This is a genomic window from Ralstonia flaminis, assembly GCF_958415495.1.
GTDB classification, from domain to species: domain Bacteria; phylum Pseudomonadota; class Gammaproteobacteria; order Burkholderiales; family Burkholderiaceae; genus Ralstonia; species Ralstonia flaminis.
Window position 1 is genome coordinate 112,357 of the sequence record NZ_CATZLL010000008.1, and the last position, 57,671, is coordinate 170,027.

46 protein-coding genes, 3 tRNA genes and 1 pseudogene (2 of these 50 only partly in view) are annotated in these 57,671 nt (G+C 62.2%); 34 read left to right on the forward strand and 16 right to left on the reverse strand.

The features are described 5' to 3' along the window. A protein-coding gene (locus tag R2N11_RS14125; protein WP_316681462.1) for a DUF1501 domain-containing protein crosses the window boundary here: on the forward strand, positions 1-301 show its 3' end. Its footprint begins 893 nt before the window's first position; the window shows 301 of its 1,194 coding nt (coding positions 894-1,194); its start codon lies off the left edge, out of view; it ends in the stop codon at positions 299-301. Here the strand turns inward: R2N11_RS14125 and hpnD are convergent, their stop codons facing one another. Further along, entirely contained in the window at positions 302-1,144 is an 843-nt protein-coding gene (hpnD, locus tag R2N11_RS14130) for a presqualene diphosphate synthase HpnD (protein ID WP_316681463.1), read from the reverse strand. Positions 1,145-1,339: 195 nt separating this feature from the next. Between hpnD and R2N11_RS14135 the strand changes: the two genes are divergently transcribed. From R2N11_RS14135 to R2N11_RS14145, 3 genes are all read left to right on the forward strand, one after another. After that, positions 1,340-2,566 (forward strand): efflux RND transporter periplasmic adaptor subunit, encoded by a 1,227-nt coding sequence (locus R2N11_RS14135; RefSeq protein ID WP_430715445.1) that lies wholly within the window; start codon positions 1,340-1,342, stop codon positions 2,564-2,566. A 38-nt stretch (positions 2,567-2,604) separates the two neighbouring features. Next, positions 2,605-5,724, forward strand: coding sequence for an efflux RND transporter permease subunit (locus tag R2N11_RS14140; RefSeq protein WP_316681464.1), 3,120 nt, complete (start codon positions 2,605-2,607; stop codon positions 5,722-5,724). Positions 5,725-5,854: 130 nt separating this feature from the next. Next, positions 5,855-5,941, forward strand: a tRNA-Leu gene (locus R2N11_RS14145). Between the two features lie 47 nt (positions 5,942-5,988). On the opposite strand, the pseudogene R2N11_RS14150 reads toward R2N11_RS14145, so the two are convergent. Beyond that, positions 5,989-6,294: pseudogene (locus R2N11_RS14150) on the reverse strand (tyrosine-type recombinase/integrase); the annotation flags it as partial. 414 nt (positions 6,295-6,708) lie between these two features. On the opposite strand from R2N11_RS14150, the gene R2N11_RS14155 reads away from it, so the two are divergent. Then, positions 6,709-7,110: a hypothetical protein gene (locus R2N11_RS14155; protein WP_316681465.1), complete on the forward strand. Its 402-nt coding sequence runs from the start codon at positions 6,709-6,711 to the stop codon at positions 7,108-7,110. A gap of 259 nt (positions 7,111-7,369) precedes the next feature. Here the strand turns inward: R2N11_RS14155 and R2N11_RS14160 are convergent, their stop codons facing one another. Next, the gene (locus R2N11_RS14160; protein ID WP_316681466.1) at positions 7,370-7,615 is read right to left on the reverse strand and encodes a helix-turn-helix domain-containing protein; all 246 of its coding nucleotides are present in this window, start codon (positions 7,613-7,615) and stop codon (positions 7,370-7,372) included. A 123-nt stretch (positions 7,616-7,738) separates the two neighbouring features. On the opposite strand from R2N11_RS14160, the gene R2N11_RS14165 reads away from it, so the two are divergent. Then, positions 7,739-8,950, forward strand: a complete 1,212-nt coding sequence (locus tag R2N11_RS14165; RefSeq protein ID WP_316681467.1) for a hypothetical protein — start codon at positions 7,739-7,741, stop codon at positions 8,948-8,950. A 101-nt stretch (positions 8,951-9,051) separates the two neighbouring features. On the opposite strand, the gene R2N11_RS14170 is transcribed toward R2N11_RS14165, so the two are convergent. From R2N11_RS14170 to R2N11_RS14220, 11 genes are all read right to left on the reverse strand, one after another. Continuing rightward, on the reverse strand, positions 9,052-9,348 hold the full coding sequence (locus R2N11_RS14170) for a hypothetical protein (protein ID WP_316681468.1): 297 nt from the start codon (positions 9,346-9,348) through the stop codon (positions 9,052-9,054). 111 nt (positions 9,349-9,459) lie between these two features. Next, complete coding sequence (locus R2N11_RS14175; RefSeq protein ID WP_316681469.1) at positions 9,460-10,245, reverse strand: hypothetical protein; 786 nt, start codon at positions 10,243-10,245, stop codon at positions 9,460-9,462. A 50-nt stretch (positions 10,246-10,295) separates the two neighbouring features. Further along, positions 10,296-11,072: a hypothetical protein gene (locus tag R2N11_RS14180; RefSeq protein WP_316681470.1), complete on the reverse strand. Its 777-nt coding sequence runs from the start codon at positions 11,070-11,072 to the stop codon at positions 10,296-10,298. A 216-nt stretch (positions 11,073-11,288) separates the two neighbouring features. Next, positions 11,289-12,737: a caspase family protein gene (locus R2N11_RS14185; RefSeq protein WP_316681471.1), complete on the reverse strand. Its 1,449-nt coding sequence runs from the start codon at positions 12,735-12,737 to the stop codon at positions 11,289-11,291. Further along, entirely contained in the window at positions 12,734-13,390 is a 657-nt protein-coding gene (locus R2N11_RS14190; RefSeq protein WP_316681472.1) for a type 2 periplasmic-binding domain-containing protein, read from the reverse strand. The genes R2N11_RS14185 and R2N11_RS14190 overlap by 4 nt, the downstream gene beginning before the upstream one ends. After that, positions 13,387-14,166, reverse strand: coding sequence for an RNA polymerase sigma factor (locus R2N11_RS14195; RefSeq protein WP_316681473.1), 780 nt, complete (start codon positions 14,164-14,166; stop codon positions 13,387-13,389). Before R2N11_RS14195 ends, R2N11_RS14190 begins: the two co-directional genes overlap by 4 nt. A gap of 43 nt (positions 14,167-14,209) precedes the next feature. Continuing rightward, a complete protein-coding gene (locus R2N11_RS14200) occupies positions 14,210-14,632 on the reverse strand; it encodes a T3SS (YopN, CesT) and YbjN peptide-binding chaperone 1 (RefSeq protein WP_316681474.1) in 423 nt (140 codons plus the stop codon). Between the two features lie 127 nt (positions 14,633-14,759). Then, on the reverse strand, positions 14,760-15,194 hold the full coding sequence (locus tag R2N11_RS14205) for a PGDYG domain-containing protein (protein ID WP_430715446.1): 435 nt from the start codon (positions 15,192-15,194) through the stop codon (positions 14,760-14,762). A gap of 57 nt (positions 15,195-15,251) precedes the next feature. Continuing rightward, complete coding sequence (locus tag R2N11_RS14210) at positions 15,252-16,301, reverse strand: hypothetical protein (protein ID WP_316681476.1); 1,050 nt, start codon at positions 16,299-16,301, stop codon at positions 15,252-15,254. Positions 16,302-16,378: 77 nt separating this feature from the next. Next, a complete protein-coding gene (locus tag R2N11_RS14215; RefSeq protein WP_316681477.1) occupies positions 16,379-19,609 on the reverse strand; it encodes a DUF4062 domain-containing protein in 3,231 nt (1,076 codons plus the stop codon). A gap of 114 nt (positions 19,610-19,723) precedes the next feature. Then, positions 19,724-21,328, reverse strand: coding sequence for a hypothetical protein (locus R2N11_RS14220; protein WP_316681478.1), 1,605 nt, complete (start codon positions 21,326-21,328; stop codon positions 19,724-19,726). 1,292 nt (positions 21,329-22,620) lie between these two features. Between R2N11_RS14220 and acnB the strand changes: the two genes are divergently transcribed. Continuing rightward, positions 22,621-25,206 (forward strand): bifunctional aconitate hydratase 2/2-methylisocitrate dehydratase, encoded by a 2,586-nt coding sequence (gene acnB, locus R2N11_RS14225; RefSeq protein WP_316681479.1) that lies wholly within the window; start codon positions 22,621-22,623, stop codon positions 25,204-25,206. 151 nt (positions 25,207-25,357) lie between these two features. On the opposite strand, the gene R2N11_RS14230 is transcribed toward acnB, so the two are convergent. Then, positions 25,358-26,677 (reverse strand): MFS transporter, encoded by a 1,320-nt coding sequence (locus R2N11_RS14230; protein WP_199031262.1) that lies wholly within the window; start codon positions 26,675-26,677, stop codon positions 25,358-25,360. A gap of 147 nt (positions 26,678-26,824) precedes the next feature. Between R2N11_RS14230 and cyoA the strand changes: the two genes are divergently transcribed. The 6 genes from cyoA (at position 26,825) to R2N11_RS14260 (ending at position 31,984) form a co-directional block, all read left to right on the forward strand. Continuing rightward, positions 26,825-27,877 (forward strand): ubiquinol oxidase subunit II, encoded by a 1,053-nt coding sequence (gene cyoA, locus R2N11_RS14235; protein ID WP_316681480.1) that lies wholly within the window; start codon positions 26,825-26,827, stop codon positions 27,875-27,877. Positions 27,878-27,956: 79 nt separating this feature from the next. After that, positions 27,957-29,960 carry a cytochrome o ubiquinol oxidase subunit I gene (gene cyoB / locus R2N11_RS14240; RefSeq protein WP_199031264.1) on the forward strand — a complete coding sequence of 668 codons (2,004 nt, stop codon included), beginning with the start codon at positions 27,957-27,959 and terminating at the stop codon, positions 29,958-29,960. After that, on the forward strand, positions 29,953-30,609 hold the full coding sequence (gene cyoC, locus R2N11_RS14245; protein ID WP_316681481.1) for a cytochrome o ubiquinol oxidase subunit III: 657 nt from the start codon (positions 29,953-29,955) through the stop codon (positions 30,607-30,609). Before cyoB ends, cyoC begins: the two co-directional genes overlap by 8 nt. Beyond that, on the forward strand, positions 30,606-31,040 hold the full coding sequence (gene cyoD / locus R2N11_RS14250) for a cytochrome o ubiquinol oxidase subunit IV (protein WP_316681482.1): 435 nt from the start codon (positions 30,606-30,608) through the stop codon (positions 31,038-31,040). The genes cyoC and cyoD overlap by 4 nt, the downstream gene beginning before the upstream one ends. A 91-nt stretch (positions 31,041-31,131) precedes the next feature. Next, on the forward strand, positions 31,132-31,557 hold the full coding sequence (locus tag R2N11_RS14255) for a GNAT family N-acetyltransferase (protein ID WP_316681483.1): 426 nt from the start codon (positions 31,132-31,134) through the stop codon (positions 31,555-31,557). 91 nt (positions 31,558-31,648) lie between these two features. Continuing rightward, positions 31,649-31,984, forward strand: a complete 336-nt coding sequence (locus R2N11_RS14260) for a hypothetical protein (RefSeq protein WP_316681484.1) — start codon at positions 31,649-31,651, stop codon at positions 31,982-31,984. A gap of 4 nt (positions 31,985-31,988) precedes the next feature. Here R2N11_RS14260 and R2N11_RS14265 read toward each other — a convergent pair whose 3' ends face one another. Then, positions 31,989-32,885: a LysR family transcriptional regulator gene (locus R2N11_RS14265; RefSeq protein WP_316681485.1), complete on the reverse strand. Its 897-nt coding sequence runs from the start codon at positions 32,883-32,885 to the stop codon at positions 31,989-31,991. A gap of 117 nt (positions 32,886-33,002) precedes the next feature. Here R2N11_RS14265 and R2N11_RS14270 point away from each other — a divergent pair, with 117 nt between their 5' ends. The 21 genes from R2N11_RS14270 to R2N11_RS14370 form a co-directional block, all read left to right on the forward strand. Continuing rightward, positions 33,003-34,766 carry an acyl-CoA dehydrogenase family protein gene (locus R2N11_RS14270; protein WP_316681486.1) on the forward strand — a complete coding sequence of 588 codons (1,764 nt, stop codon included), beginning with the start codon at positions 33,003-33,005 and terminating at the stop codon, positions 34,764-34,766. After that, positions 34,763-35,950, forward strand: a complete 1,188-nt coding sequence (locus R2N11_RS14275; protein ID WP_316681487.1) for a CaiB/BaiF CoA transferase family protein — start codon at positions 34,763-34,765, stop codon at positions 35,948-35,950. The genes R2N11_RS14270 and R2N11_RS14275 overlap by 4 nt, the downstream gene beginning before the upstream one ends. An 85-nt stretch (positions 35,951-36,035) precedes the next feature. Continuing rightward, entirely contained in the window at positions 36,036-37,433 is a 1,398-nt protein-coding gene (locus R2N11_RS14280; RefSeq protein ID WP_316681488.1) for an MFS transporter, read from the forward strand. Between the two features lie 101 nt (positions 37,434-37,534). Next, positions 37,535-37,729, forward strand: a complete 195-nt coding sequence (locus R2N11_RS14285) for a hypothetical protein (protein ID WP_316681490.1) — start codon at positions 37,535-37,537, stop codon at positions 37,727-37,729. A gap of 159 nt (positions 37,730-37,888) precedes the next feature. Beyond that, on the forward strand, positions 37,889-38,407 hold the full coding sequence (locus R2N11_RS14290; RefSeq protein WP_316681491.1) for a sigma-70 family RNA polymerase sigma factor: 519 nt from the start codon (positions 37,889-37,891) through the stop codon (positions 38,405-38,407). Positions 38,408-38,492: 85 nt separating this feature from the next. Further along, on the forward strand, positions 38,493-40,697 hold the full coding sequence (locus tag R2N11_RS14295; protein WP_316681492.1) for a TonB-dependent siderophore receptor: 2,205 nt from the start codon (positions 38,493-38,495) through the stop codon (positions 40,695-40,697). Positions 40,698-40,989: 292 nt separating this feature from the next. Next, entirely contained in the window at positions 40,990-42,357 is a 1,368-nt protein-coding gene (locus R2N11_RS14300) for a lysine N(6)-hydroxylase/L-ornithine N(5)-oxygenase family protein (protein ID WP_199031276.1), read from the forward strand. After that, a complete protein-coding gene (locus R2N11_RS14305; RefSeq protein WP_199031277.1) occupies positions 42,354-43,613 on the forward strand; it encodes an MFS transporter in 1,260 nt (419 codons plus the stop codon). Before R2N11_RS14300 ends, R2N11_RS14305 begins: the two co-directional genes overlap by 4 nt. Then, entirely contained in the window at positions 43,603-44,205 is a 603-nt protein-coding gene (locus tag R2N11_RS14310) for a GNAT family N-acetyltransferase (protein WP_316681493.1), read from the forward strand. The genes R2N11_RS14305 and R2N11_RS14310 overlap by 11 nt, the downstream gene beginning before the upstream one ends. 15 nt (positions 44,206-44,220) lie before the next feature. Then, a complete protein-coding gene (locus R2N11_RS14315) occupies positions 44,221-46,116 on the forward strand; it encodes an IucA/IucC family protein (RefSeq protein WP_316681494.1) in 1,896 nt (631 codons plus the stop codon). Then, positions 46,113-46,931 carry a siderophore ferric iron reductase gene (locus R2N11_RS14320; RefSeq protein ID WP_199031280.1) on the forward strand — a complete coding sequence of 273 codons (819 nt, stop codon included), beginning with the start codon at positions 46,113-46,115 and terminating at the stop codon, positions 46,929-46,931. Before R2N11_RS14315 ends, R2N11_RS14320 begins: the two co-directional genes overlap by 4 nt. Before the next feature lie 85 nt (positions 46,932-47,016). Beyond that, the gene (locus tag R2N11_RS14325; protein WP_316681495.1) at positions 47,017-48,177 is read left to right on the forward strand and encodes an aromatic ring-hydroxylating oxygenase subunit alpha; all 1,161 of its coding nucleotides are present in this window, start codon (positions 47,017-47,019) and stop codon (positions 48,175-48,177) included. Between the two features lie 77 nt (positions 48,178-48,254). Further along, positions 48,255-50,273 carry a bifunctional tRNA (5-methylaminomethyl-2-thiouridine)(34)-methyltransferase MnmC2/FAD-dependent 5-carboxymethylaminomethyl-2-thiouridine(34) oxidoreductase MnmC1 gene (gene mnmC / locus R2N11_RS14330; RefSeq protein WP_316681496.1) on the forward strand — a complete coding sequence of 673 codons (2,019 nt, stop codon included), beginning with the start codon at positions 48,255-48,257 and terminating at the stop codon, positions 50,271-50,273. A 254-nt stretch (positions 50,274-50,527) separates the two neighbouring features. Next, positions 50,528-51,871: a trigger factor gene (tig, locus tag R2N11_RS14335; RefSeq protein WP_199032995.1), complete on the forward strand. Its 1,344-nt coding sequence runs from the start codon at positions 50,528-50,530 to the stop codon at positions 51,869-51,871. A gap of 29 nt (positions 51,872-51,900) precedes the next feature. Beyond that, positions 51,901-52,548 carry an ATP-dependent Clp endopeptidase proteolytic subunit ClpP gene (clpP, locus tag R2N11_RS14340; protein WP_048932465.1) on the forward strand — a complete coding sequence of 216 codons (648 nt, stop codon included), beginning with the start codon at positions 51,901-51,903 and terminating at the stop codon, positions 52,546-52,548. A 188-nt stretch (positions 52,549-52,736) separates the two neighbouring features. Then, a complete protein-coding gene (gene clpX, locus R2N11_RS14345) occupies positions 52,737-54,011 on the forward strand; it encodes an ATP-dependent Clp protease ATP-binding subunit ClpX (RefSeq protein WP_316681497.1) in 1,275 nt (424 codons plus the stop codon). Between the two features lie 170 nt (positions 54,012-54,181). Next, entirely contained in the window at positions 54,182-56,602 is a 2,421-nt protein-coding gene (gene lon, locus R2N11_RS14350) for an endopeptidase La (RefSeq protein ID WP_199031746.1), read from the forward strand. A 169-nt stretch (positions 56,603-56,771) separates the two neighbouring features. Next, on the forward strand, positions 56,772-57,044 hold the full coding sequence (locus tag R2N11_RS14355; RefSeq protein ID WP_021194571.1) for an HU family DNA-binding protein: 273 nt from the start codon (positions 56,772-56,774) through the stop codon (positions 57,042-57,044). A 78-nt stretch (positions 57,045-57,122) separates the two neighbouring features. After that, a tRNA-Val gene (locus R2N11_RS14360) sits at positions 57,123-57,198 on the forward strand. A 45-nt stretch (positions 57,199-57,243) separates the two neighbouring features. Continuing rightward, a tRNA-Asp gene (locus tag R2N11_RS14365) sits at positions 57,244-57,320 on the forward strand. A 156-nt stretch (positions 57,321-57,476) separates the two neighbouring features. Further along, positions 57,477-57,671, forward strand: the 5' portion of a protein-coding gene (locus R2N11_RS14370) for a SurA N-terminal domain-containing protein (RefSeq protein ID WP_316681498.1). The gene runs 1,746 nt beyond the window's last position; the window shows 195 of its 1,941 coding nt (coding positions 1-195); the start codon lies at positions 57,477-57,479; its stop codon lies beyond the right edge, outside the window.

Genomic DNA, 57,671 nt, shown 5'->3' on the forward strand with positions numbered 1-57,671 from the left:
GGGCCGCTGGAATGACACGCTGATCGTCACGTATTCCGAGTTCGGCCGCCGCCCGCGCGAGAACCTGAATAATGGTACGGACCATGGCACTGCCGCTGCGCATTTCGTGGCAGGCGGTCGCGTGAAGGGTGGACTGGCAGGGCAGGGGCCGATGCTGGAGCGCTTGGATGGCGGCGGCAATCTCGACCCGTCGGTCGATTTTCGCTCGCTCTACGCGACGGTGCTGGAACGCTGGTGGGGGATGGATTCGCAGTCGGTGCTGGCCGGCCGGTTTGCACCGCTGGATCTGATCAAGGTCTGATCAACTGCGGATCTGCGTGATTTGAGTTCGCCAGGCCAGCCACAGCTTGCGCAGCGGCGTCAGGTCGGTGCGCTGCGTGAGCACCTGGAAGCCGTCGGCCTCCACCTCATCGAGCAGGCGCATGGCCAGCACGCCGCGGATCAGCGCCGAGCGCTGGGCACGGCGGTCTTCGGCGGGCAATGCGGCCAGGGCTTCCTTGTACGTTGTACGGGCGCGCTCGGCCTGGAACGCCATCAATGGCTTGAAGCCATCTGCATAGCGGCGGTTGAACAGATCCGCCGCCGGCACGTTAAAGCGCTGCAGTTCGTCCACGGGAACGTAGACGCGGTTGTGGCGCACGTCTTCCCCCAGGTTGCGGATGAAGTGGACCAACTGCTCGGCCAGCGACAGCAGCCGGGCGAATTCCAGCGTGCGCGCATGCGTGTGGCCAGCGATGCGCGCTGCCAGACGGCCCGCGACACCGGCTACCTGATCGCCGTGGCGACGCAGGTTGGGCCAATCCAGATAGCGGTTCTGCATCGCGTCAGCTTCCACGCCGGCCAGCAGTTCGCCCAGGTGCACCGCGCCAATGTCATAGGCTGACAGATGCGGTTGCAGCGCCTTGGTGGCGGGGTGATCCGGGCGCCCTTCGAACAAACGGGCCAACTCCAGGCGCCACCATTGCAACTTCGACTGCACGACTGCCGGGTCCGTCGCATCACGCACGGCATCTTCGAGTTCACGTCGCACGGCTTCCAGCGCGATGGTTGCGCGACGGCGCTCGGGCGTCAGAAACAATACGCTGTAGTACACGTCGCTGCCGGGCGGGGCGGCCTTGTCGGCGCAGTAGTCGTCGGGGGTCACGGAAGGGGCCGTCGCAGTGGACGCGCTGTGGGAAATAGGCAGGGCGGCCATTTTACATGGCGCTGCGGTGCAGCATGTGAGGGGCCGCTGCTAGGCGACCAGCAATAAAAGTCAATCAGACAACGCCGTGTCGTTGACCCTGCGCATTGCCGTGGGTATATTACTGACCGGTCAGTTATTTACTGAGAGCGTGTCATGCCCGCCGTGCCTGCGATGTGTCCTTCGTACCCGCATTCCGACTCCACCGGTTTTACCGGGGCCACTGACCGGCATTTTCGGTCGCGCAGGCGCTTCTCGTCGCTGGCCGTATCTGCGGCATTGCTGACGGGCGCGGCGCTGTTGGCCGGTTGCGGCAAAGAGCAGCCTAAAACGCCCGAAGTACGCCCCGTGCGCACCATGACGGTCACCAGCGAGCAAGGCGCCGGCACCGCAGAATTCTCCGGTGATGTGCGCCCGCGCATTGAGTCGCGCTTGGGCTTTCGCGTGCCGGGCAAGATCGTTGCGCGGCTGGTCGACGTGGGGGCCACGGTCAAGAAAGGGCAGGTACTGGCCCGCCTGGACCCAGCCGATCTGGCGTTGGCGCAGCAATCCGCCCAGGCCCAGTTATCGGCGGCCAAGACCGACCGCGATCTGGCTGCGGCCGATCTCAAACGTTTCTCTGAGCTCTTTGCCAAGGGCTTCATCAGCGCTGCTGAGCAGCAACGCCATCAAGCCAATTTCGACGGCGCGCAGGCTCGCTACGACCAGGCCGCCGCAGGCTACCGCAACCAGTCCAATCAAGCCGCCTACGCCACGCTCGAAGCCGATGCGGATGGCGTAGTGACGGGCGTCGACGCCGAGGTCGGGCAGGTGGTGTCTGCTGGCCAGCCGGTCGTGCGTGTGGCGCAGACGGCCGAGAAGGAAGTTGTGGTCGGCATTCCCGAGGACCAGGTGGACACGCTGCGCAAATCGCCCGACGTGAGCGTCAAGCTGTGGGCTGATCAGTCGCGCAGCATTCCGGGCAAGGTGCGAGAGATTGCGCCAGCGGCCGACCCGCTCACGCGGACGTACACCGTGAAGATTTCGATCCCGAACCCGCCGCCCGACCTGAAGCTGGGCATGACGGCGGTGGCCAGGTTCGTGCGGCCAAGCGGTGGTGCAGACAGCGGTGGCATGGGCGTGCGCGTACCGATCAGCGCATTGCTGCAGGAGCAGGGCAAGAACGTGGTGTGGCTGTATGACGCCGCGTCGCAAACGGTCAAGCCAGTGCCGGTGACGGTGGGCGAGCCACGCGACAACGTGTTGCTGGTGACCAGCGGCCTTGCACCCGGCCAGACCATCGTGACCGCCGGCGTGCACCTGCTCAAGGCCGGCCAGAAAGTGATGCCGATGGCGCCCGCGGATCAGCCGTCGGCCCAGTCCGCTATCACGCCGCGCCGCTAAGTCGCGCTTCCTGCCCAAACACGCCTACCTTCGCGCGCATGGAACATTCCCGTTTCAACCTGTCACGCTGGGCGCTTGAGCATCAACCGCTCACGCGTTTTTTGCTGGTGGCGCTGCTGCTCGGCGGCATCTTTGCGTATTCCAAGCTGGGGCAGGACGAAGACCCGCCCTTCACCTTCCGCGCGATGGTGGTGCAGGCCTTCTGGCCCGGTGCCACGGCCGAGCAGATGTCGCGCCAAGTGACCGACAAGATCGAGAAGGCGCTGCAGGAAGTGCCGTACGCCTGGAAGATTCGCAGCTACTCCAAGCCTGGTGAAACGCTGGTCACGTTCCAGTTGGCCGACACTTCGCCCGCCAAGGAAACGCAGCAGCTCTGGTACACGGTGCGCAAGAAGGTGGGCGACATCGCACCCACCCTGCCGCAGGGTGTGCGCGGGCCGTACTTCAACGACGATTTCGGCGATGTGTACGGCTCGATCTACGCGCTGTCCGCCGACGGCTTTACCTACCGTCAACTCAACGACTACGCCGATTCGATCCGCCAGCAACTGCTGCGCGTGCCCAACGTCGCCAAGGTTGAGCTGCTGGGCGATCAGGACGAGAAGATCTACATCGAGTTCCAGCAGGCCAAGCTGGCGCAGATGGGGTTGGACATCAACAGCATCGCCACGCAGATTGGCCAGCAGAACAACATCGGCCCGAGCGGCGTGCTGGTCACGCCGACCGACAATGTACAAATCCGCCTGTCGGGCCAGTTCTCCGACATTCGTGATCTAGAGAACCTGACGCTGCGCGGCCCTGGCGGCACGACCAATATCCGCCTGGGCGACATCGCTACGGTAACGCATGGCTACGTTGACCCGCCGCACGCCAAGATGCGCTTCAACGGCAAGGAGGTTATCGGCCTGGGCATCTCGATGACCAAGGGCGGCGACATCATCCAGCTCGGCAAGGACCTGCGCGCCACGGTCGATAGGATCCGCGCGAAGCTGCCGGTCGGTATCGAGATGGAGCAGGTGCAGAACCAGCCGAAATCGGTGCAGAGCTCGGTGGGTGAGTTCGTACACGTGCTGATCGAGGCCGTGGTGATCGTGCTGGGCGTGAGCTTCCTTTCGCTGGGCCTGCACACCAAGCCCAAGCTGCGCATTGATGTGTGGCCGGGTCTGGTGGTGGGCCTGACGATCCCGCTCGTGCTGGCGGTGACGTTCCTGTTCATGAACATCTTCGACATCGGCCTGCACAAGATATCGCTCGGTGCGCTGATCATCGCGCTGGGCCTGCTGGTGGACGACGCGATCATCGCGGTCGAGATGATGGTGCGCAAGCTGGAAGAGGGCTTCTCCAAGATGGAGGCCGCCACCTTTGCGTACACCTCCACCGCCATGCCGATGCTGACCGGCACGCTCATCACCGCCACGGGCTTCTTGCCGGTGGGGCTGGCGCGTTCGACGGTGGGCGAGTACACGTTTGGCATTTTTGCTGTGACGGCGCTGGCGCTGGTGCTGTCGTGGTTTGCAGCCGTGGTGTTCGTGCCGTACCTCGGTTTTCTGCTCTTGCGCACCAAGTCGCATGTGGGTGACGGCGGCCACCACGAGCTGTTCGACACGCCGTTCTACAACCGCTTCCGCGGCTGGGTGAACTGGTGTGTGGAGTACCGCAAGACAGTGATTGTCATCACGCTCGTCGCGTTTGGGCTGGGTGTGTTCGGCTTCAAGTATGTGGAGAAGCAGTTCTTCCCGGATTCCAGCCGCCCTGAGTTGATGGTGGAGCTGTGGCTGCCGGAAGGCTCCAGCTTCAACCAGACCGAGGCCGAAGCCAAACGCTTTGAAACGCTGATGCGCAAGGAGCAGAACGTCGACAGCGTGACGCTGTTCATCGGCTCCGGCGCGCCGCGCTTCTATCTGCCGCTGGATCAGATCCTGCCGCAGACCAACGTGGCCCAGGCCATTGTGATGCCGACCTCGCTGGAAGCGCGTGAGGGCGTGCGGCAGCACATCATTGGGTTGCTGAAATCGCAGTTCCCGCACTTGCGCGGCCGCGTGAAGCTGCTGCCGAACGGGCCGCCGGTGCCGTATCCGGTGCAGTTCCGCGTGATGGGCCCGGACATTGGTGGCGTGCGCAAGATTGCCAACCAGGTCAAGGCGATCATGACCGCCAACCCGAATACTGTGGGCGTGAACGACAACTGGAACGAGAACGTCAAGGTGCTGCGCCTGGACATCGACCAGGACAAGGCGCGCGCGCTGGGTGTGTCGACGGGCTCGATCTCGCAGGTCACGCAGACGGTGATGTCTGGCGCGCCGATCGCCCAGTACCGCGACGGCGACAAGCTGCTCGACATCGTTATGCGTCCGCAGGAAGACGAGCGCAATACGCTCGATGCCTTGCAGCGCGTGCAGGTGCCGACCAGCAGCGGCCGCACAGTACCGCTCACGCAGGTGGCGCGTGTGGGCTTTGCGTGGGAGCCGGGTGTGATCTGGCGCGAGAACCGCGACTACGGCATCACCGTGCAGTCCGACGTGGTGGACGGCGTGCAGGGCCCGACGGTCACGGCGCAGATCAACCCGCTGCTCGACAAGATCCGCGCGGATCTGCCGCCTGATTACCAGATCAAGATTGCCGGCGCGGAAGAGGAGAGCGCCAACGCAGGTGCATCGATTGCCGCGCAGATGCCGCTGTGCATCTTCATCATCTTCCTGCTGCTGATGCTCCAGCTGCACAGCTTCTCGCGCTCGGTGATGGTGTTCCTGACTGGCCCGTTGGGCTTGATTGGCGCGGCGGCAACGTTGTTGCTGCTGCGCGCGCCGATGGGCTTCGTGGCGCAGCTCGGCATCACCGCACTGATCGGGATGATCATCCGCAACTCGGTCATTCTGGTGGACCAGATCGAGCAGGATGTGGCGGCCGGCGTGCCCACCTGGACGGCCATCGTCGAGGCGGCTGTGCGGCGTTTCCGCCCGATCATTCTGACGGCTGCCGCAGCAGTTCTGGCGATGATCCCGCTCTCGCGCAGCGTGTTCTGGGGGCCGATGGCCGCGGCCATCATGGGTGGCCTGATCATTGCCACGGTGCTGACACTGCTGTTCCTGCCGGCGCTGTATGCGGCGTGGTTCCGGGTCAAGCGGCCCGAAGCTGACGCTCCCGCGCCGGCAGCCTGACGTTCTCATGCATTCGAAAATGCCGCCTCGGCCAAGCATGTCGGGGCGGGGATGGAAACCTACGAACGACTGCGATATAATCGCGGGCTTCCTTTCCGGCGCTCCCTCAACGGGCGCCGCGATCCATCCGGCGAGGGTGGCGAAATTGGTAGACGCACCAGGTTTAGGTCCTGACGCCAGCAATGGTGTAGGGGTTCGAGTCCCCTCCCTCGCACCAGAATTCCCTTATAAATCAATAATTTAGATTTTCGTGTTGTCAAAAATCTAGCTGGTTTTTGCCAGCTTTTTTGCCAGCATTTTGATGCCCTCGCCAGCGAATTTTTCTACCGCGCGATTTCCGGCTTCTGTGTCGGCCGATGGCATCCAGCGGCCGTAGACTCGCGCAATCATGGTCCAGTCGGCGTGCCCCATCTGCTTGGCAACCCACATGGGGTGCTCGCCAGCAGAGAGCATCATCGACGCATAGGTGTGTCGGGTCTGATACGGGTTGCGGTAGCGCACACCGGCGCGCTTAAGCGCCGCCTTCCAGATGCGCCAGATTTGGTGGGAGCCAGAGAAGCGCTCGCCGGTAAGCCCCGTCCCCCCCCCCCCCGCATTTGAGGGATGTCGTGCCAGCTTGGATTGAGCTTACGATCACCTTTCGAAGGCAGACTGGCCCCTGACCCGTTGTCGCGATCTCAGATCCTGGACACGTCGAGGCAGTGCAGTTTGAGTGGGCGGGTTAAGCCAGCACATGGATAGCAACAAGCCGCACGGGAAACGTGGCAGAAGGCAATTAAGCTTTCCTCTGAAAGCAACATCTACCTACGGGGCGCGAAAATTGCATGAAATTCGGAAAATCATACCTGCAAGGCGTTCGACTTTCACTGCATCTTATTAGTGCAAGCACAATCAGTGCTCGTTCGATTTAATAGCATCGTTCATTTATATAAGGCAGCGCCTCACTAAATGGCGATCCAGGTTATCAAAAAAACGGGAAATGATATGAAATTCACCTACAGCAAGCTAACAATGGCCGCAGTCGATAGTGAGCTTGAGGTAACAATAAGAAGATCTACAAAATTTCACGACATCTCGGATGTACTGTTCTACGTCTACGAATCGCCAGAATTTGAGTTTGAGTTCGAAGCCAAGGAGGAAAAGGCGAATCGCGAAGTAATAGTTAAGGGTGAGAAAAAAAATCGCACCTTGCCCATCGGGATGATTATTAACGAATCCTCCGTGAAGGCGGCTTTCGCCGCACAAACGAAGCGATCGAGCGTGAGAAAAAATTACGATCAAGTCGCCCGAGAAATTGAATTTGGAATGTTTGAGCTCCTCACATGGGGAGGGGAATCTCTTGCTCTTGTTCCCGATTACAAAGTTGGCTTCTCAACTATTGCCTAGATCTCAGCAAGGCAATTTCCGCGATAAAACGAATCTCAGGGCGAGACCCAAGTGGACTAAGTAACGCGACGCTTGCTCAGCAGTTTATAGACCCAACTCCAGGCGCGTACAACATTGATGCCACTCGCGCCGGCGATTATCTTTTGAGTCCAAACACGTTTACCGCAGCAGTTGAGGATATTAGACAGCAAGCTGCCGCTGAAGGAATACAGGCCCAGTACTGTCTGCAGAGCGGTTCAACTTCATTTCGGCAGCCATTCTAGAGCCCTGCCTCCGCAAGCAACTCCGACGGCTTGCAATCGAGTGCCTGCGCAATGCGCAACACATTCAGCAGGGTCACATTGCGCTCGCCGCGCTCGATCTTGCCCATATGGGAGCGATCGATCTCTGCGCGATCGGCAAGGGCCTCCTGCGACAGCAGGGCCGCCTTGCGCCGCGCACGCACAGCCGCACCGAGCAGCACGAGCTGACCGTCCTTATCCGTTTTGAATGACACCCTTGGCATGCCGCAATCGTCACGTTATGATTGCTTTACAGCCACGGTATTTATGACCCATTTTTGTTGGGGAAGTGCCGTTTTCTGGCGTTGTTTCAACCACTACACACTCTTTGTCTGTTGCCGATCCCTATGAAAACAGCCCTGGCGCATAAGAAGACGCGTTTCCTGACCTTTTCCGGCGCACTGGCCGTCACCGCAGCGCTTGTCCTGACGGCATGCGGTGGCGGAGGAGAGGGCAGCAGCACCTCCACCTCCACCACGGGCAGCGGCACGCCCGCTACGCCGGCCCCCCCGGATGCGGTCAGCCAGTCATCCGCCGCGCTCGTGGCGCAGACGGGTGCCACAGCCGTGCCGGGCACCACGGCGAGCGCGCAGGCATTCGATCTGACTGCCGACATTGGTGACACATGGCGCTTGGTGCTAAACCAGAACGGCACGTTCACGATCAAGGTGCTGTCCACCCAGTACAACCTGGCGGACACCTCGGGCACGTTCACTCAGTCGACCAGCGGCAATATCGTCACGTTCATTGGGGCGAACGGCGCCTTCACGCTCAAGCTCGATACGCGCACGCGAACCATTTCAGGCTCCGTCACGCTGGGTTCGCGGACCTCCGGTGTGGCGGGCTCGGGCTATACCGTGCCGTCTGATACCACCAAACTTGCTGGCGACTATTTCTACATCGGGGCGACTCGCAATGCGAGCAACGGTGGCTCGCCGTCGTTTGTGGGCGGCACGTTCCGTATTGCAGCCAACGGCACCGACATGACGTTGTGCGACAGTGGCCTGATCAACGCATCGGGCACGTGCGATGCTGTGGCGGGCAGCAATTCGCCCGGCCAGTTCGCGCTCAAACTGGTGAAGAACAGCACGGACGGCCTGACACACGTGCAACTGGCAGGTTCGGATTTCGGCCTGCTGAGTTTCCAGGCTGGCGATCGCGGCCCGGTTCTGGTGATCGACCGCTTCGGTTATAACCAGGCAACGCCGCCGGTACTGCGTACCGGTGCGGTGTATGCGGCTAAGCAACAGGTGCTTGCCGGAACGGAAGCCAACGGTACCTGGGAATGCATGGACCATGGCACGCTGGTTGGCACCGCCACGTTCAACGGCACGACGGTGCAGACTGCAGACACCAGCGGGCAGCCGACGGCAGAAACCCTGTACTACAACAACATCAATACCAATACCGGGCTGGTGCCGGTCAACGGTGCAGCAGCTTCGGTGGTGAACGGCGAGGCCGCCAGCGCCGGGGTGATTGTCCTGCCGCTGTCGTCCAGCCTGCTTGTGGTGGAGCGCGACGCCGCGCAATCGGTGGCGGTCTGCCACCCGAAGGGCTAACCCACTGAGTCACCACCAGCGGCGGTAAGCCGGCGCGCCCATGGCATCGCAAGTGCCGTGGGCGTTTTTCTATGGGGTTCGGCGCTGTGCAGCAACCGATCTCAATCCTGCAGGTAGCGTGCATAGGCCGCCTGAACGCCTGGGCTCGCGGCAAGAATCGCATCACACAGGTCAGGGAACTGCTCAAGCAACGCCAACAGCGGATAGCGGTCGGGCGCTGCGAAGAAGCCTTCTTGCCGACAGTCGACGACAAGTTGGGCGGGGCCATCCCAGATCAGTATCTGCGGATACACCAGCGCAATGAAGACTGTGCCGATATCGGCGTTGCTGTCGTCTTTGAACGGCCTGGGAATGGCATCCTGAAAAAACCGCAGCGGCGTCTTCCGAGTGGCAGTCACGATAGCGGCGAACCTGCGGGTGTCATGGAGTGGGGAAAGGGCTGGCGCTTACTTGGCCGGGAGAAACCGATACCGCTGTGGCAGCAGGGCTGGTCTCTCCAGGGCAGCGTCTTACTGTGCGGCCAGCACGTTGCCTTGCTTGTCGGCGAGGGCAACCTTGACGATCTGCGCGGTGACGATTTTCTGCGCGGTGTCGGCGCTCTGGTAGTAGCCATACACCGTGAGCTTGACCGCATCGAAGCGAGCACGCTGGGCCTCAATGGCGCGTGCAGAGGCCTCGTCGTCGACCTTCAGATAGTGGAATGCATCGCCATTGCTGAAGCCGAGCTTATATTCGCCGTTGTCGAAGAAGTAGCGATAGGCGCCCGCCTCCCAGAGCGAGTTGTCCAGTGGGAAGCCCTTCTGTTCGAAGTTGTATTTGCTGATGGGGTTCGGGACCGTCATCTTGAAATAGCGGCGCGACTTGGCGGCGGCGATGTCCGCGTCGATCCGGGGTGTGAGCGCCGTCAGCAGGTCGTGCTTGCGGAACTCGTCCGTGGCGCGCGCATAGTCTTTAGAGATGTTGCTGGCGATTTGCGGATAGTCCGGTGGCATGCCCGTGAGCGCCAGGTAGGCATACATGAGCTGGTTGCCGCTATCGAGCGTGACGTAGCTGCTGTCTGGCGTGGACGCGTCGGCTTTCGGCAAGGCCTCGCGTGCGGCGGCGGCTTGCGTATCGCGCAGGGCTTGCGGCGACGTAGCCTGAGCAAGGTTGGGTGTTGTTGGGGCGGCTGCCGTTGCTTTGGCGGCATCGGCCGCCTTGTCGCCGCAGGCCGCCAGGTTCAAGGTGCCAGAGAGTGCGAACAGCAGTGCGCAGGCGTGAGCGATCTGGCGGGCGGAGTGGGTGGTCATCAGCATGATGAATTCCAGGTGTCGGTAGCAGGGATGGGCAAAATGTCTGGTCAGGTTCAGCCGCGTTTGGCGAGGAATTTCAGTACGCCTGTGGCTGCGAAATACAGGCTGACCGCGCAGCCGAGATAACCGCCCACACCAATTGAGAAGGCGCGCATTGCTTCGCGTGTCATGGCGCCAACCATGTCGGCGGCAGCGTTGCCGCCAAACGCCATCGCCGCGCTTTGCGTTTGCGACAGGCTGCTGCTGATACCAGCGTAGAAAGCCATGCCGATCCCGAGCAGGAACAGCAGGGGGAGGCAATTTGCGAGCTGCGCGCGGGCATCGCGCACGAAGTACGAGGCGGCAGGACCCGCCAGCGCTGCGATGGCCAGCACGCCGTACATGCCCGTACTGCCGCCGTTGCCGCTGAGTGCTGCCATGGCATCGCCAGAGGTGTTGAGCACACCCAGCAGTTTCCACAGGCTCATGCCGATCTTCATGCCCGGCGTCAGTTGTACCGACACCGTGTTCAACGCAAACCAGGCCGTCGCCAGCAGTCCGGTTCCGACCAGCGTACCCATACCCATTCGTGCCACGAGCTGACTGCCCCGGGCCTTGACTGCCACCATGGCTTCGTCGGCTTTTTCGCGGGCGAGCTGTGCCTCCGGCACGGCAAACAGCGCGATGAGCGTGCCGACCTCATTAAACTGCGCATCGACGGTCATGTTCACGGCGGGGGCCTCACCCGAGCGCCAGATTCCCTCAAGGGTGAACGGATGCTGGCGGCCGTCAACGATGACAAGACCGGGGCCGGTGCGCGTGTCGCGCAAGATCGTTCCGCGTTGCTTCATGGTGTGTGCTTCCTGTTCGAGGTTGTCGTGAAGGTGTGTTTCCGCAGGCAGTGCGCATGGCGCGGTTGCGCTGCGGATATCCCCTATTCGCGACGACGATGTAGAACCGGAAGAGAATTTTTGGCGCCGGTATGCGGGCGAGCGGGCGCCCGCCCGCGCAACTCTTGGGTGGGTGGCGGGCCGGGTGACAGCAGGTTGGGTGGGCGGGTGCTGCCGTCAGTTGCTGGGCCGGGCAGCAGCGCGGGTGGCGGCGTTGAACATTTCCATCAACGATTGGGGCGTGACTTGCCCCGATTCGGCCTGCAACTGGAAGAGGTTGAGCTTCGCGGTCATGTAGCCCTGCGCCGCTGCTGCCTCATAGTAGCGGCGCGCTTGCGCGACATCGCGCGTGGTGCCGTGCCCGAGGAAGTACATTTCGCCCAGTTCGTTGAGCGCATAGGGCATATCCTGCGCGGCTGCCAGCCGGAACCAGCGCATGGCGATGGTGTTGCTGCGCGTGACATGCGTGCCCGCGCCAAAGCCGTTGCGGTAGGCCGTGCCGAGTACCGATGCGGCCACCACATTGCCGCCGCGTGCCTGGCGCTCCAGGCGGGGCAGGTCATCGCGGTTGACCCCCTTGGCTTCGCGCTCGATCTGCTGGGCCATCGCCATCTGCTCTTCCTGGCCGGCGGTCTGGAACCACTGCAGCAGGGGCTTGCCATCGGCGGTGCTAACGGGTGCCGTTTCTCCTGACGACGGTGCCGCGCCGCGCGCAGGCGTGCCATCCACATTGCGCCCTGGGCGCGCGGGCATCAGGCGCGCTTGAGCGTTGGTGGCTGGCACGAGCGCAAAGTCACCGATCAGCGAGGTGGCGATCCATGGCCGTTGTTCGTCGTGCGTGCTGGCACGTACGTCGGTCATGACGTGCTTCATGACATCTTCGATGGGCATACCGGGGCGCGTGAGCCAGTTCGACAGTGCCAGCGCAAACGGGCCGTTGGCACCGCGCCCATCCAGCGCGCGCTCGCCGGGTTGCGTGGCGTAGGCCACCAGCATGCCGTTGGCGGGCTTCTGCGCGACGAAGCCCGCCGGTGCGCCTGTGCCACGATAGGCACCACCCGAGCCGCTTTCCTCGGGATCATTGCGGCAGGCATCGAGCATCACCAGCGACAGATGCGCGCCGCTGTCCTTGAGCCGGCTGATCAGGTAGTCGACCGGCAGGGCGGTTTGCGACAGGGCGTCGGGGCGGTCCAGCGGAGCATCGACGGGAATCAGGTAGTTGCGCCCACGGATCTGCATGCCGTGGCCGGCGTAGTAGAACGCCGCCGCGCCGCCGGCTTTCATGGTTTCTGCCAAGCGGCCAAGTGCCTGATACAGCGTGCCGCGATCGGTGTTGATGAGCAGATCGGTGGCGTAGCCCGCCTGCTTAAGCCGCGCGGCGACCAGGCGTGCATCGTTCTCCGCGTTGTGCAGCGCGTACCGGCCCGGGTAGCGCGTATTGCCAATCACCACCGCAAACTTGGGCGCGCTGTGGTAGTCGATCGATTCTGCTTGCGTGGATGCGGAGGTGACAGGAGCGGGCGTGCCGGCTGTCGCCAGCGCGGCACCGGAACACAGCAGCCACGCCGCGACCGCCATGCCGGCAACGTGCAGGCCGTTGGACGTGCGTGTACGTCGTCTTCTCATTGCCGGAGTTTGATGATGCGCGCGTCGAGCACGATGCCCGTTGCTTTGAGCCGATCCAGTGCCTGCTGTACCTCGCCTTCGCGCACGGTCATCCATATCAGGCCCTGCTCGTCAGGACCGCGGACGATCTCCAGCTTGAGCGCTGCCAGCGTCTTGCGCAGCTCACCCAGCGTCAGGTCATCGGCAAACACGGCTTGGATGACGGGGCCGGAGGTGGCCGAGCCACCGTCTGTGCCGCGGAAGACCGGTGCATTCGCGTCGGTGTTCAACTGCTCCAGGCGCATGGTCTGTACGCCGGCCACCAGTGCCAGCGCCACGATGGACGCAAACGCCCAGGCACCGGCGGTAGGCCGTTGCCACCAGTCCAGCGCGCGTTGCCACCAGGGCTGTGCGAGTGCGCGCTGCCGGTTCTTGGCAGACGGCAGCTTGGGTAGCGCATCAAACGGTACAAGCGGTTCGGTGTGTGCGGCGGCGCGGGCGTGCACGGCGGAACGGGTGTGCTCGACGAGCATGCGATCCGCATTGGCGGTTTCGACCAATTCTGGATGCGAGGCAATCATGTTGGTCATCCAGGCCTGCTCTGCGGCGTCCAACTTGCCGCAAGCGAACAGGAACGATTGCGCTTCAAAGCGCGCCAGGTCTTCGCTGTTCATTTGGTGGTCTCCTTGCCCATGCCAAGCTTGCGGCCCAGGCACGTGCGCATGCGTTTGGCTGCCTCGCGTACCCAACTGCGCACCCGTTCGGTGTTGAGTAACTTGTCCTCGGGCATGTGGGCCTGCAGCACCGCCATCATGCCGTCGTAGGTGAGGTCTGTGTCGACCGCCAATTCCATCGCCAGCCGGTAGTTCGGGTCGTTGCCGGCCGGCAGTGTTTCCAGGCATGCCTGGGCTGCTGCAACGACTTGCTGCTGATACACGGCGTCGGCCACTTCATCAAGCGGTAGCATCGGACACACCAGGCTGCTGAGCACGTCGCTAGGGCGGTCTTCATCGGCCGAGGCGTCGCTGATATCGACGGTGGTACCGCCGTCGCGCAGGGCATCGCGAACGCGCACTTCCTTGTAGTGCTTACGCAGTTCGGTGAGCGTGCAGTACCGTGTGATGCCTTGCACCCAGGTCTTGACCGAGGCGCGCTTCGGGTCGTACTTGTGCGCGGTATTCAGGATCTGCAGCCAAGTTTCCTGGACTGCGACCATGGCGATTTCCTGGTTGAACTTTGCCGTCTGGAGGGCGCACAGGTCGATGGTCTTGTAGATGCGGTTATAGAACTCCCGCTGCGCGCGTTCTACGGCACGGCCATTGGCACCGGAGTCGCCGAACTTGCGCAGCAAGTGTGCAAGCTCTTGGTTTTCAATGTCGTCGCGAATCATTCCCGAGGTTCCCGCGTAGTGTCCGTCCCGGCCCAGCCCGTTGATGACGGCGTGTGTCAAGTGCGCACACCTGGTTCTCCGTGAAGGTGCACCGTTCTTTTGTTCAGTTCAGGGTGATATCGGCCCGGCCAGCATCGTGCGGGCATTGCATGGTATCGGTAAACATCGCAACCGCGCGTGCGGTGGCCCGCACAGCGCGAGGCAAGCGGCGCTCCCATGCGATCTGCTCATCGAGCAACAGCTCGATGGTGAACCATACCGAGCCAGCCTGGGTATGCACCTTCACCAACTTCATGCGGCGGTTGACCTCGTCAAGTGCTACCAGCGCCTGCCGCATCTCGGGTTCGGAGTCGATACTCCAGACGTTAGGCAGGATCAACTTGGCGAAGTCGGGGTCATCGTTATCGAAGCACAGTGCATACGTCATGCCTTCGCGCTTGAAGCGGATGTCACCGTCTTCATCGAGTTCGGCCGGATAGCCTTCGGCGTGCAGATAGTCGAGCAGATGTTGGACGTGATTGTTCATGGCTTCCTCCTGTTCAGGTTGATACCGCCCGCGTCCTTGCGGTGCTGCACTCGTGCACGGCTTGGCGTGGTGGTGATCTCTTATTCGTTGCGGAAGGTGAAAACCGGAAGCATTTCTTTGGAGGAAGTCAGCAGTTGCGAGCGGGCTCGTACAGGGTGTCGAACACGTCTGCCGCCACGATGGCCTGATCACCCGGGCCGTATTGAACCTGCCAGTCGCCGGGCTGGCCCGAGAGTGTTTGCCCGCTGGCGATGCTGACCTGGAAAGCTGACGCATGGCGCCGTGCGAGAACTTCGCGCACGCGTTTGGCAAACGAACCGTCGGTGCCAGGGGCATGCCCTTCTGCGGCCGGTATGTAGGTGGCATCGAAGCGTGCGCGTGCAATCGGCCAGTGCTCTCCTTTGGGGCCAGTCATCAAGGCATCGCCCGCTTGGTAGTGAACAGGCCCCTCTAGCGTCTGGATGACGCCGTCGCTCTTGGCAAAGCGCACGGTCAACACAACCGGGCGCGTGCGGAACGGTGCTGCCGCGGGGTCATTGCGCAAATCGGTGTTGACGAGCAAGGGCATCTCTATGCGTATGGAGGCGTACGGTAGCGGGAACGAGCCTGCCGCTGCATCCTAGGCCACCTGTACGTCCTTGTCACGCAGGGTGACGTGCCAGCCGAGCGCCTCGCGGATGACGAGGTCGTAGAACGTGGTGACCTGCTGGCGCAGCCTGTCTCCGGCGTCTTGCGCGTGCGGGTCGATTTGCTGCTCCAGGGCCTTGAGCGATTCGCTCATCTCTTCCGATTGTTCCGAAAGCTTGGCGAATTCGCCCGATGCCAGGATACCGTGGCACGCCGCAGCGAGCGCGGGCAGGCCGGCGGCGAGCACCGACAGCACCGGGTGATGCCACCAGAAATGGCTTACGCAGGCGATCACCGTCAGATAGAAACACGCGTCCGCAATGCGGTGCAGGCGGTGGTGGATGCGGTGATAGCGATGTGCGTTGACTTTGTGATAGTGACGCTGGCTGGCAATCAGCTGGGTGAAATAACGGCGGTAGCGCGCATTGTAGGCGGCGTTTTCCGGTGCATCCGGACACTTGGTGGAAAGCTCGGCCAGATGCCGCGCGATCTCCAGGTTCTCCTGCCCTGTGTCACCTAGAAGGTTGTTGACCGGCAGCTTGCTTCCGGGAAAGCCGAGCATGAGATCCGCATAGCGAACCTGTTCGGCGGCCAGCCGCATGCTTGCCCAGCGGCCGCGCCACCCCTGGTTGATCTTGCGCAGGCCAATTCGCTTGAGTAGGCGGCTGGGCAGGGATGCATCGCGCTCGGAATCGCGGCCATACCAGTGGATCAGCAGAATGATCGAGATACACAGCACTTCTGACAGCGTCAGCGCCCATCCGTAGGCGTGCAATTCATGCTCAGGCACCAACCCGCTCAATGGCGTCAAGGCCAGTGCCACAGCAACGAAGCCCAGCGAGAAGTTGATCAGGAACGCTGCACGGTAGCGGTTGCTATAGCGCATCGACTCGGCTTCGTAATCGATCGTCGGCGCCAGCAGCGACGGCGTGTACAGGGGCGTGACGTCCGGCCCGGCATGCGCTCGGCCCCCCATCCTGTCGCGGAAGGTTCGGAAGATCCAGGCAAAGATGCGATCGGGCAGGGTCGGCAGTGCAGTCATGAGATGGGGAATAAAAGCAAAAGGGAACACATTACATGGCGCAGGAATCCGCTGTCTTCCTGCGCCAGTGCGCGCAATCAAATCGGGGCGCGGTTGGTGGATTCCAGCCAGCGCACTTCTTCGAGCTGGCCCGCGTTGCGCAGATGCTGTACGAGCCAGCCCTGCAGTTCATTGCGCATTTCAGGCAGGCTGCCCCCGTAGGTAACGAACGCTTCGAGCAAAGGCCGCACACGTGGCCACTGTTTCAGTTCGATCATGCAGATGGCCAGGAATGCTGTGTTGAGCAGCAGCGGGATGACATCCGCGTCGTCCTGCGGCTCGTGGGTCAGCGCGTATTCGAGCAACTCAGCAGCGTCGTCCCAGCGCGAGAGACCCAGCAGCGATTGTCCTGTTGCCCGGGCGCATCGCGCACGCAGTATGGCCTCTTGTGGAAAGGGCGATGTCTGCGTGGCGAGTACCGCAAAGCCAGCAGTCACCGCCTCATCGAACTTGGATTGCGAACGCAGGGCGTTGATGAGCGGGAAGCCCATCAACAGCCGCACACGGCTGCCTTCTGCACCCGGCAAGTCGTAGCTCATCAGCATCGCTCGGCGCGCCAGGGCTTCCATGAGTGTGAAGTGTGGTGTTCCCAATAGCAGCGGCATGGCACAGCTGATGAGCACCAATTGCAGCTCTGGGTCGTTTGCCGGGCCCATCTCGATCAAAGCCTGCAGTGCCGCGTCGAGCGTTGGTCCCCAGGGGGTGCTGTCGATTTCGCCATCGGTGATCAAGCCCATGAGGATGCCGAGGCTTGTCGGTGGCAAGGTGGCCTGCGGTGCCGCTGCCCATGCATGGATGCGTGGAGCGATCACTTCGAGCGCTTCGGCGGGGCGGCTCTGGTTGACCAGTGCGAGACCCAGTTGATAGTCAAAATGCGCGGCTTCCGGAACATGCTGTCCGGCAATCACACCCCGCGCGAAGCGCTCCAGGTCGGCCCAGCATTCAAACTGAATCAGCAAGCGTCCGAGCAGATAGGGCCATGTCGGGTCCGTGCTCTCGATGGTCATATCAATGAGCGGCGTCAACGAAATGCCCTTGCTGACCAGTTCGCGCCAACCCTCGAATAGCAACCCGCTGTCGCAGACGTACAGCGCACCGATGTTGTTGCGAACGCTCAACGTTTCATACAGGCCTTGCACGTCTTCGGGCGCACCGGTGTGCCGGGTGAGCCAGAGCATTTGCTGCGTGCGTTCGATCAATCCGGAAACGTCCCATTCGGCGGGCACTGCGCCGATGTAGTTGGCCAGGCGGCGGCGCGTCTCGACCTGCGCCAGTGCGTTAGGGTTGTCGCCAAAGCAATGCTTGAAGACGATGTCGCGCAGGTGTGCGTTGCGCAGCCGCCAACTGCCGCCGACGTCGACCAAAGCGGGCTCTGCCAAGCCCTGCCACGTCATCCATTGCAGCGTGCTCAGGCCCGGTCCTGCATTTGCCGTGAAGAAATCGTCAGGCACGCCCTGACGTGCCAAGCACAGGACTTCGAGCATGGCGCGCCAACGGTCGCTGTCTCGGTGTTGGGCTCCCACATGCCCCAGCCATGCTTGCAGCGAGTGCAGGAATGCCTGCTCGAACGTCGACATGCTGGCATAGACGTCCAGCGTGGCATCCAGCGTCTCAAACAAGGCGCTGCGCCGCAGTTCATCCAGCACGAGCGTCAGGAAGGACGGTGACCCTGCAAGCGGCATGCTGACGAGCTTGTGCATGGCTTGCGTGTCGAGCGATTTGCGATACCGGGCAAGGTATTCGCGTGCAAACGTCTCGCGTTCTTCCCGGCTCAGGTCACCCAAGGTTCGGACATTGAATGCCCCGGTCGCACGTTGACCAAGGGTGGCATCGGATGTTGTCAGGATGATCGCAAGCCTCGGGTTCTGCACCAGCCCGAGCATATCGACCAAGTCGCTAGCGCCACCCAGCAGGTCGATATCGGTAATCTGCAGGACGACGGGGCGGTTGATCGCCAGGAGTGTCTCGCGCAGGCCGGTGCGTCCGAGCGGTTGCGCGGGCGGAATCGCGCTGAAGGCTGCCAGGGCGCTGCGAACAAAGCCGAACGCGCCGTCCGCATTGGTGGCGGTGCCTGTGCGGCAGTGCAGGGCGACGACCGGCGCGCCAAGTTCCCAGAACCGGGTCAGCGTTGCGAGGCCCAGTGCTTCGTGGGCCTTGCCGATACCCGGTGGCCCGACCAGCATCAGCCGGATGGCTCCGGGCTGCTCCCTGTCGGCCCATGCTCGCGTCACCGCATCGGCCTGTGGGTCGCGGTTCTCAAAGATGACGCGCTCGGCACCCATGATGTCGTTCAGCGTCTGGTTCGTTTGCCAGCCGAGCGGCAACGGCGCTGCCGTTTGCTGCTGAACCGCAGCCACACTTCGCGCGACGCGCATGATCGCAGCGGTGATTGCGCGTTCGATGTCGTCCCCCAGTTCCTGCACGGAGCGGTAGCCGTCCATGCGTACCAGGCCGCGTTCGCGCAACGCGTGCTTGAGCGCCTCCTGGCGCGCCGCGCATGCAGCGTCGGCTTCATAGTAGATCTGCGCTGCGTTGGGCTCCGCGGCCTGCTGCGCGAACATGTGCGTCAGTTCGGGCGCGCGGTTGTAGAAGAAGGCATGGCCGGTCATTTCAGGCGTGTCGAGCACGCCATAGCGAATCTCCATTTCGGTGACGCTGTACGCGTCGCGTCGCGCGCGGCCCCGCATTTCCAGGCTCGCTTCGCCATTGGCGCGGCTTGCCATGGCCCGATCGAGCGCATCGAGTGCCGGTGCATCCGGGATCCAGCCGTAGCGTTCTCCGAGCAGGCCAATAAAGAATGGCGGACAGGCGCGGCATCGGTCGATCTCATCCAGGCAGATTGCGACGGTTTCGCCTCGATGCGCTTCCTCTGCCGTAATGCCCCAGCGCAGATCGATTTCCTGCAGCAGTACCCCGTGGGACTGCGCTAGACGCTTCAGGCGCGGGAACACCGCCGTCACCAGGTAGTTGCGCTCGACCTGCATGTCGCGAAACGTCGACGACAGGAAAACGCGGATGGTGCGCTGATTGCGAAAGACCGGTGTGGAGAATCGTGCCTGAACGTCTTCGACTGCCTTGCGGCGTCCATCGGGGCCTTGCTGGAGCCAGCGCGTCGCCTCGCTATCGCGGTGCAGTGCGAGCAGCGTCAAACCAGGTGCGTCGCTGTGGATTTCTTCAGCGTTCGGGTTGAAGCGCAAATCTTCCTGGTCAACGTGCGGCGCAGCCACAGGTGCCTGCCATTGGTACATCGGCTCTTTGTCTTCGTACATCGAACGTCCTTCTGCAAACGGCAGGTTTTGCCACCGATGATTGATATGCGCCCGATACGGGGGCTTTCGGATGTTGCACCAAGGCGGCATCACGCCGCCTTGGTGTGTGCTGGCCTATTGCACCCAGGCCCCAACATAGCCGCGGTTTGTGTTGCTGGAGTTAATGCCGTGCTCGACGATGCCAAACTGCGTGCGGCCAGCCGACATGAAGCGATATGCCTGGAACCACGCGTTGCCCGGCAAGCCCACCGCGGACGCCGGCGCGCCGGACAGCAACGCCGAGAACTTGGCTGCCGTCAACGTAACCGGCGGTTGGCCTGCAATGACGATGGTGGCGTTGCCGGAGGCGTCCACCACGATGCTCGAGTGCACCGTCGCGGGCGCCGCTGCGGGTACGCCGTCGCGGCGGCAATCTTCCCAGTATTGCGAGAAGGTGACACCTGCAAGATCGGTAGCGGACATCACCTTGGATGCGGTCTGCGCGACCAGAACGTCGGTCGACTTGAGCCCGTCAGTGCCGTCACCTGCATTGGCCGCCATGCAGACCATCGAAGCGGCGGGCAGGTTGGGATCGCTGGCCAGGCTGGAGAAGTTCATGCCGTACTGGACGGGGCTGCCCCACAGGAAGCCGCCATCCGGTTGCGGTGTCACCGTGATGGCTTGCGAGCCGAGGTTCAGCGTTCCGGCTGCACCCACACCGTGCTCAACGATGGTGGCGATGCTCGGCGCCATACTCTGCGTGTTGTAGTGATAGTCCGAGTAACCAACCGCGCCTTGTGGCACGACCGGGACAGATGCCGTGGAAGCGCAGGCCGGAGCTGGGCTCAGACGAGTTGCAGTCCAGGGGTGACCGAATGCCGAGGTGGGATCGTTTTCGGTGTATGTCCCCGATGCCGCACTCCAATCGGGGCCGTTGAACGAACCGGTGAGGAAGTCGATATTCCCGATCGTCGAATTCAGGACTTGCTGCGCGGACGATGCCGTGAACACCCATTGCTGCATGGCAGGAACATAGAGTACCGAGCCACTCAGATGCGCCTGGGTGCCATCGCCGCGCGTGATGGTGGAGCCAAAGCTGCCATTCACCTCGTTGACGGTCGCCACAAAGGTGTCGTCGGAGCGGTCTGCATGGCTGAATTGCCACTGGCCGGCAAACAGGCACATGTTCTGGCTTTGCATATGGGCTTGCGCCACGGCGGGCGACACCAGGGCCTTCTGCGGAGAAGCCGCCTGGATGGCGGAAGCGACGGTCGGGTCAACTGCGAATGCGGCGGGCGTTTGCGCAAAGTTCAACTGCGTATTGGCCAGTGCGGCAACGGAAGCGGCCGAGATCTGGATGCCGCTGGTCGGGTTGCCGCCCGAGTCGAGCGACTGCAGGAACGCGCCGATGTTGGTCACGGCGTCGTTGGTCACGTCTGTTGCATTGGGCACGAGCGCCAAAGGTGTGACGATGGTCTGCCCGGTGGTCGAACCGATGGTTACGCCGCCCACTGAAAAGGTTACGGTTTGGCCGGGCACATAGCTGAAGTGGCCAGCGGTATCCGTCGTGCCGCTCAGGTTGCCCGATACGTAATGCAGGCCGGCGACCGGTGCATCCACAAAGACGCCTTGAGCGGTTTGCGGCGTGGCGGGACTGCTGCCATTGGAGTTGGTTGGGCTGTCGTTCCCGCCGCCGCAAGCGGCAAGCGCGCCGCAGAACGCCAGACAGGTGAAACGCATGTTGTTCGTTTTTTTCATCGCAGATCGGGTTCCGTGCAATGCACGGAAGCAGGTGATTGATACGGCAACTGAATGAATGGGAGCACCCTTCTTTAGAGGGGGGGCGCTCAGTAGAGGGGTGTGCTGGAAATGCCGGTTAGATTGTTCGAGTTAGCTTGTTCGGCTAATGTCGACTCCAAAATGCAATAGGACGTGATGGCACATGAGTTCCTCCAAGTGAAACGGCTGCCTGCCGGATTGCCGGGTGACGCATCGCCACACCACTGCAGGGCCGTGATTTCTTATTCGCCGGAGCCGGTCAAAACCGGAAGAATTTTTTCGGGTCACTTTGGAATCCAGCCCATTGGTTCAGGACCGGACAGAACTTCGCCACCGCCGGGGCACCTCGGCAGTTGGGCAGCAATTGCTGCCGTATATGACGTGAGGCGCGCGCTAATCGTGCGGCGCTCAAAGCCACTGGACCGGCAGTCATGCCAAGTCAGTCGTGGTTGGAGTCGGCCAATGGCTCCCTCGTGATCTGTGGGTAAGCCAGTTGTGTATCGGTAGCGTGCAAGTCTCAGGGCCGCTACGTTTGCGTTTATGTGCCTAGTCTCGGCTATTCGCCGGAGCCTAAAAGCAAAGCGGCTTTCACGAATTGCCTATCACGCGGTGCTTTCTACGAAGCGCGGCCGAGCGGAGGCAAGCGTTCCGGTTGGTGATGCTGAGCCGCAACAGCAACCAATGGATGGGGAAGGGGGGGCTCGGCGCCGCGATTTGCCAGCTTTTTGCCAGCATTCAGCCATTTCCCGCATCCCTAAGCCGAATTGCGGGGGGTCGAGTCCCCTCCCTCGCACCAGCATTCCCTTTTCAATCGGGCCATTAAGTTCTCCGTTCGGCAGGAATCGGTGGACTTTTGCCGGTTGTGGTCCCCATTTGCCTGAGTTCACATCGGTTCTACGTGCGAATGTTCTGTCGCGCGATTTCGCGTTTGGCCAAGGTGTCGATGTGCCGCCGATAGATCGGCCTCACCATCGCAAGGAACGCCTGCTGGCGAGCCTTTGCGGCGACTCACGTTTGCCAAACCTCCGGTAATCCAGGCCGGCGCTTGCGATCAACGCGATGTTTGGTCAGCGGGCGGGGCGGCTCAGATTCAGCCTGTGGGCTGACATTTTGCCTTCTGACTCTTATATAAGATATAAGACATTTGACCTCGCCGAGTGTTGCGATTAGAATCGCGCCGAAGCGGCGCCCGGGGTAGCACTCGGAGTGCCGGAACAACCGTCCTCTGAAACGCAATCCCAGCAGGTCTCCCCATGCTTGAAAACTTTCGCGCTCACGTGGCCGCCCGCGCCGCACTCGGTATTCCTCCCCTGCCGCTGACGGCCCAGCAGACCGCCGAACTGGTCGAACTGCTGACGAACCCGCCCGCAGGCGAAGAGCAGACGCTGCTCGACCTGATTACCCACCGCGTTCCCGCCGGCGTGGACGAAGCCGCCCGCGTGAAGGCCGGTTTCCTGGCCGCCGTGGCCAAGGGCGAGACCGCTTGCCCGCTGATCTCGCGCGAACGCGCCACCGAACTGCTCGGCACGATGCTGGGCGGCTACAACATCCAGCCGCTGATCGAGCTGCTGTCCGATGAAGCCGTCGCTGCCGTGGCTGCCGACGCACTGAAGAAAACCCTGCTGATGTTCGACCAGTTCCATGACGTCAAGGAACTTGCCGACAAGGGCAACGCCCACGCGCGTGCCGTGCTGCAAAGCTGGGCCGACGCCGAATGGTTCACGAGCCGTCCGGAAGTGCCGCAAAGCCTGACCATCACCGTCTTCAAGGTGACGGGCGAAACCAACACCGACGACCTGTCGCCGGCCCCGGACGCCACCACCCGCCCGGACATCCCGATGCACGCGCTGGCGATGCTGAAGAACGCACGCCCCGGCATCACGCCGGAAGAAGACGGCAAGCGCGGCCCGGTCAAGTTCATTGAGTCGCTGAAGGAAAAGGGCCACCTGGTTGCGTACGTGGGCGACGTGGTCGGCACCGGCTCCTCGCGCAAGTCGGCCACCAACTCAGTGCTGTGGTTCACGGGCGAAGACATCCCGTTCGTGCCGAACAAGCGCTTCGGCGGCGTGTGCCTGGGCGGCAAGATCGCCCCGATCTTCTACAACACGATGGAAGATGCCGGTGCGCTGCCGATCGAACTCGACGTGTCGCAGATGAACATGGGCGACGTGGTTGAGCTGCGCCCGTACGAAGGCAAGGCGCTGAAGGACGGCAAGGTCATCGCCGAATTCCAGGTCAAGTCCGACGTGCTGTTCGACGAAGTGCGCGCCGGTGGCCGTATTCCGCTGATCATTGGCCGTGGCCTGACGGCCAAGGCACGTGAGGCCCTGGGCCTTGCCCCGTCGACGCTGTTCCGCCTGCCGCATCAGCCGGCCAACAGCGGCAAGGGCTTCTCGCTGGCGCAGAAGATGGTCGGCCGCGCATGCGGTCTGCCGGAAGGTCAGGGCGTGCGCCCGGGCTCGTACTGCGAACCGAAGATGACGTCGGTCGGCTCGCAGGACACCACGGGCCCGATGACCCGCGACGAACTGAAGGATCTGGCTTGCCTCGGCTTCTCGGCCGATCTCGTGATGCAGTCGTTCTGCCACACGGCCGCGTATCCGAAGCCGGTGGACGTGAAGACGCACCAGACCCTGCCGAACTTCATCAGCAACCGTGGCGGCATCGCGCTGCGCCCGGGCGACGGCGTGATCCACTCGTGGCTGAACCGCATGCTGCTGCCCGACACCGTCGGCACCGGCGGCGATTCGCACACGCGCTTCCCGATCGGCATCAGCTTCCCGGCAGGCTCGGGTCTGGTCGCCTTCGCGGCCGCAACCGGCACAATGCCGCTGGACATGCCGGAGTCGGTGCTGGTCCGCTTCAAGGGCAAGATGCAGCCGGGCGTCACGCTGCGTGACCTCGTCAACGCGATTCCGCTGTACGCCATCAAGCAGGGCATGCTGACGGTTGCCAAGCAAGGCAAGAAGAACATCTTCTCCGGCCGCATTCTCGAAATCGAAGGCCTGCCTGATCTGAAGGTCGAGCAAGCGTTTGAGCTGTCGGATGCGTCTGCTGAGCGTTCGGCCGCCGGTTGCACGGTGCACCTGAACAAGGAACCGATCATCGAATACCTGAACAGCAACATCACGCTGCTCAAGTGGATGATCGCGCAGGGCTACCAAGACGCGCGCAGCCTGCAGCGCCGTATCAAGGCGATGGAAGCGTGGCTGGCTGATCCGCAGCTGCTGCAACCGGATGCCGACGCCGAATACGCCGCCGTCATCGAGATCGACCTGGCCGACATCCACGAGCCGATCGTGGCCTGCCCGAACGACCCGGACGACGTGAAGACCCTTTCCGATGTCGCGGGCGCTACGATCGACGAAGTGTTCATCGGCTCGTGCATGACCAACATCGGCCACTTCCGTGCCGCGTCGAAGCTGCTGGAAGGCAAGCGCGACATCCCGGTCAAGCTGTGGGTCGCGCCGCCGACCAAGATGGATCAGAAGCAGCTGACCGAGGAAGGCCACTACGGCGTGTTCGGCACGGCTGGTGCGCGTACCGAAATGCCGGGCTGCTCGCTGTGCATGGGTAACCAGGCACAGGTGCGCGAAGGCGCGACGGTCATGTCGACGTCGACGCGTAACTTCCCGAACCGCCTGGGCAAGAACACGAACGTGTATCTGGGCTCGGCGGAACTGGCGGCGATCTGCTCGCGTCTGGGCAAGATTCCGACCAAGGAAGAGTACATGGCCGACATGGGCGTGCTCAACGCGAACGGCGACAAGATCTACAAGTACATGAACTTCGACCAGATCGAAGACTTCAAGGAAGTGGCCGACACTGTGCAGATGTAATCGGGTTGTCGGACGACGGCGGGTTGTTTTCGCCGTCGTGACATGAAAAACGCCGCAGGCTAAATGTCTGCGGCGTTTTTTTATCCATCCTGCGTACCAATCTCTTGGCGGCGGGCGCTCAGCCAAGCGAGGCCTCCTTTTGCAGAAGCACTCACGCGTCAGGTGTCCCCAGCGCCTGGTTGATCCGCAGGGCAATCAACGTACCTGCCACGCCTGACAGCAGATACAGGCTGACTGCTGCGAGCCCGAACAGCGACGACAGCCCCAGCGCCACCAGCGGCGCAAATGCTGCGCCAAACAGCCAGCCGAAGTCGGTGGTCAGGGCGGCACCGGTATAGCGGAACCTGCGCTCGAAGTTTGACGTCACCACACCGGCCGCCTGGCCGTACGACAACCCCAGCAGACCAAAGCCCACCAGGATGAAGGTGTCTTGCCCCGCGACGCCGCCGTCGAGCAGCCACGGCGTGGCCAGGCTGAAGACGCCGATCAGTACGGCCATGACCGCCAAGGTGGTACGCCGACCGATGCGGTCTGCAATCAAGCCGGAAATCAGCGTGCCGATGAGCGCAATGACAGCGCCGACGATCTGCACGGCCAGCACGGCGGACACGCTCTGTGTCTTGCGCAGGACCACCCAAGACAGCGGGAATACCGTGACAAGGTGAAACAGGGCGTAGCTGGCCAGCGCTGCGAAGGCCCCGAGGAAGATATTGAAACCCTGCGCGTTCACCATCTGCAGGGTGCTGATCGGCTCCAGCTCGCCTTCTTCGAGCAGTTGCGTGTATTCGTGCGTCACCACCAGCCGCAGCCGTGCAAACAGCGCAACCACGTTGATGGCAAAGGCCACGTAGAACGGATAACGCCAGCCCCAATCGATGAATTCCTGGAATGTCAGGCTGGCATACAGGAACAGGAACAGCGCCCCCGCGATGATGAAGCCGGTTGGCGCGCCCAGTTGCCCCAGCATGGCGTACCAGCCGCGTTTGTTCTCGGGCGCGTTCAGCGCGAGCAGTGACGGCAGGCCATCCCATGAGCCGCCAAACGCAATGCCCTGCATGAAGCGGAACAGTGCCAGCAGGTAGATGGCCGAGTGCCCAATCGACGCGTACGGTGGCAGGAAGGCAATGCCCACCGTAGCCGTACCCAGCAGGAACAGCGATGCCGTCAGCTTGATGCTGCGCCCCCATCTGCGCTGGATGCGCATGAACAGCGCCGTGCCGAACGGGCGCCCGATAAAGGCAAACGAGAAGATCGTGAAGCTGAACAGCAGCCCGGCCAGTTCACCGGTGAACGGAAAGTAGACCGTCGGGAAGACGAGCACTGAGGCGATGCCGTAGACGAAGAAGTCGAAGTACTCTGACGCGCGTCCGATCACCACGCCTGTGGCGATCTCGGCGGGGGCCACTTCATGATGCCCTGGCGCGGGAGGTGCAGTCGGTGACGCGCGATGTTGGTGGGTCAGACTGGCCATCGTGGAGTCTCCATCGGAGCGGGAGGGATGCCGTACAGCACTCAAAGTCCGGCAATCATCAGAATAGGCGCCTAAACTGCAACGGCAAATCGAAAGATCGTTGGGGGCCACCCAACGCGACGTTAACCAGACGCCACTTCCGAGACCATGCCACGCTTCGATGCAGCGGTGAAACTCCTCAGAGTAGCGGGAAGATCGCTTTTGCGAAGTGCCGCAATCGCCTCATTGGTGATTCTCGCGGGATGTAGCAATGCGGTGCTTTTGTCGCCGGCTGGCGATATGGCGTTGCGACAGCGGGACCTGATCATCATCGCCACGTGCCTGATGCTGTTGATCATTGTGCCGGTGATCTTTCTGACGCTGCTGTTTGCATGGCGATACCGGGAGAGCGCCAAAGACGCTCCCTACAACCCGGAGTGGGACCATTCCACGGTGCTGGAACTGGCGATCTGGGCCGCGCCACTGCTGATCATCATCACGCTTGGCGCCGTCACCTGGGTCAGTACCCATCAACTCGATCCGTATCGGCCGCTGACGCGGCTTGATGAACATCGCCCGGTCGCCGCAGACGCCAAACCGCTCATCGTGGAAGTGGTGGCGCTGGACTGGAAGTGGCTGTTCCTCTATCCCGAGCAGGGCATCGCCACCGTCAATGAACTGGCCGCGCCGGTGGATCGCCCGATCGCGTTCAAGATCACGGCCACCTCGGTCATGAATGCGTTCTTCGTGCCTTCGCTTGCGGGCATGGTCTATGCCATGCCGGGCATGGAAACCAAGCTGCACGCAGTCATCAACCAGCCGGGCATCTACGACGGGTTTTCATCCAACTACAGCGGTGCGGGCTTTTCGCACATGCGATTCAAGTTCCACGGCTTGTCCAACGAGGATTTCGATCGCTGGGTCCAGCAGGTCAAAGCGTCGGGCACGCCGCTGTCGAAGGACGCCTACCAGAAGCTGGCCAAGCCCAGTGAAAGCGAGCCGGTGCAACGCTATGCCAGCGTGGCCCCGAACCTTTACGACTTGATCCTGAACCGCTGTGTGGATGGCCAGGCATGCCTGGCGGACACGATGGCGAGCAATCGCAATCGTGGCCGGTTCGACCCGACGGCGGAAATCTGTACCGCAAGCAACACGGTCGATGCCATGCCAATCTTTGCGCCGGATGTCGCGAGCAATGACAACCGACGGCTGTTGCAGTAGCGCACGACCCTGCGCCCCTTGACGTTTTTCGCCAATGTTGATCGGTCACGATTGATCAAACCAGGCCCAGGTGATAACCATGCCCGAGCGTTCCGAACTCGCTAACCTGATCTTTGGCCGCCTGTCGTGGGAGGCCATTCCGTACCACGAGCCGATCCTGCTCGCCACCTTCGCGGTCGTTGCCATTGGTGGCCTCGCAGTGGTGGGGCTGCTGACCTACTACCGCGTCTGGGGTTACCTGTGGCGCGAGTGGTTCACCAGCATCGATCACAAGAAGATCGGCATTATGTACATCGTCTTGGGCATCGTGATGCTGCTGCGTGGTTTTGCCGACGCCATCATGATGCGGATGCAGCAGGCGGTGGCGTTTGGCGACAATGCTGGCTTCCTGCCACCACATCACTACGACCAGATCTTCACCGCGCACGGAGTGATCATGATCTTCTTCGTGGCCATGCCGCTGGTGACCGGCCTGATGAATTTTGTCATGCCACTGCAGATCGGCGCGCGTGACGTGGCATTCCCATTCCTCAACAACTTCAGCTTCTGGATGACCACGGGCGGCGCCGTCCTCGTGATGATGTCGTTGTTCGTGGGCGAGTTCGCGCGCACCGGCTGGCTGGCGTATCCGCCACTGTCGGGCATTCTCGCGAGCCCTGACGTTGGGGTCGACTACTACATCTGGGCATTGCAGGTGGCCGGGGTCGGCACCGTGCTATCGGGCATCAACCTGTTGGTGACCATTGTGAAGATGCGCGCACCGGGTATGACGTTGATGCGCATGCCGATCTTCACGTGGACGGCGCTTTGCACCAACACCCTGATCGTCGCCGCCTTTCCGGTATTGACGGCCGCGCTCACGCTGTTGGCCCTGGATCGCTATGCCGGCACCAATTTCTTCACGATCGATCAGGGCGGCAGCGCGATGATGTATGTCAACCTGATCTGGATATGGGGCCACCCCGAGGTCTACATTCTGGTGCTGCCGGTGTTCGGTGTCTTCTCGGAAGTGGTGGCCACGTATTCGCGCAAGCGCCTGTTTGGCTACGCGTCGATGGTCTATGCGACGGTCGTGATTACGGTGCTGTCGTATCTGGTTTGGCTACACCACTTCTTCACGATGGGGTCGGGCGCGAGCGTCAACTCGTTCTTCGGGATCACGACGATGATCATCTCGATCCCGACCGGCGCGAAGATCTTCAACTGGCTGTTCACGATGTACCACGGCAAGATCCGCTTCGAGCCGCCGATGCTGTGGACGATCGGGTTCATGGTCACCTTCGCCATCGGTGGTATGACCGGCGTGCTGCTGGCGGTGCCGCCGGCCGACTTCTCACTGCACAACAGCCTGTTCCTGATCGCGCATTTTCACAATGTGATCATCGGGGGCGTGCTGTTTGGGCTCATGGCGGGCATCACGTACTGGTTCCCCAAGGCGTTCGGTTATCGCCTGGTGTCTTCGTGGGGCAAGGCATCGTTCTGGTTCTGGTTCATCGGCTTCTACTTTGCGTTCATGCCGCTTTACTGGTTGGGCATGCGCGGCGTGACCCGCCGCATGAGCCATTTCGATGATCCGTCTCTGCAGATATGGTTCCAGCTTGCCGCATTCGGTGCGCTGCTGATTGCCATCGGCATTGCCTGCTTCCTGATCCAGCTTGTGGTGAGCTTCCTGCGCAGGGAGGAGCTGCGCGATACGACCGGGGACCCATGGAACGGCCGTACGTTGGAGTGGTCGACCTCGTCGCCGCCGCCGCAGTACAACTTCGCGTTCACGCCGCTCGTGCACGACTCTGATGCCTGGTGGCAGATGAAGCAATACGGCTACCAGCGGCCGCAGGAAGGCTTCATCCCGATTCATATGCCGAAGAACACGGCGGCAGGCATCTTGCTGGCGGGGCTGTCCACGCTGTGCGGCTTTGCGTTGATCTGGCACATCTGGTGGTTGGCCATCGCATCGTTCGCGGCCACGATCCTCTCGGCCATCATCCACACCTTCAACTACAAGCGCGACTACTACATCCCTGCGGAGGATGTGGTCCGGACCGAAGCATCACGCACCCAACTGATGGCAAGCCATGGCTGACACGACCGTACCCCTGCATGCGAACGGTACTGCCGAGGCGGATACCATTCCGCCGGGTGGCTACCAGTTCCACGTCACCGGAGAGCATCACGTGCCAAACGGCACGCTGCTTGGGTTCTGGATTTACCTGATGAGCGATTGCTTGATATTCGCGTGCCTGTTTGCCGCTTATGGCGTGCTGGGCCGCGAGTACGCAGGCGGGCCTACCGGGGCGGAGCTGTTCGAGCTGCCGCTGGTGGCGCTGAACACGTCCTTCCTGCTGCTGTCGTCAATCACGTATGGCTTTGCGATGCTGCAGATGCAGCAGAACAAGGTCCGGCCCATGCAGATCTGGCTGGCCATCACCTGGCTCTTCGGTGCGGCGTTCCTGGCGGTGGAACTCTACGAATTCGCGCACCTGATTCATGAGGGGGCAGGGCCGCAGCGCAGCGCATTCCTGACATCGTTCTTCTCGCTGGTCGGCACGCACGGGCTGCACGTGACGTTCGGCCTGATCTGGCTGATCGTGCTGATGCTGCAGGTGTCGCAGCACGGGCTGATCACCGCCAACAAGCGCCGGCTGATGTGCCTGTCGATGTTCTGGCACTTTCTGGACGTCGTCTGGATCGGCGTCTTTACCTTCGTCTACCTGATGGGAACGTTGCCATGAGCGCGCAGGATCAAACGATGAGTGGACACGGCGATGGCCACGGCCATCATCACGAGCACCACGAAGAAGAGATCGGGCCGCACGCCACACTGGGCGGCTACCTGACGGGTTTCGTGCTGTCCGTCTTCCTGACGGCGATCCCGTTCTGGCTGGTGATGGGCAATGTGTTCGACAAATCGTCGACTACGGCCGTTGCGATCCTGCTGATTGGCGCAGTGCAGATCGTGGTGCACATGATCTATTTCCTGCACATGAACGCCAAGTCGGAGGGCGGCTGGAACATGCTGTCGCTGATGTTCACGCTGGTGCTGGTGGTCATCACGCTCAGCGGTTCACTCTGGGTGATGTACCACCTGAACACCAACATGATGCCGCACATGCGGCCCATGCCGGGGTCGGGCAGTGCGATCTTGCCGCCGCGGAGCCAGTAGGGCGGCGTGTCACGGCTCTGTCGTTGACGGCGGTGGGTGCGCCAAATACTGTGTGTGCATACAGTGTTTGGCACACCCACCGGAAGACGGCATGCAGACCCCAGAGATCTTCGTCACTGATCAAGCCAGCGATCACGACATCAACGTCATCGGCAACGGCCTGAATCGCTTCAATGACGCTCATGTCGGCTATGGCGACCGGCAACCGCTGGCTGTGCTGGTGCGTGATCCGTTAAGCGGTGAAATCCTTGGTGGCGCAAGCGGGCGAACATCGCTCGGCCTGCTGTTTCTCGACCTGTTTCATTTGCCGGAGACGTTGCGCGGCAAAGGCATTGGCACCGAGGTGCTGCGCAGGTTTGAGCAAGAAGGGCGCCGCCGCGGTTGCTGCTCTGCCGTGGTCTACACGATCAGCTTCCAGGCGCCAGCGTTCTACGAGCGCAATGGATGGGTGCGGTTTGGAGAGGTGCCATGCGACCCGCCCGGCACCAGCCGGGTGTTCCTGAGCAAGGCACTCTGATAGGACGCCTTCTCGATCGGTATTTGCCAGGGCGCGAAACTCCAGCACAATGCGCCTCGCACGTATTGCCCAAACCGGAGAGGAGTCATCCATGCACAAGGCACTTGCAGCGCTTACGCTTGCGCTGGCATCCGGCGTCATTCACGCCGCTGACATTACCGTTCGTACCGAAAACTATCCGCGGCCGCCGTATTCCGGCGCTACGTACTACATCTACGAGCGCGACGGTCGGACCATCTGCACCAAGCTCCAGGTCTGCAACAAGTACGATCAATGCGATACGAAATACGTGAAGGGCAGTTTCAAGGACGAGGAAGACGTGCAGACCGGTGACCCTTATGGCAAGACCGATGCGGTTGTGATCGGCAAGGAGAAACTTGCCAAGCACGTCTGCCTGACCAAGTTCAAGCTGACTGGCCAACCCTAAGCGATCAGGGTTTCACGTTCTCCCGCGCGGCGGCTTCGAGGTATTCAAGAAAGCGGGTCGCCACCGGCTCCGCATCGCCCGTGCGTCGCAATGACAGCACGGGCGATTCTTTTTTTCCGCCGGCCAGCGCGACAAAGCTGACCCGCGCATCGCCGGCGTGCTGCAGCGTCTTGGGCACCAGCGCCACGCCCATCCCGAAGCCCACCATGGTCACCACCGTCTGCCACAGCCGCGTCTCGTGGCGGATCACCGGGCTGAAGCCGGCGTCCACGCAGAGGGCGATGATCAGGTCGTGGTAGTGCGGCGACACCGTGCGCGGAAAGAGGATGAACGGCTCTTGCGCAAGCGCGGCCAGCTCCAGGCTCTTGCGGCGGGCCAGCGCGTGGCCGGCGGGCAGGCAGGCGACGAAGGGCTCGGAGAAGATCGGCGTGGAAACGACTTCGGCGGGGAAGGTCCCCCAGTATGCGCAGCCCAGGTCGATCTGCTGACGCTGGAGAGCTTGGACCTGCTCGCCGGTGTTCATCTCGCGCAGGATGATTTCTACCGCCGGATGATCGGCCTCGAAACGCTCGACCGCGCGCGGCAGGCCGCGATACAGCATCGAACTGACGAAGCCGACACGCAATCGCCCGGCCAGCCCGTGCGCGGAACGCTGCGTGATGCGCTCGACCTCCGCGGCTTGCTGCAGCAGCTTGCGGGCTTCATCCAGCAGCACCTGGCCGGCGTTGGTGAGCGCCACGCTTTTGTTGGTGCGCGCGAGCAATTGCACGCCCAACCGCTCCTCAAACTTGCGGATGTCGAAGCTCAGGGCTGGCTGTGAGATGAACAGCCGCTGTGCCGCACGCCCGAAGTGCAGTTCTTCCGCCACGGCAACGAAATAGCGCAGCTGCTTCAGATCCATGGCGGTCTCGCTCAACGATAAGACTTGTTTATCGTACAGGACAAAACCTGTATTGGACGATTATCGATGGCGTTCCTATGCTGGCCGGACAACACAGGAGACAGCGAGGCCACCCGCATGAACGACATCGCCCGCGAACCAATCATTGGTCAACCCGTTGGCCACCAGAACATCCCCGACAGCCGGGGCATCAATTTTTTCCACGTCGATCCGGATCTCGCGCACCTGCTGCGGTTATACCTGGGCGATGCGCAATATCGTGCGCTGGAACCGCAGCTCAAATCGCTTGGCCAGCGCGCTTCGGACGAGCTTGACGCCTGGGCGACCAGCGCTGACCACAACCCACCGCAACTGCGCCACCGTACACGTCGCGGTGAAGCGCTGCAGAGCATCGACAAGCACCCCGATTACGTTGCGCTGGAGCGCGTGGCGTATGCCGAACTTGGTCTCGCTTCGATGAGCCATGTCGGCGATGCGCCGCCGCCGCTGGTCAAATACGCGCTCACGTACCTGTTCGTGCAGGCCGAGTTCGGCCTCTGCTGCCCGGTCAGCATGACGGATTCGCTCACGCGCACGCTGCGCAAGTTTGGCGATCCGGCGTTGGTGGCGCGCTATCTGCCGATGCTGGCTTCGCGTGACTTTGACGTGCTGTACCAGGGCGCGATGTTCATGACCGAGCAGGCTGCCGGTTCGGATGTTGCCCGTATCGCCACGCGCGCTGCGCTGGAAAGCGCACCCGACGGTACGCAAACGTGGCGCCTGTATGGCGACAAGTGGTTCTGCTCCAACGCCGATGCGGACCTCGCTATGGTGCTGGCCCGTCCGGACGGCGCGCCGTCGGGTATCAACGGCCTGGCGTTGTTCCTGCTGCCCAAGACTCTGCAGGACGGCACGCGCAACAACTACCGGATCATCCGCCTGAAGGACAAGCTCGGCACCCGCTCGATGGCCAGCGGCGAGATCACCCTCGAAGGCGCCACCGCTTACCTGATCGGCGAGATCGGCCGTGGCTTCCACCAGATGGCCGACATGATCAACATGTCGCGCCTGTCGAACGGCGTGCGCGCCGCTGGCCTGATGCGCCGCGCGACCACCGAGGCGCTGCACATCGCGCGCAACCGCGAAGCCTTCGGCCGCAAGCTGATCGACATGCCGCTGATGCAGCGCCAGCTGTTGAAGATGCTGCTGCCGACCGAGCAAGCGCGCTCGATGTTCATGCAGATCGCGCAGTTGCTGCCGTTGGCCGATGCCGGCGATGCGCAGGCCGCCAAGTGCGTGCGCATCCTGACGCCGCTGATCAAGTTTCGCGCCTGCCGCGATGCACGCCGTGTGACCGGTGATGCGATGGAGGTGCGCGGCGGCACCGGCTACATCGAAGAATGGAGCGATGCGCGGCTCGTGCGTGATTCGCATCTCGGCTCGATCTGGGAGGGCACGAGCAATATCGTCGCGCTCGACATCGCACGCGCTGTGAAGCGCGAAGGCGCGCTGGAGCCGCTGCGTGCGTACCTGCTCGGCTTGCTCGACGGCGTCACGCTGCCAGCGCAGAGTGATGCGCTGTTGCGCGCTACGCTCGACCGCGTTTGCCGCACGATCGCGAAGGTGGCCGAAGCGGGCAGCGACGAGCTTGTGCGTCAGGCCGGTTCCGCGCTCTATCACATCACCACGGCGATCTTCATGGCGGTGGAGGGCGTGCGTCTGGCGCCGGAGTATCGTCGTCTGGCGCTTGCGCATCTGGTGCTGCGTCACAAGCTGCTGCCGGTTGATCCGCTGGCCTTACCTGAGAACGACGACGCACTGCTGTTTGATGCGCTCGTTCAGCAGCGCGAGGTGTCTTTTGCGCTCGCCATGCAGGCTCTGCCGGCAGGAGCCGAGCTATGAGCGCGGTCAATGGAGCACTGCACGGCCTGAAGGTCGTCGACCTGAGCCGCGTGCTTGGCGGGCCGTACTGCACGCAGGCGCTGGCCGACCACGGCGCGCAGGTCATCAAGCTAGAGCCTCCCGTCGGCGACGAGACCCGAACCTGGGGCCCGCCGTTTGATGATAACGACACGGCGTGGTACTTCAACGGCGTCAATCGCAACAAGCTCGGCATCTCGGTCGACCTGTCGTGCGACGAAGGCCGCGTAGTGCTCTGGCAATTGCTGGAAGATGCCGACGTGCTGGTCGAGAACTTCAAGCCCGGCACGCTGGCGCGCTGGGGCATGGATTTCGAGCGCGATCTGCAGTCGCGCTTTCCACGCCTGATCCACTGTGCCGTCTCCGGTTTCGGCCCGGACGGCCCGCTGGGTGGGCTGCCCGGCTACGACGCCGCCATCCAGGCCATGGCTGGCCTGATGAGCGTCAACGGCGAGCGCGACGGCGGCCCGATGCGCGTCGGCCTGCCCATCGTCGATATGGTGACGGGGCTCAACGCGCTGGCCGGCATCCTGCTGGCGCTAGCGGAGCGCGAGAAAAGCGGGCGCGGGCAATCGATCGACATTGCGCTGTACGACTGTGGTGTGTCGCTGCTACATCCGCATCTGCCCAACTACTTCGGCTCCGGCAAGGTGCCGCAACGCAGTGGCAATGCGCACCCGAACATTACGCCGTACGACAGCTACCAGACTGGCACTACGCCGATCTTTCTGGCCGTGGGCAACGACCGCCAGTTCGCCAAGCTGTGCGCGCACATTGGCGTGCCTGAGTTGGCGGAAGACGCGCGCTTTGCTGATAACCGCAGCCGCTGTGCGCATCGCCCGGAACTCAAGCGGGCGTTGGAGGCGCAACTGGCCCGCTTTGATTGCGAGACGCTTGCGCAAGACCTGATTCATGGCGGCGTGCCGTGCGGGCCGGTGCTGAGTGTCGATGTGGTGGCGCGCCATCCGCACACGCTGCATCGGCAGATGGTGGTCGAGCTGGGTGACTACCGTGGCACGGGCTCGCCAATCAAGCTGTCGCGCACGCCGGCCACGTATCGCAACGCACCGCCTGCGCTGGGTGCCGATACCGATGCCGTGCTGGCTTCGCTCGGCATCGACATGGAAACCCGGCAGCGCCTGTTCGAGGCAGGCGTTCTGAAATGACATGAGCTGAAGCTGACGCCACACAACACGGCAGACGGCCCGACAGAGGCCGCGCCAAACCGGCAGTACCACCAAGGAGACCAACATGCCTCACCAGTCCGCGCCCCAGGCTGCGAATCTGCAGCCGCGCCGTGCCGCGGTTGCCGCGTTCATCGGCACCACCATCGAGTGGTACGACTTTTACATCTACGGCCTTGCCGCCGCGCTGGTCTTCGGCAAGGTGTTCTTCTCCAAGACGCTGGACCCGGGCATCGCCACGCTGCTGTCGTTCGTCACGTTGTGGGCTGGCTTTGCCGCACGGCCCATCGGCGGCATCATCTTCGGCCACCTGGGCGACAAGATCGGTCGCAAGACCACGCTCATCATCACGCTCATCCTGATGGGGTTGGCGACGATGGGTATCGGCCTGCTGCCAAGCTATGCGCAGATCGGCATGTGGGCGCCGGTGGGGCTGGTGGTACTGCGCGTGATTCAGGGCGTGGCCGTGGGCGGCGAGTGGGGCGGTGCGGTGCTGATCGCCAGCGAGAGCGCCCCAAAGCACAAGAGCATCCTGTACTCCGCCTTCGCGCAGCAGGGCTCACCCACGGGCAACCTGCTGGCGACGTTGGTGTTCTTTGCGCTGAGCGCGCTGCCGACACCGCAGTTCATGTTGTGGGGCTGGCGCGTGCCGTTTCTGCTGTCGGCGTTGCTGGTGATCGTGGGCATGGTCATCCGCCTGAAGCTGGAAGAGTCCGACGACATGAAGCGTGTGCTGGCGCAGAAGAAGACCGTCAAGCTGCCGCTCAAGGATGTAGTGCGCGATCACTGGGGCTTGGTGCTGCTGGGCGCAGGCACGCTGCCACTGATCCACGTGACGTACCTGAAGAGCAATTTCGCACTGGCATGGGCCACCAAGGAACTCGGTTATGCGCAGGACACCTTCCTCGGCATCATCGCGATTGCGCTGGTGGTGCAGTTCATCACGCAGCCGCTGGGGGCGTGGCTGGTCTCGCGCATGGACATGCGCCGCGCGATCTGCCTGATGGTGTTGCCCGAGTTCCTGCTCATGCCGGTGATGTTCTTTGCCATTGAGACCAAGGTGGTCTGGATTGCGTTGGTAGGCATGTGCCTGGCGACGATTCCGCATTCGATGTTCTACGGCGCCATCGGCGGCATTCTGGCGCGCGTGTTCCCGACGCGCATCCGCTACACGGGGCTGTCGCTGGCGTATCAGCTGTGTTCGCTGGTGGTGGGCGGCGGCACGCCTGTGTTTGCACAGTGGATGCTCAACAGCACCGGCAACATCGTAGGCGTGGCAGCGTCGTCGGCGCTGTATGCGCTGGTGTCGTTGGCCTGCACGCTGGTGCTGCTCAACCGCACGGGCTATCGCGCAGACGAGCTGTCCACCGCCGAGCGTGCGGATGCGATGGATCTGGGGCAGGGGGACGCCGATGCCCCTCGCGCCCCTTCCGCGCCGGTCGGCAAGCCTGTTGCCGCGGCCTGAACGCAGGCGCTTACGCGAAACGTGCGGTGGCGCGCCTGCCGCACGTTCCCTACGATGACAAGGCAAGCCATACGCCATACGCAGACAACGGGAAGCGTGCCATGTCCATCTTTGACGAGAACGAGCATCGCGAAGCCTTCTGGGAAACCGTGCGCCAGGCCATCGAGGCGCGCGAGCAGGCCGATGAAGCGCGCCGCTCAGGCCGCATGACCGGGCTGGCGATCGGCCTGTCGCTGGCCGCCCTGGCTGTTGCTTTGATGGCGTGGCGGCACCGCTCACCGGATGATGCGACTTAAGGGCGTCTTGCCGCTGCGCGCCCATTCTTAGTTCTCCCTTTCGAATCCCCATTTGCGAACAAGGTTGCTCGACTCATACAATGAGAATGATTCTCATTTGTATGGGCGCCATGTGTACGTGCTTGCGTGCGAGCGTCCGGTCCATTTCCGGGAGCCCGCATGCCGGCCGTTCAGCCCAATCCGCTGCTCGACATCGACGCGCTTTACGTTTGCCACCGCGATTGGCTGTTCACATGGCTGCGCAGGAAACTCGCGTGCCCGGAAGAGGCGGCGGATGTGTTGCACGACACCTTCATGCGCGTGATGGCCTTGCCCGATGCGTTGATTGAGGTGCGTGAGCCGCGTGCTTACCTGACCACCACCGCCAAGCATCTGATGATCGATCGTGCGCGCCGGCGGCGTGTCGAGTGTGCGTGCCTGGATGAGCTGACGTTGCGATGCGAGCAGTTCGGCCATGTGCCGTCGCCAGAGCAGTGCATGGCGCAGATGCAGACGCTGCAGCACACGAGCACGGTGCTGGAAACACTATCGCCCAGCGCGCGCGAAGCCGTTCGCTTGCGCTACATCGAAGGGCAATCGCATGCGTGCATTGCCGAGCAGCTTGGCAAATCAACACGCATGGTGCGCAAGTATCTCGTGCAGGCGGTTGAGCGTTGCTCGACGTGCGCGAGGGCCTGATCGAAAAAAAGTTCCAGAGCGAGTTCCGCTTTTGCGGTGTGGATCGTCGATGGGTGTGGAAACCACACGCATCTTCCAACACACCATGCCAAAGCACATCAACACAACAACGGCTTTTCCATCTGAAACGACCTGCCGCACAACGCTGCGCCCGCTGGCGCTTGCTGCACGGCTGACTTGCGCAATGCTGCTGGGGGCAACGCTACCCGCGCAAGTGATGGCGCAGAGTACCACCGCAGAGGTCAATGCCACACTGCCCACCGCAACGGTAGTCGGCCGCGGCGAGACAGCGCAGAGCCCCGGCAAGGGCTTTGTCGCCAAGCAAAGCTTGGCAGGCACCAAGACCGATACGCCAATCATCGAGACACCACAGTCGATCTCTGTGATCACGCAACAGCAGCTGGAGGACCAGCGGCCACGGGGCCTGTCGGAAGCGCTCAACTACACGTCGGGCGCGTTCACGGGACTGGTCGGGGCGGCCAACCGCTATGACTATGTCGCGCTGCGCGGCTTCAACGACGCCAGCGTCAACAACGCGCTGCTCGATGGCTTGAGCCTGCAGGGGGATCAGGGCAGCTACAGCTCGTTCCAGATCGATCCGTATTTCCTGCAGCGCATTGACGTACTCAAGGGGCCGGGCTCGGTTCTGTTTGGGCGCGCTTCGCCGGGGGGCGTGGTGTCGCTCGTCAGCAAGAAGCCGCTGTTTCAGCCGTATCACGAAGTCGAGTTCACGTTGGGCAACCGCAACCGTGTTGAAGGGGCGTTCGATATCTCCGGGCCGGTGGATCAGAACGGCGTGATGGCCTTCCGCGTGACCGGCCTGGCGCGTGGCATGGATTCACAGTTCCAGCATGTGCGTGAGCAGCGCTTTGCCATCGCGCCGTCGCTGGCGATCAACTTCACGCCCAACACGCATCTGTTGCTGCAGGCCTATCTGCAGCACGATCCAGAAGGCAGCTTCAACAGTGGCGTGCCCGCAGAGGGCAGCCTGTTCCCACGTAACGGCCGGACCATCTCGCGCTACTTCTTCGACGGTGATCCGACGGTTGAAAAATTCCGTCGTACCGAACGCATGTTGGGTTACCAGTTTGAACACGCGTTCAACGACCAATGGACCGCGCGCCAGAACTTCCGCTACATATTCGGCGACGTGCGTATGCGACAGATCTACGGCTACGGCTGGGCCGATGCGGACAATCTGACGCGCTACTACGCCGGTGCCAAGGAAGCCACGCATGCCTACACCGTCGATAACCAACTCGAGGGCAAGTTCACGACCGGCCCCATCAAGCACACGATGCTGGTTGGGTTGGACTACCAGAAGCGCCACGTCGATGGTTTCTGGGAATCCGGCAGCGCAGACCCGATTAACGCGTTCAACCCGGTCTACGGCAACCCCGGATTGACCGGCGTGAGCGCTGCGCCGATCGATCGTTGGCTGGAGCAGACCGGTGTGTACCTGCAGGACCAGATCGCCATCGACCGCTGGCGCTTCACGCTGGGCGTGCGTGAAGACCACGCCAAGGCATCCAACCTATATGGCACGGGCACGCCGTCGGAGTGGAGCGGCTCGAAGTTCACCAAGCGCGTGGGCGTGGTCTACCTGTTCGACAACGGTATCGCCCCGTACTTCAGCTATGCCGATGGCTTCAACCCGAGCATCCGGACGGATCAGCGAGGCAATCTGCTGCAACCGGCCACGGCCAAACAGTTCGAGGCGGGCTTGCGTTATCAGCCCAAGGGATCGAGCACGATGCTGTCGGCCGCTGTGTTCAACCTGGAGCAGGAGAACGTTGCCAGCAAGCCGGCCAGCCAGATCTACTACGTGCCCACCGGCAAGATCCGCACGCGCGGGCTGGAGCTGGAGGCGCGCTCGCAGGTGACGGACACTGTCTCGGTGCTGGCCAACTACACCTTCACCGATATGAAGTTCGTCGAATCGGCCGAGGGCTTCGTGGGCAACACGCCGTACCAGGCGCCGCGCCATATGGCATCGGTGTGGGGGGATTGGACCTTCATGCCTGGCTACACGGCGGGTGTGGGCGTGCGCTACGTTGGCACGAGCTATGGCGACAACGCCAACAGCTTCAAGGTGCCGCCGTACACGCTGGTTGACCTGATGCTGCGCATTGATCTCGCGCGCTGGGATGCATCACTCAAAGGCGCAAAGCTGCAATTGTCGGCAAAGAATCTCTTTAATAAAGCGTATGTGGCATCTTGCATGAACAGCAACTACTGTTATTGGGGTGATGCGCGCAACGTGATGGCGACCATTTCGTATCAGTGGTAATTAAGAATTGTTCACGCAAACATCATCGTGTTTGTGTAGTATGGTGACTTAGCTTGTTGCCCGGCGGCTTTGCATTAAAGTCGTCGGGCTATTCAGAATCTGTCCTGATATCGCATCCGCGATATTCCATGATCCTTCAGCGGCCGGCACGCATCGGTCGTGATCTGCTCCCCACCTGAATTTACCCAGCCTAGGCGCGGCCTGATGCCGCCAGCCGACGGGAAGCGTATGCGCGTTCGCCCGGCTGGAGTCTTGTTGTCATCGCTTTTGTAAATCAGGAGGTTCAAACGTGATGGAATCAGAAGTTCATGACTTTATTGCCATTGGGTTAGGTCCGTTTAATTTAAGCCTGGCCTGCCTGGCTGAACCCATTGCCGATTTGAATGGGATATTTCTGGAGCGTGCGCCGGAATTCAATTGGCATCCTGGCATGCTGATTGATAACACCACATTGCAGAATCCATTCCTGGCAGATCTCGTCAGTTTGGCCGATCCAAAAAGCCGCTTCAGCTTCCTGAATTACTGCAAGCAGGAAGGCAAGATCTATTCATATTACTTCCGCGAGAACTTCTACCTGAGCCGGGCGGAGTACAACCGCTATTGCAAGTGGGTCGTCACGCAGCTCACCAGCGCGCGCTTCCACCACGACGTGCAGGCACTGGCTTACGACGCGCAGCGTGGCTGCTACGTTGTCTCGGGCTTTCGTGGTGCGGAGTGTGAACCGTTTGTGTTGCGTGCACGCAAGCTGGTGTTGGGTGTGGGGTCGTCGCCGTCGTTCCCGGCGTGCGTGCGTCGCGATGGCCACCGCTATCTGCACACCGCGGACTACATCGACGTACGCGAGTCACTGCGCGAGAAACGCTCCATCACCATCGTCGGCAGCGGGCAGAGCGCGGCGGAGGTCTATTTCGACCTGCTCAAGGAGAGCGACAAGCACGACTACCGCCTGGTCTGGATCACGCGCTCGCCGCGCTTCTTCCCGATGGAGACCACCAAGCTGACGCTGGAGATGTTCTCGCCGGACTACATCGACCACTTCTACAGCCTGCCAGACGGCCGCAAAGATGCCATCGTCCGTGCGCAGGACAGCCTGTACAAGGGCGTGAACACCAGCCTGATCAACCAGATCTATGACCTGCTGGACGACAAGCGCAAGGTGGGCGAACTGCGCACGCACCTGATCACCAACTGCGAGCTGCAGGCGTGCCGCCACGACGCTGCCACCGGCACTTACGAGATCGAGTTCCAGCAGATCGACAGCGGTGCGCGCTACGCCCATCGCACCGAAGGCTTGGTGCTCGCTACGGGTTACGAGCAGAACATCCCGGCGTTCCTTGATGGCATCCGCCACCGGCTGCGCTGGGATGCCAAGGGCCGCTACCAGCTCTCCCGCAACTACGCGGCAGACGTCAACGGCAGCGAGGTCTACGTGCAGAACGCGGGGCTGCACACGCACGGCGTGACCAATCAGGACATCGGCATGAGCTGCTATCGCAACTCGTACATCATCCGCGAACTGACCGGCGTTGAGCACTACAAGATCGAGCCGCGCGTGGCCATCCAGGATTTTGCGATTCCGGCCACGCCCGAGTTCATTCCGCTGGCTGCGGAGCGGAGCGTCATTGAACGCGTGAAGGTGCCCGTAGAGGAAGCCGTATGACGCTGCGCAACACCATCATCCTGATGACGGTGTTTGCCGTCATCAGCGATGCGATCCTGATTCCGTTCTACCCGCAGTTCTTCGCCTCGCGCTATGGGCTGGACAGCCCCGTGCACGTGGGCGCGTATGTGGCCGCCATCTCGATTGCCGTCATGTGCACGTTGCCGATCTGGGCACGTGTGGCCAGGCGCGTGGAGCCGCTGTACTTGCTGGTCTACACGCAGTTCGCAGCTGGCACCTTCAGCCTGCTCAGCGACTGGGCGCCGAACGTGGTGACGTACTGGGTGCTGTCGATGCTGATGTTCATGTGCAAGAGCAGCTACCTGCTGATGTATCCGTACATGATGCGGCTCACGCCCAAGGAGCAGCACGCTGCCACGGTGGGCACCCTCTCGGTGGTGGTGCACTTTGGCGCCATCTTCGGGGCGGTGGTGGGTGGCCTTGTGCTGCAGACGTGGGGGCCGCGCGCCAGCATCGTCGCCATGGCGGCGGGCGATTTCTTCCAGATGGGCGTGTGCATGCACCTGATCCGCAGCGGCAAGATCGTGCGCGTCAACTCGGGTGAGCATGCCGAGGTGGCCGCTGCTGAAGCTGCACGCGTGCCGAGCACCGGCTGGCGCGACCGCCTGCCGATTCTGCGTCTGGCATTGGTGATGCTGGTGTTCGACTTCAGTGCGTATCTGATCCGCCCATTTTTCTCGGTGTACTGGCAACAGGTGTCGGGGCTCGACAGCGAGTTTGTGTCGGGCATGGCGTTTGCCATTCCGGGCGTGGTCGCCATCGTGGCATTGCGATTGCATGCACGTATTCGCGCGCGCGGCGGCCAATTGCCGGACCACACAGTGGGCAACTTGCTGCTGGGCATGGTGGGGCTGTTGCTGCATGCGGCGCCGGGTGGGGAGTACAGCTCAGCGTTGATCGTGCTGGGCCGTGTGCTGTACGGCTGGGCGCTCTTCCAGATCATCGTGAAGCTGGAGGTGAACCTGTTCCGGCTCTCTACGCCGCAGCGCTATGCGCATGACTACAGCATTACCAATTTCTTCCAGAACATGGGGGTGCTGCTGTCTTCGTTTGCGGCGGGGGCGATCGTGAATCGCTACGGGCTGCATCTGCCGTTCCTGCTGGCCGCCGGGGGTTTTGTGCTGACTGCGCTGCTGGATCGGCTGATCCTGAATGTGCCCAGCGCCGGCCATGCAGATGACACGGGCAGGACAGACGCATCCGCCAACCTGGAGGCGCCGGCTCATGCCAACTGATGCCCACACCATCCACCGCCGCGCCGATGCTGCAAGCGCGCCTTACACCGATGCGCAGGGTTTCACCTTCCACCTGCTACGCATTCCGGAAGACATCCCGATGCTGCGCCGCTGGTTTCAGCCGGAGCGTGCGTCGTTCTGGCTGATGCGCGACAAGACGGAAGCCGAAATCGGTCAGGTCTATCAGAACTTGATGGACTCCGGTCACGCCACGGCGTATCTGGTGTGGAAGGGCGGTCGCCCGGTCTTCCTGGCCGAGTGCTACGACCCCGCCCACGATCGCATCCGCACGTTCTATGACGTACAGCCCGGCGACCTGGGCATGCACATCTTCATCGGGCCGTCAGATGTGCGCATTGCCGGCTACACGCGCACGGTGTTTTTCGCACTCATGCGTTTCATGTTCGAACGCCTGGGTGCGGCACGCATCGTGGTTGAGCCCGACGCCAACAACACGCGCATTCACGCCATCAACCGTGCCGCAGGTTTCGTCTACGACCGCAACGTTGCCTTTACCGAAAAAATCGCCAGCCTCGCTTTCTGTACTCAGCGGGATTTCGAGGCGGCCACCAGCACTATCGCCACTGCTTAAACCAAAGGATTTGCCATGAACGTCACGATCCACAACCAGCTCTCCCAACGCCCGGCACAGGCTGCTGCGCATCTGACGCCCGAGGTTTGGGCGCAGGCCAACCGATTGCTGTTGCGCAAGGCGATTGCCGAGTATGCGCACGAACGCATCCTGGAGCCCGAGCACCTGCATGCCACCTCTGGCGGTTTCGCGCTATACCAGGTGCTCTCTGATGACGGCAAGGTCTGCTACCAGTTTGAAGCGCAGCAACTCGCGCTGCGCCACTGGTTCATCCAACCGGAATCGATTCGCCGTCTGGTCGAGGGTGCCGAGCAATCGCTCGACGCGCTGCAATTCATCATCGAGTGCCGTCAGCGGCTTGGTATCCGTGACGAGCTGCTGCCCATCTACCTCGACGAGATCAGCAGCACGTTGTTCGGCAGCGCGTTCAAGCGGATGAAGGCCGACGCACCCAGCAGTGCGCAACTGGCCGAGGCGACCGACTTCCAGGCCATCGAAGTCGCCATGATCGAAGGGCACCCCGGCTTCGTCGCCAACAATGGGCGACTGGGCTTCACCTCAGTCGACTACCAGGCCTATGCGCCTGAGGCCGGATCAGACATCCGCGTGATCTGGTTGGCCGTGCACAAGGACCACGCCACGCCATCGACGCTTTCCACGCTGAACTACGCGCAAATGCTGGTGGAAGAACTCGGCCAGGACACGGTGGACGATTTCACACGCCAGGTTGCTGCCAAGGGCGTGGACCCCGCCGACTATCACTTCATGCCCGCGCACCCGTGGCAGTGGTTCAACAAGCTGTCCATCGCGTTTGCGGGCTACGTGGCCCAGCGCAAGATCATCTGCCTGGATTACAGCGCTGATCACTACATCGCCCAGCAATCCATCCGCACGTTCTTCAACACGAGCGATCGCACCAAGCGCTATGTGAAGATGTCGCTGTCGATCCTGAACATGGGCTTCATGCGCGGGCTGTCGCCGTACTACATGTCGGGCACGCCGGCCATCAACGAGTTCATCAAGAAGCTGGTGTCAGACGATGCCTTCCTGCGTGCAAACGGCTTCACCATCCTGCAGGAAGTGGCGGCCATCGGGTTCCGCAACTTCTACTACGAGGCGGCCATTCCGGTGGATACACCGTACAAGAAGCAGTTCTCGGCGCTGTGGCGCGAGAACCCGTTGCCGCTGCTCAAGCCAGGCGAACGCCTGATGACGATGGCCGCGCTGCTGCACGTCGACAAGGATGGCCATGCGCTGATGCCGGAGCTGATCCGCCGCTCGGGGCTGCCTACGCTCACGTGGGTGCGCCAGTACCTGCAGGTGTATCTCACGCCGCTGCTGCATTGCTTCTACGCCTACGAGCTGACCTTCATGCCGCACGGCGAGAACCTGATCCTCGTGATGGACAACTACCTCCCTGTGCGCGCCATCATGAAAGACATTGCCGAGGAATGCGCCATCCTCGACATCAAGGCGCGCGAGTGGCTGCCCGAGCGTGTGCAGCGCCTGGCGGTCGAGGTGCCGGACAATTTCAAGCTGCTCGGCATCTTCATCGACGTGTTCGATGGCGTGCTGCGCCACATCAACCACGTGCTGGTGGAGAACGGCTGCTGCACCGAAGACCAGTTCTGGGGCGCCGTGGCCGATTGCGTCTACGACTATCAGGACGCCCATCCGGAGCATGCCGCCAAGTACGTGCACTACGACATGTTCGTGCCCGAGTTCCTGCACTCATGCCTGAACCGCCTGCAGCTCGGCAACAACGTGCAGATGGTGAACCTGGCCGACCCCGCATCGAGCCTGAAGATCGCCGGCAACCTGGTCAACCCCATTGCCAAGTTCCGCCGTGCAGCGCAGGCCGTGCAGGCCCAAGCGGGGGATGTGGCGGATGTGGCGGAAGCCGCTGCATGACAGACGGCATGCGCGCCTTCGTTGAAAACGCCGTCGGGCCGGGCTTCGCCTTGGCGCAAGCCTGGCGCCCGCCGTCTGTCCCGAACCTGGACCTCGCTCACGCGCTGCGGCTGGCCCAACGTGTCATTCCCAGCCTGCGCGGCGAGCAGGGTGGGGTATCGCCCGCCAATGCGCTGCACCTGGGTGATGGCGCTGCCCTGCAGGGGCTGTGCGATCACTGGGCGCAGGCTTATCCGGAGGCGGGCGCGCATTACCTTGCGCTGCGTTGCTGGGGCTTGGCGATCTGGCAACCGATCTATCTGTGCGTGATTGCCGTGCATCTGGATGGATCGGCACCCAGGCTGGCGGGCCTCGCGCAGCCGGTGAAGGTAGGCTTTCCCAGTGGTTTCCACTTGCCTGTGCACGCGCCGGTTGGCGGCACATTCGCTGGACGGATGGAAGCCGCTGCCGCTGAGTTGCGGGCGTTCTGCGGCGCAATCCGCCGAGCGCTCAAAACACGGGTCGCCTTGCATCAGCGCGCCGCAGATCGGTTGCAGGCCGAGTGCGTACTCGGCGCACTGATGGCGGTGCGTCCACACACGTCATTGTCGGATGCAGACATGACTGCCATGGGAGACGCGTGGCTTGCCGCCCTTGGCATTGCCGGCGGCTGCGGCTTCTTCGCCTACCGTGCACGTGATGGCACGCCCGCACTCGCGCTTGACCGCAAGGTCTGCTGCCACCACTTCCGCCGCCGCGACGGCGAGAAATGCAGCACCTGCCCAAAGCTCTCGCTCGACGCACGCATCGCCCGCTTGCTGGCTGAGGCGTCGTAGCGCGCATTTCCCCCGATACCTGATGGGGCGGATGCCGGTTCAACGTGAACACTGAACCGCCCGCCGCACCGTGTTGGAGACCCCGATGACCGATGTCGGACGCCTGGCTCACGTGATGCCGGCGCACACCCAATTGCCCGTCGCCGCGTACTTCGACGACGCCTTGTTCGCTTGCGAACTGGAAACCATCTTCAAGCAATCCGCCTGTTATATCGGCAATGAAAAAGCCGTGCCCGAACCTGGTGACTGGCGTCGCCTCGCCCAGGAAGACGGCGGCCGCGTGCTGGTGCGCAATGCGGGCGGCGTGGAACTGATGTCCAACGTCTGCCGCCACCGGCAGGCGCTCATTCTCGGCGGGGAGGCCGGCAACGTGACCGGCCCTGCCAATGCCACCGGCAACCTGCGGGCTGCCGGCGGCAACATTGTTTGTCCGCTGCACCGCTGGACGTACACCGAGCGCGGTGAGCTGATTGGCGCGCCGCAGTTCACCAGCACACCGTGCAAGAACCTGCAGCGCTTCACCCTGCGCAACTGCCACGGCTTGTTGTTCGAAGGGCCTCGCGACCCGGCGCACGACATGGCGCCGCTATTCGCACGGCCCGAATTCGACTTCGGCGACTACGTGCTCGATCACGTGGAAGTCCACCAATGCAACTACAACTGGAAGACCTTCATCGAGGTCTACCTGGAGGATTACCACGTCGCGCCGTTCCACCCCGGCCTCGGCCATTTCGTCACGTGCGACAACCTTGAATGGGAGTTTGCAGACTGGTACAGCATGCAGCGCGTTGGCATCCATCAGGCACTCAGCCAACCGGGCTCAGATGTGTACGGCGCCTGGCATGACCGGCTGCTCGACTATCGCTCGGGCACATCGCCCGATTTCGGTGCGATCTGGGTGACGTACTTTCCGACTCACATGATCGAGCTGTATCCGCACGTGCTGGTGCTCTCCACGCTGTACCCAAAAGGGCCGCAGGACACCGTCAACGTGGTCGAGTTCTACTACCCGGAAGAGATCGCTGCATTCGAGCGCGAGTTCGTGGAAGCGCAGCGCGCGGCCTACATGGAAACCTGCATCGAAGACGACGAGATTGGGGAGCGCATGGACGCAGGCCGTCGTGCACTGATGGTGCGCGGTGTGTCAGAAACCGGCCCGTACCAGTCGCCGTTGGAAGACGGCATGCAGCATTTCCACGCGTGGTATCGCCGCATGATGGGTACGCTGCCGGTCGCCGACGTATAGCCGCGCGCACCTGCGTCAGATCAAGGCGTGCGGGGAGGGCGGCGGTACAATCCGTCGCTTCTTTCCCCAGGTGTTCCATGCCACGCGGCCTCGCTCTCGCCACGCCCCAGCTCACGTCGGACGGCACGCCGTTCTCCGCGCAATACGACGACGTTTATCACAGCACCGAAGGTGGGCTCGCGCAGGCACAGCACGTCTTCCTGGGCGGCAACGGGCTGCCGGGCGCGTGGCAGGGCAAGGGCGCCTTCACCATCGTCGAGACCGGTTTCGGCCAGGGACTGAACTTCCTGGCGACGTGGGCAGCGTGGCGTGACGATCCGCAGCGTTGCGCACGGCTCGATTTCGTTTCCGTCGAGAAGCATCCGTTCGACCGGGCGGGCTTGTCTGTCGTGCACCCGAAAGACGGTGTGCTTGCGCCGCTGGGCGAAGCGTTGCGGCAGTCATGGCCCGTACCCGTGCCCGGCGTGCATCGCCTCGTCTTCGATGAAGGCCGTGTCACGCTCACGCTGCTGCTTGGCGATGTGATGGAGATGCTCCCACAGCTGTCCTGCGCCGCTGACGCGTTTTATCTGGATGGCTTCTCGCCCGCCAAGAACCCCGATCTCTGGCAGCCGCGCGTGTTCAAGCAGCTTGCGCGTGTCGCCCGCGCTGGCGCCACGCTGGCAACGTACACGGCAGCAGGCTTTGTACGGCGCGGCCTGCAGGAAGCCGGCTTCGAGGCGCGCAAGGCACCGGGCTTCGGCATCAAGCGCGATATGACAGTCGCGCAATTTCCAACGCACTGGAAGACGCGGCGTGGCCCGGTCGAAGCGCCGGTTTGGTCTGAGCGCCACGCCATCGTCCTCGGTGCCGGGCTGGCCGGTTGCGCCGTCGCGGAACGCCTCGCTGTACGCGGCTGGCGCATCACGCTCATCGATGCGAACGAGGGCCCCGCCCGTGGCACATCAGCGCATCGTGCTGCGGCCATGCATCCCCACGTGTCCATCGATGACAGCGTGCTCTCACGCCTGTCGCGCGCCGGCAATCTGCTCGCACGTCGGCAGTGGGACGCACTCGACCGCGCGGGCTTTGCTACTGGCTTCCAGCCAACCGGCGTACTGCAGCTCGCAGAGCACGAAGGCGATGCCGCTGAGCAGCAGCGCGTTGTACAGGCGCTCGGGTACCCCACCAGCTACATCGATTGGCTGCCTGCCAGCCAGGCGGCTGAACGCGTGGGCGCGAGCGTGCCGCAGGGTGGCTGGTGGTTCGAGCAGGCTGGCTGGGTGGCGCCGCCCGATGTCTGCCGGGCGAACCTCATCGCCGCCGCAAACGCAATTGATGCGCGCTGGAACACCCGTGTCGAATCGCTGCGCGAAGTGGGTGGCCAGTGGCAAGCGCTCGACGCGCACGATGACGTGATTGCCAGCGCGCCGGTCGTCATCCTCGCCAATAGTCTGGATGCGACCCGGCTGGCGCCGCTGTCCTCTGCGTCGCTCAAGCCGGTGCGCGGCCAGCTCACGGATGTGCCCCTCGCCAGCCTTGAACCGGGGGCTGCTTGGCCAAAGGCCGTGGTGTGCGGTGATGGCTACCTGTTGCCGGCGGAGCCCGATGCGACATCTGTGCGGATCGGCTCGTCGTTCCAACCGGGCGATTCTGATCTGGCCGAGCGCGCCAGCGATCACGCCGCCAACCTGAAGCGGCTGGCAGGCATGCAGCCGCAGCAGTCGCGGGCGCTGGCGCGGCTGGACCCGGCGCAACTGCATGGGTATGTTGGGGTGCGGTGCGTGTCCGCCAACCGCTTGCCGCTGATCGGTGCGGTGGTCGATGAGGCAGTGGCTATGGCGCCGGGTTTTCGCCTGCGAGGGCCGCATGCGCAACTTCCTCGCGTGCCGGGGCTGTATGCCGCACTTGCATATGGCTCGCGCGGCCTTACATGGTCCGTCCTGGGGGCGGAATTGCTCGCCGCGCAGATCGACGGCGGCCCGCTGCCGCTGGAAGTTGACCTTGCAGCGGCGCTCGATCCAGGGCGCTTTGTCCTGCGTGCGTTGCAGCATGGACACGGGCGCGGGCAGGGCGCTGCACCCGCTGAAACTGAAGCGGCCGATACGCTCGACTGACCCGCTGTTTGAAGGGGTTTCCAAGCGTTCTGACCCAAAAAATCAGGGCCGGTGAGCGTTCCATGCCATAATATGCGTTTTGCGTTTGCCAGCCCGAACGCGCCTGTTGCACCCGTTTAAGCCGCCGAAGTTTCACCTGAGCGGCCCTCGCGTCGCATCCGCGCAAGCCCGGCAAGACCAAGAACTTTGAACCACGGCTGCTGCTGGCGCTGCGCCGTTCGACGCAACTTTCTACTGAATCTGGAATTACGACCATGTCGACTATCGAAAACCTCGGCAAACTCGATCGCAAGGTGACCCTGGCCGTCCCGAAGGCCGAAGTGGAGCAAGAGAAGCAAAGCCGTCTGGCGCGTCTGTCCAAGACCGTCAAGATGTCGGGCTTCCGCCCAGGCAAGGTCCCGATGAAGATGGTCGAGAAACAGTACGGCCAACAAGTCGAGTTTGAAGTGCGCTACGACAAGGCTGCCCGCCAGTTCTTCGACATCACCAATGAGCAAGGCGTGAAGGTTGCTGGCCAACCGCGCTTCGAGCTGAAGACCGAGGGCGTGGCTGACGACCAAGTCGCATTCGACGCCACCTTCGAGGTGTATCCGGAAGTCAAGCTGGGCGATCTGGCCGGCGCGGAACTGACCCGCACCAAGACCGAGATCACCGACGCTGAAATCGACAAGACCCTCGACATCCTGCGCAAGCAACGCGTGCACTACCACCCGCGTGGCGAGGCTGGTGAGCACGGTGATGGCGGCGCTGCCGTTGCACAAAACGGCGACCGCGTGACGGTCGACTTCGTTGGCAAGATCGACGGTGTGGAATTTGCCGGTGGCAAGGCTGAAGGCTTCAGCTTCGTGCTGGGTGAAGGCCGTATGCTGCCGGAGTTCGAGCAAGCGACGCTGGGCCTGAAGCAGGGCGAGTCGAAGGTGTTCCCGCTGGCCTTCCCCGAGGACTACCACGGCAAGGACGTGGCCGGTAAGACGGCTGAGTTCACCGTCACGCTCAAGCAAGTCGAGTGGGCGCACCTGCCGGAAGTCAACGAAGCCTTCGCCCAGTCGCTGGGCATCGCCGACGGCAACCTCGACAAGATGCGCGCCGACATCCGCGAAAACCTCGAGCGTGAAGTCAAGCGCCGCACCCACGCGCTGCTCAAGGACCAAGTCATGGAAGCGCTGCTGAAGGTGGCAGAGCTGGACGTGCCGAAGTCGCTGGTCGAACAAGACCAAGAGCGCCTGGTCGAAATGGCCCGTCGCGACCTTGAGCAACGCGGCATGCCGAATGCCAAGAACATGCCGATCCCGGCTGAGATGTTCACGCAACAGGCCGAGCGCCGCGTGAAGCTGGGTCTGGTGCTGGCCGAAGTCGTCAAGGCCAACAACCTGGAAGCCAAGCCAGAGCAGATCAAGGCTGAGATCGAAGAGTTCGCCAAGAGCTATGAAGATCCGAAGGAAGTCATCCGCTGGTACTACGGCGACCAACAGCGTCTGGCCGAGATGGAAGCCTACGTGCTCGAAAACAACGTGGTAAATTTTGTGTGCGACAAGGCCAAGGTTACTGACAAGGCTGTGTCGTTCGAAGAGCTGACCGCCACCCCGGCGCAAGGCTGATTCGATCGATCCACGCACCGGAGAACCGCATGATCCGCAATGAACTGATCGACCAACTTGCCCGTACCCAGGCTTCTGCGCTTGAAACGCAGGGGCTCGGTCTGGTGCCGATGGTGGTCGAGCAGTCGGGCCGCGGCGAACGCGCCTACGACATCTACTCGCGCCTGCTCAAGGAGCGAGTGATCTTCATGGTGGGCGAGGTCAACGACCAGACTGCCAACCTCGTGGTTGCACAACTGCTGTTCCTGGAAAGCGAGAATCCGGACAAGGACATCTCGCTGTACATCAACTCGCCGGGCGGCTCGGTATCGTCGGGCCTGGCGATGTACGACACGATGCAGTTTGTGAAGCCGGATGTATCGACGCTGTGCATGGGCATGGCTGCCAGCATGGGCGCGTTCCTGCTGGCGGCTGGTGCGAAGGGCAAGCGCCTGGCGCTGCCGAACTCGCGCATCATGATCCACCAGCCGTTGGGTGGCGCGCGCGGTCAGGCCTCGGACATCGAGATCCAGGCACGTGAAATCCTGTACCTGCGCGAGCGCCTGAACACGGTGCTGTCGGAAGCGACCGGCCAGCCGGTCGACAAGATCGCCCGTGACACGGACCGCGACAATTTCATGAGTAGCGAACAGGCCAAGGAATACGGTCTGATCGATCAGGTCATCAGCAAGCGTTAAGTGATGGGTGAACGCGGTTCTCGGTGCGCTTCGGGTCACCCCCGGCCGCACACCGACTGAGCCGCGCCGGCTATATCAAGCGGTGTCAAAAACGAGGCTTCGCGCCTCGTTTTTGCTTTGTGCAACTCCTGCGGGTCGTCGCCAGATAATTTGGCGTATGATGCTGCCAGGAACTACTGGTTATCGTTATGGCGGACAAGAAAGGCTCGACTGGCGAAAAGCTGCTGTACTGCTCGTTCTGCGGCAAGAGTCAGCATGAGGTCAAGAAACTGATTGCCGGCCCCTCGGTCTTCATCTGCGATGAATGTATCGACCTGTGCAATGAAATCATCCGGGACGAAGCCGCCATCACCGAGAAGGAAGGTGGTCTTGCGGTAAAGTCCGATCTTCCCACCCCCCATGAGATTCGCCAAAGCCTTGATCAATATGTGATTGGTCAGGAGCAGGCCAAGAAGATTCTGGCGGTCGCGGTCTACAACCATTACAAGCGGTTGAAGCACCTCGGCAAGAAGGATGATGTCGAGCTGTCCAAGAGCAACATCCTGCTCATCGGGCCGACTGGCTCGGGCAAGACCCTGCTTGCGCAAACGCTGGCACGCTTGCTGAACGTGCCGTTCGTCATCGCCGACGCCACCACGCTGACCGAAGCCGGCTACGTGGGCGAAGATGTCGAAAACATCATCCAGAAACTGCTGCAGAACTGCAATTACGAAGTGGACAAGGCCCAGCGCGGCATCGTCTACATCGACGAAATCGACAAGATTTCGCGCAAGTCTGACAACCCATCCATCACCCGGGACGTTTCTGGGGAAGGTGTGCAGCAGGCGCTGCTGAAGCTTGTCGAAGGGACGATGGCGTCCGTGCCGCCGCAAGGTGGCCGCAAGCATCCGAACCAGGACTTTCTGCAGGTCGACACCACCAACATCCTGTTCATTTGTGGCGGCGCGTTCGATGGTCTGGAAAAGATCATCCGCCAGCGCTCCGACAAGACTGGGATCGGCTTCGGCGCAGAGGTGCAGAGCAAGGAAGAGCGCGACGTCAACGAAGTGCTGCCGCAGGTGGAGCCGGAAGATCTCATCAAGTTCGGTCTGATTCCCGAGCTGATCGGTCGTCTGCCCGTGGTGGCAACGCTGGCCAAGCTCGACGAGGCTGCCTTGATGGAAATCCTGGTCGAGCCTAAGAATGCAATCGTCAAGCAGTATCAGAAACTGCTGGCCATGGAAGGGGTGGAACTGGAAATTCGTCCGAGCGCGCTGACGGCAATCGCCCGCAAGGCGATCAAGCGCAAGACGGGGGCGCGCGGTCTGCGTTCCATCGTCGAGCACGCTTTGATGGATGTGATGTATGACCTCCCCAACCACAAGGGTGTGCAGAAGGTGGTGATCGACGAAAGCACGATCTCCGGCGATGGCAAGCCCTTGCTGATGTACGAAGAGCAACCCAAGGTTGCAGGTTCCAACTGACGCGAATGCCCGGCCGGGATGCGCCGTATGCGTCCCATGCAGGAAGCCGTTCGCACGCGAGCGGCTTTTTTTGCTTCGGGAAACCGGGTCGGCATGCGACTTGCGGTGGCGGTCTTGTAAAACCGTTGCTGCGCCCAATTTAGCCCTTACATGACTTTCTGGGGAAAATAATGTCCGGAACCCAACTTTTACCCGCTGAGCAGATTCGCCTGCCGCTGTTGCCGTTGCGTGACGTGGTGGTGTTTCCGCACATGGTGATTCCGCTGTTCGTGGGGCGCCCCAAGTCCATCAAGGCGCTGGAAGCCGCGATGGAGGCGGGCAAGAGCATCATGCTGGTCGCGCAGAAGACAGCGGCCAAGGATGAGCCGACCGATAAGGACCTCTACGAGATCGGTTGTATCGCCAACATCCTGCAGATGCTGAAGCTGCCGGACGGCACCGTGAAGGTGCTGGTCGAGGGCACGCAGCGCGCCAATATCCTGACCGTGACCGACGACGAATCGCACTTCTTCTGCGAAGCCGTGCCCGTCGGCCCGGAACCGACTGAATCGGCCGAGACCGAGGCGCTGCGTCGCGCCATCGTGTCGCAGTTCGATCAGTACGTGAAGCTGAACAAGAAGATCCCGCCGGAGATCCTGACCTCGCTGTCGGGTATCGACGAGCCGGGTCGCCTGGCTGACACCATCGCCGCCCATCTGCCGATCAAGCTTGAGCAGAAGCAGAAGATCCTCGAGATGTTCAATGTGACTGAACGTCTGGAGAGCCTGCTGTCGCAGTTGGAAGGCGAGATTGACATCCTGCAGGTGGAAAAGCGCATTCGTGGCCGCGTCAAGCGCCAGATGGAAAAGAGCCAGCGCGAGTACTACCTGAACGAGCAGGTCAAGGCCATCCAGAAGGAATTGGGCGAAGGCGAAGAAGGCGCCGATCTCGAAGAGCTGGACAAGAAGATCAAGGCCGCCCGCATGCCCAAGGAGGCCAAGAAGAAGGCCGACTCCGAGTTCAAGAAGCTCAAGCTGATGTCGCCGATGTCGGCGGAGGCGACGGTCGTGCGCAACTATATCGACACGCTCGTTGGTCTGCCGTGGCGCAAGAAGAGCAAGGTCAACAACGACCTGTCGAATGCCGAGCAGGTGCTGGACCAAGACCACTATGGTCTGGAGAAGGTCAAGGAACGCATTCTTGAGTACCTCGCGGTGCAACAGCGCGTCGACAAGCTCAAGGCGCCGATCCTGTGCCTCGTGGGGCCGCCGGGCGTCGGTAAGACTTCGCTCGGGCAGTCGGTGGCGCGTGCAACGAATCGCAAGTTCGTGCGCATGGCGCTGGGTGGTGTGCGCGACGAAGCCGAGATTCGTGGTCACCGTCGTACCTACATCGGGTCGATGCCGGGCAAGATCCTGCAGAGCCTGACCAAGGTTGGCGTGCGCAACCCGCTGTTCTTGCTCGACGAGATCGACAAGATGGGCGCGGATTTCCGCGGTGATCCGTCGTCGGCGCTGCTCGAAGTGCTGGACCCGGAACAGAACCACACGTTCCAGGACCACTACATCGAAGTGGATTTCGACCTGTCAGACGTGATGTTCGTGGCGACGTCGAACTCACTGAACATTCCGGCGCCGTTGCTGGACCGGATGGAAGTGATTCGTCTGTCGGGCTACACGGAAGATGAGAAGGTCAACATCGCTCGCCGTTACTTGCTGCCCAAGCAGATCAAGAACAACGGTCTGAAGGATGGCGAGATCGAGGTGACCGAAGGCGCGCTGCGAGACATCATCCGCTACTACACGCGAGAAGCTGGCGTGCGTTCGCTGGAGCGCGAGGTCTCGAAGATCTGCCGCAAGGTCGTCAAGCAACTGCTGCTGAAGAAGGAAGCCGGCACGTCCGTGAAGGTGGATTCGGACAACCTGGACAAATTCCTCGGCGTGCGTCGCTTCGACTTTGGTCTGGCCGGCAAGGAAGACCAGGTGGGCCAAGTGACGGGTCTGGCGTGGACGGAAGTGGGTGGCGATCTGCTGACCATTGAAGCTGCGTTGATGCCGGGCAAGGGCAACATCACCCGCACCGGTTCGCTGGGCGACGTGATGAAGGAGTCGGTCGAGGCCGCGCGTTCGGTGGTGCGTTCACGTTCGGCGCGCTTGGGTATCAAGGATGAAATGTTCGAGAAGCGCGACATCCACATCCACGTACCCGAAGGCGCGACGCCCAAGGACGGCCCGTCGGCAGGTATCGCGATGACGACGGCGCTGGTGTCGGTGCTGACCGGTATTCCGGTGCGCGCCGATGTGGCGATGACCGGCGAGATCACGCTGCGCGGCGAAGTGCTGCCGATCGGTGGTTTGAAGGAAAAGCTGCTGGCCGCACACCGTGGTGGTATCAAGCTGGCGCTGATTCCGGAAGAGAACGTCAAGGACTTGGCGGACATTCCGGACAACGTGAAGAACAGCATTGAGATCCAGCCGGTGCGCTGGATTGATAAGGTGCTGGAACTCGCGCTGGTGCGCAAGCCTGAGCCGCTACCGGAAGAGGAGGCCAAGCCTGCACCTGAAGCTGCCAAGGCGGATGACGGCAAGACGCAGGAAATGCTGCATCACTGATGCGGCAGGCTGCTTGAGTTGAAGGGGGCCCGACATTGTTCGGGCCCTTTTTCTTTGGGTTGTGTGCGATGCAGCCGGCGTGTTCAACGTTGGTCTCTTCGCCTTGACACGTCGATTGGCGGCCACTTTAATAAATCCACACTAAGCGGGTGTTCGGGGAGGTGGCGCGATGAACAAGACAGATCTCATCGACCATGTGGCGGCGCAGACTGACATGTCAAAAGCCGCGGCCGGGCGTGCCATCGACGCGCTGATCGGCGGTATCAAGGATGCGTTGTGCGACGGCGGATCAGTGACGCTGGTCGGTTTTGGCACGTTTCTGGTCGGCAAGCGATCTTCGCGCAACGGACGAAATCCGCGCACCGGAGCCACCATCACAATCGAAGGCGGCAAAGTTGCGAAATTCAAACCTGGCAAAGCGCTAAAAGATGCGCTAAACTAGCGGGCTTTGGTGCTCACAACATTCGGGTGACAACGAATGTGAGCGCCGGACAGTCCGGCCTGTGCCGGCAATGCGAACGGGTGCTTAGCTCAGTTGGTAGAGCAGCGCCCTTACAAGGCGCGGGTCGGGAGTTCGAGCCTCTCAGCACCCACCATCGTTCGCAATGCCGCTCCGTGCGTCGTGCAGTCCGACCCAATCTGGAGCGGTAGTTCAGTCGGTTAGAATACCGGCCTGTCACGCCGGGGGTCGCGGGTTCGAGTCCCGTCCGCTCCGCCAGAACATAGCAAAGGCCCGACGTTGTTCGGGCCTTTGTCTTTTCTACGGCAGATGTGTTGCAGGTGATGCCTGAACACTGCGCCGCGAATGTCCGGGATGTCTACGGCACCTGATAGAATCGCCGGATTTCCCATCTTCTATTCACTCCGGTCCAGCATGCTTGAATTCGTACGTACGCATCGGCGCTTGATGTTTCTGGTGCTGCTGATTCTGGTGTTCCCTTCGTTCGTGTTTTTTGGCGTGCAAAGCTATTCGAGCTTCATGGACAGCTCGCACGACGCAGCCAAGGTTGACGGCAAGGTCATCACCACCGCCGAGGTCGACAATCGCGTGCGCGAACAGACCGACCGC

Excerpts from the sequence above, each read along its gene's own strand:
- R2N11_RS14315 (WP_316681494.1), top strand. The coding sequence starts at position 44,221 with ATGAACGTCACGATCCACAACCAGCTCTCCCAACGCCCGGCACAGGCT.
- cyoB (WP_199031264.1), top strand. The coding sequence starts at position 27,957 with ATGCCCGAGCGTTCCGAACTCGCTAACCTGATCTTTGGCCGCCTGTCG.
- R2N11_RS14190 (WP_316681472.1), bottom strand. The coding sequence starts at position 13,390 with ATGAACAGCGAAGACCTGGCGCGCTTTGAAGCGCAATCGTTCCTGTTC.
- R2N11_RS14295 (WP_316681492.1), top strand. The coding sequence starts at position 38,493 with ATGCCAAAGCACATCAACACAACAACGGCTTTTCCATCTGAAACGACC.
- R2N11_RS14270 (WP_316681486.1), top strand. The coding sequence starts at position 33,003 with ATGAACGACATCGCCCGCGAACCAATCATTGGTCAACCCGTTGGCCAC.
- R2N11_RS14175 (WP_316681469.1), bottom strand. The coding sequence starts at position 10,245 with ATGCTGATGACCACCCACTCCGCCCGCCAGATCGCTCACGCCTGCGCA.
- R2N11_RS14200 (WP_316681474.1), bottom strand. The coding sequence starts at position 14,632 with ATGAACAATCACGTCCAACATCTGCTCGACTATCTGCACGCCGAAGGC.
- R2N11_RS14260 (WP_316681484.1), top strand. The coding sequence starts at position 31,649 with ATGCACAAGGCACTTGCAGCGCTTACGCTTGCGCTGGCATCCGGCGTC.
- mnmC (WP_316681496.1), top strand. The coding sequence starts at position 48,255 with ATGCCACGCGGCCTCGCTCTCGCCACGCCCCAGCTCACGTCGGACGGC.
- R2N11_RS14285 (WP_316681490.1), top strand. The coding sequence starts at position 37,535 with ATGTCCATCTTTGACGAGAACGAGCATCGCGAAGCCTTCTGGGAAACC.
- R2N11_RS14255 (WP_316681483.1), top strand. The coding sequence starts at position 31,132 with ATGCAGACCCCAGAGATCTTCGTCACTGATCAAGCCAGCGATCACGAC.
- R2N11_RS14320 (WP_199031280.1), top strand. The coding sequence starts at position 46,113 with ATGACAGACGGCATGCGCGCCTTCGTTGAAAACGCCGTCGGGCCGGGC.
- R2N11_RS14305 (WP_199031277.1), top strand. The coding sequence starts at position 42,354 with ATGACGCTGCGCAACACCATCATCCTGATGACGGTGTTTGCCGTCATC.
- cyoD (WP_316681482.1), top strand. The coding sequence starts at position 30,606 with ATGAGCGCGCAGGATCAAACGATGAGTGGACACGGCGATGGCCACGGC.
- R2N11_RS14180 (WP_316681470.1), bottom strand. The coding sequence starts at position 11,072 with ATGAAGCAACGCGGAACGATCTTGCGCGACACGCGCACCGGCCCCGGT.
- clpP (WP_048932465.1), top strand. The coding sequence starts at position 51,901 with ATGATCCGCAATGAACTGATCGACCAACTTGCCCGTACCCAGGCTTCT.
- R2N11_RS14325 (WP_316681495.1), top strand. The coding sequence starts at position 47,017 with ATGACCGATGTCGGACGCCTGGCTCACGTGATGCCGGCGCACACCCAA.
- R2N11_RS14310 (WP_316681493.1), top strand. The coding sequence starts at position 43,603 with ATGCCAACTGATGCCCACACCATCCACCGCCGCGCCGATGCTGCAAGC.
- R2N11_RS14300 (WP_199031276.1), top strand. The coding sequence starts at position 40,990 with ATGGAATCAGAAGTTCATGACTTTATTGCCATTGGGTTAGGTCCGTTT.
- lon (WP_199031746.1), top strand. The coding sequence starts at position 54,182 with ATGTCCGGAACCCAACTTTTACCCGCTGAGCAGATTCGCCTGCCGCTG.
- cyoA (WP_316681480.1), top strand. The coding sequence starts at position 26,825 with ATGCCACGCTTCGATGCAGCGGTGAAACTCCTCAGAGTAGCGGGAAGA.
- R2N11_RS14185 (WP_316681471.1), bottom strand. The coding sequence starts at position 12,737 with ATGAGAAGACGACGTACACGCACGTCCAACGGCCTGCACGTTGCCGGC.
- R2N11_RS14155 (WP_316681465.1), top strand. The coding sequence starts at position 6,709 with ATGAAATTCACCTACAGCAAGCTAACAATGGCCGCAGTCGATAGTGAG.
- R2N11_RS14160 (WP_316681466.1), bottom strand. The coding sequence starts at position 7,615 with ATGCCAAGGGTGTCATTCAAAACGGATAAGGACGGTCAGCTCGTGCTG.
- R2N11_RS14290 (WP_316681491.1), top strand. The coding sequence starts at position 37,889 with ATGCCGGCCGTTCAGCCCAATCCGCTGCTCGACATCGACGCGCTTTAC.
- R2N11_RS14275 (WP_316681487.1), top strand. The coding sequence starts at position 34,763 with ATGAGCGCGGTCAATGGAGCACTGCACGGCCTGAAGGTCGTCGACCTG.
- R2N11_RS14220 (WP_316681478.1), bottom strand. The coding sequence starts at position 21,328 with ATGCGTTTCACCTGTCTGGCGTTCTGCGGCGCGCTTGCCGCTTGCGGC.
- R2N11_RS14135 (WP_430715445.1), top strand. The coding sequence starts at position 1,340 with ATGCCCGCCGTGCCTGCGATGTGTCCTTCGTACCCGCATTCCGACTCC.
- cyoC (WP_316681481.1), top strand. The coding sequence starts at position 29,953 with ATGGCTGACACGACCGTACCCCTGCATGCGAACGGTACTGCCGAGGCG.
- R2N11_RS14265 (WP_316681485.1), bottom strand. The coding sequence starts at position 32,885 with ATGGATCTGAAGCAGCTGCGCTATTTCGTTGCCGTGGCGGAAGAACTG.
- R2N11_RS14280 (WP_316681488.1), top strand. The coding sequence starts at position 36,036 with ATGCCTCACCAGTCCGCGCCCCAGGCTGCGAATCTGCAGCCGCGCCGT.
- tig (WP_199032995.1), top strand. The coding sequence starts at position 50,528 with ATGTCGACTATCGAAAACCTCGGCAAACTCGATCGCAAGGTGACCCTG.
- R2N11_RS14230 (WP_199031262.1), bottom strand. The coding sequence starts at position 26,677 with ATGGCCAGTCTGACCCACCAACATCGCGCGTCACCGACTGCACCTCCC.
- R2N11_RS14215 (WP_316681477.1), bottom strand. The coding sequence starts at position 19,609 with ATGTACGAAGACAAAGAGCCGATGTACCAATGGCAGGCACCTGTGGCT.
- acnB (WP_316681479.1), top strand. The coding sequence starts at position 22,621 with ATGCTTGAAAACTTTCGCGCTCACGTGGCCGCCCGCGCCGCACTCGGT.
- clpX (WP_316681497.1), top strand. The coding sequence starts at position 52,737 with ATGGCGGACAAGAAAGGCTCGACTGGCGAAAAGCTGCTGTACTGCTCG.
- R2N11_RS14210 (WP_316681476.1), bottom strand. The coding sequence starts at position 16,301 with ATGACTGCACTGCCGACCCTGCCCGATCGCATCTTTGCCTGGATCTTC.
- R2N11_RS14140 (WP_316681464.1), top strand. The coding sequence starts at position 2,605 with ATGGAACATTCCCGTTTCAACCTGTCACGCTGGGCGCTTGAGCATCAA.
- R2N11_RS14165 (WP_316681467.1), top strand. The coding sequence starts at position 7,739 with ATGAAAACAGCCCTGGCGCATAAGAAGACGCGTTTCCTGACCTTTTCC.
- R2N11_RS14355 (WP_021194571.1), top strand. The coding sequence starts at position 56,772 with ATGAACAAGACAGATCTCATCGACCATGTGGCGGCGCAGACTGACATG.